General features: G+C 39.4%; 59 protein-coding genes, 1 other RNA gene, 1 pseudogene and 1 riboswitch (1 of these 62 running past the window's edge). Of the genes and pseudogenes, 42 read left to right on the forward strand and 19 right to left on the reverse strand.

Annotation, left to right across the window (positions count from 1 at the left end):
- Positions 1-491: 491 nt before the first annotated feature.
- Positions 492-1253, reverse strand: coding sequence for a malonate transporter subunit MadM (gene madM, locus MHB58_RS01740; RefSeq protein ID WP_065217493.1), 762 nt, complete (start codon positions 1251-1253; stop codon positions 492-494).
- A 1-nt stretch (position 1254) separates the two neighbouring features.
- Positions 1255-1662, reverse strand: a complete 408-nt coding sequence (gene madL / locus MHB58_RS01745; RefSeq protein ID WP_008406216.1) for a malonate transporter subunit MadL — start codon at positions 1660-1662, stop codon at positions 1255-1257.
- Between the two features lie 193 nt (positions 1663-1855).
- On the opposite strand from madL, the gene MHB58_RS01750 reads away from it, so the two are divergent.
- The 7 genes from MHB58_RS01750 to MHB58_RS01780 are packed head-to-tail and all read left to right on the forward strand — an operon-like array spanning position 1856 to position 8515.
- Complete coding sequence (locus MHB58_RS01750; protein ID WP_008406217.1) at positions 1856-2506, forward strand: GntR family transcriptional regulator; 651 nt, start codon at positions 1856-1858, stop codon at positions 2504-2506.
- Between the two features lie 24 nt (positions 2507-2530).
- On the forward strand, positions 2531-3457 hold the full coding sequence (locus tag MHB58_RS01755; protein WP_340734563.1) for an ACP S-malonyltransferase: 927 nt from the start codon (positions 2531-2533) through the stop codon (positions 3455-3457).
- A gap of 2 nt (positions 3458-3459) precedes the next feature.
- Positions 3460-5109: a malonate decarboxylase subunit alpha gene (mdcA, locus tag MHB58_RS01760; RefSeq protein WP_340734564.1), complete on the forward strand. Its 1650-nt coding sequence runs from the start codon at positions 3460-3462 to the stop codon at positions 5107-5109.
- Between the two features lie 12 nt (positions 5110-5121).
- Positions 5122-5991, forward strand: coding sequence for a triphosphoribosyl-dephospho-CoA synthase (locus MHB58_RS01765; RefSeq protein ID WP_014824901.1), 870 nt, complete (start codon positions 5122-5124; stop codon positions 5989-5991).
- Positions 5945-6241, forward strand: a complete 297-nt coding sequence (locus MHB58_RS01770) for a malonate decarboxylase subunit delta (protein ID WP_008406224.1) — start codon at positions 5945-5947, stop codon at positions 6239-6241. Before MHB58_RS01765 ends, MHB58_RS01770 begins: the two co-directional genes overlap by 47 nt.
- Positions 6234-7922: a biotin-independent malonate decarboxylase subunit beta gene (locus MHB58_RS01775; RefSeq protein ID WP_014824900.1), complete on the forward strand. Its 1689-nt coding sequence runs from the start codon at positions 6234-6236 to the stop codon at positions 7920-7922. The genes MHB58_RS01770 and MHB58_RS01775 overlap by 8 nt, the downstream gene beginning before the upstream one ends.
- The gene (locus MHB58_RS01780; RefSeq protein ID WP_014824899.1) at positions 7913-8515 is read left to right on the forward strand and encodes a malonate decarboxylase holo-ACP synthase; all 603 of its coding nucleotides are present in this window, start codon (positions 7913-7915) and stop codon (positions 8513-8515) included. Before MHB58_RS01775 ends, MHB58_RS01780 begins: the two co-directional genes overlap by 10 nt.
- Positions 8516-8635: 120 nt before the next feature.
- On the opposite strand, the gene MHB58_RS01785 is transcribed toward MHB58_RS01780, so the two are convergent.
- From MHB58_RS01785 to MHB58_RS01800, 4 genes are all read right to left on the reverse strand, one after another.
- The gene (locus tag MHB58_RS01785) at positions 8636-9166 is read right to left on the reverse strand and encodes a GNAT family N-acetyltransferase (protein WP_014824898.1); all 531 of its coding nucleotides are present in this window, start codon (positions 9164-9166) and stop codon (positions 8636-8638) included.
- A 181-nt stretch (positions 9167-9347) separates the two neighbouring features.
- Positions 9348-9539, reverse strand: a non-coding RNA gene (ssrS, locus tag MHB58_RS01790) — 6S RNA.
- A 158-nt stretch (positions 9540-9697) separates the two neighbouring features.
- On the reverse strand, positions 9698-10342 hold the full coding sequence (locus MHB58_RS01795) for a YfbR-like 5'-deoxynucleotidase (protein ID WP_008406231.1): 645 nt from the start codon (positions 10340-10342) through the stop codon (positions 9698-9700).
- 368 nt (positions 10343-10710) lie between these two features.
- Positions 10711-10899, reverse strand: coding sequence for a YjfB family protein (locus MHB58_RS01800; RefSeq protein WP_014824897.1), 189 nt, complete (start codon positions 10897-10899; stop codon positions 10711-10713).
- Positions 10900-11442: 543 nt separating this feature from the next.
- Between MHB58_RS01800 and MHB58_RS01805 the strand changes: the two genes are divergently transcribed.
- From MHB58_RS01805 to MHB58_RS01835, 7 genes are all read left to right on the forward strand, one after another.
- Positions 11443-12186 (forward strand): LysM peptidoglycan-binding and 3D domain-containing protein, encoded by a 744-nt coding sequence (locus MHB58_RS01805; protein ID WP_014824896.1) that lies wholly within the window; start codon positions 11443-11445, stop codon positions 12184-12186.
- Between the two features lie 86 nt (positions 12187-12272).
- A complete protein-coding gene (locus MHB58_RS01810; protein WP_014824895.1) occupies positions 12273-12812 on the forward strand; it encodes a superoxide dismutase family protein in 540 nt (179 codons plus the stop codon).
- A gap of 364 nt (positions 12813-13176) precedes the next feature.
- Entirely contained in the window at positions 13177-14205 is a 1029-nt protein-coding gene (locus MHB58_RS01815; RefSeq protein ID WP_008406235.1) for a TAXI family TRAP transporter solute-binding subunit, read from the forward strand.
- Positions 14206-14289: 84 nt separating this feature from the next.
- Positions 14290-14796, forward strand: coding sequence for a DUF1850 domain-containing protein (locus MHB58_RS01820; RefSeq protein WP_014824894.1), 507 nt, complete (start codon positions 14290-14292; stop codon positions 14794-14796).
- Positions 14789-16804 carry a TRAP transporter permease gene (locus MHB58_RS01825; RefSeq protein ID WP_340734565.1) on the forward strand — a complete coding sequence of 672 codons (2016 nt, stop codon included), beginning with the start codon at positions 14789-14791 and terminating at the stop codon, positions 16802-16804. Before MHB58_RS01820 ends, MHB58_RS01825 begins: the two co-directional genes overlap by 8 nt.
- A gap of 168 nt (positions 16805-16972) precedes the next feature.
- On the forward strand, positions 16973-17110 hold the full coding sequence (locus MHB58_RS01830; protein WP_014824892.1) for a hypothetical protein: 138 nt from the start codon (positions 16973-16975) through the stop codon (positions 17108-17110).
- Positions 17111-17258: 148 nt separating this feature from the next.
- A complete protein-coding gene (locus MHB58_RS01835; RefSeq protein WP_340734566.1) occupies positions 17259-18371 on the forward strand; it encodes an amidohydrolase in 1113 nt (370 codons plus the stop codon).
- Between the two features lie 310 nt (positions 18372-18681).
- Here MHB58_RS01835 and MHB58_RS01840 read toward each other — a convergent pair whose 3' ends face one another.
- On the reverse strand, positions 18682-19389 hold the full coding sequence (locus MHB58_RS01840; protein WP_014824888.1) for a Fe-S oxidoreductase: 708 nt from the start codon (positions 19387-19389) through the stop codon (positions 18682-18684).
- Between the two features lie 109 nt (positions 19390-19498).
- On the opposite strand from MHB58_RS01840, the gene MHB58_RS01845 reads away from it, so the two are divergent.
- The 4 genes from MHB58_RS01845 (at position 19499) to MHB58_RS01860 (ending at position 23174) form a co-directional block, all read left to right on the forward strand.
- Positions 19499-19927, forward strand: a complete 429-nt coding sequence (locus MHB58_RS01845) for a DUF4395 domain-containing protein (RefSeq protein ID WP_014824887.1) — start codon at positions 19499-19501, stop codon at positions 19925-19927.
- A gap of 371 nt (positions 19928-20298) precedes the next feature.
- Entirely contained in the window at positions 20299-21573 is a 1275-nt protein-coding gene (locus MHB58_RS01850; RefSeq protein WP_014824886.1) for a polysaccharide deacetylase family protein, read from the forward strand.
- A 26-nt stretch (positions 21574-21599) separates the two neighbouring features.
- On the forward strand, positions 21600-22094 hold the full coding sequence (locus MHB58_RS01855; protein WP_008406246.1) for a sigma-70 family RNA polymerase sigma factor: 495 nt from the start codon (positions 21600-21602) through the stop codon (positions 22092-22094).
- Positions 22095-22097: 3 nt separating this feature from the next.
- Positions 22098-23174 (forward strand): S26 family signal peptidase, encoded by a 1077-nt coding sequence (locus tag MHB58_RS01860; RefSeq protein ID WP_014824885.1) that lies wholly within the window; start codon positions 22098-22100, stop codon positions 23172-23174.
- Positions 23175-23201: 27 nt separating this feature from the next.
- Here MHB58_RS01860 and MHB58_RS01865 read toward each other — a convergent pair whose 3' ends face one another.
- The 3 genes from MHB58_RS01865 to MHB58_RS01875 all read right to left on the reverse strand — a co-directional run bounded on the left by MHB58_RS01865 (position 23202) and on the right by MHB58_RS01875 (position 26483).
- Positions 23202-24167 carry a DMT family transporter gene (locus MHB58_RS01865; protein ID WP_014824884.1) on the reverse strand — a complete coding sequence of 322 codons (966 nt, stop codon included), beginning with the start codon at positions 24165-24167 and terminating at the stop codon, positions 23202-23204.
- 219 nt (positions 24168-24386) lie between these two features.
- A complete protein-coding gene (gene pepT, locus MHB58_RS01870) occupies positions 24387-25610 on the reverse strand; it encodes a peptidase T (protein ID WP_014824883.1) in 1224 nt (407 codons plus the stop codon).
- A 237-nt stretch (positions 25611-25847) separates the two neighbouring features.
- Positions 25848-26483, reverse strand: a complete 636-nt coding sequence (locus MHB58_RS01875; RefSeq protein ID WP_014824882.1) for a lysoplasmalogenase — start codon at positions 26481-26483, stop codon at positions 25848-25850.
- 169 nt (positions 26484-26652) lie between these two features.
- Between MHB58_RS01875 and MHB58_RS01880 the strand changes: the two genes are divergently transcribed.
- Positions 26653-28332: a hypothetical protein gene (locus tag MHB58_RS01880; protein ID WP_014824881.1), complete on the forward strand. Its 1680-nt coding sequence runs from the start codon at positions 26653-26655 to the stop codon at positions 28330-28332.
- 243 nt (positions 28333-28575) lie between these two features.
- Here the strand turns inward: MHB58_RS01880 and nfsA are convergent, their stop codons facing one another.
- Positions 28576-29310 (reverse strand): oxygen-insensitive NADPH nitroreductase, encoded by a 735-nt coding sequence (gene nfsA / locus MHB58_RS01885; protein WP_014824880.1) that lies wholly within the window; start codon positions 29308-29310, stop codon positions 28576-28578.
- Positions 29311-29556: 246 nt separating this feature from the next.
- Positions 29557-29671: riboswitch (SAM riboswitch) on the forward strand.
- Positions 29672-29787: 116 nt separating this feature from the next.
- On the opposite strand from nfsA, the gene MHB58_RS01890 reads away from it, so the two are divergent.
- From MHB58_RS01890 to MHB58_RS01900, 3 genes are all read left to right on the forward strand, one after another.
- Positions 29788-31092, forward strand: a complete 1305-nt coding sequence (locus MHB58_RS01890; RefSeq protein ID WP_008406255.1) for an O-acetylhomoserine aminocarboxypropyltransferase/cysteine synthase family protein — start codon at positions 29788-29790, stop codon at positions 31090-31092.
- 190 nt (positions 31093-31282) lie between these two features.
- Entirely contained in the window at positions 31283-31681 is a 399-nt protein-coding gene (locus tag MHB58_RS01895; RefSeq protein WP_014824879.1) for a hypothetical protein, read from the forward strand.
- 644 nt (positions 31682-32325) lie between these two features.
- A complete protein-coding gene (locus MHB58_RS01900) occupies positions 32326-33312 on the forward strand; it encodes a homoserine dehydrogenase (protein WP_008406257.1) in 987 nt (328 codons plus the stop codon).
- Positions 33313-33365: 53 nt separating this feature from the next.
- On the opposite strand, the gene MHB58_RS01905 is transcribed toward MHB58_RS01900, so the two are convergent.
- Complete coding sequence (locus MHB58_RS01905; RefSeq protein ID WP_008406258.1) at positions 33366-33596, reverse strand: hypothetical protein; 231 nt, start codon at positions 33594-33596, stop codon at positions 33366-33368.
- Positions 33597-33713: 117 nt separating this feature from the next.
- On the opposite strand from MHB58_RS01905, the gene MHB58_RS01910 reads away from it, so the two are divergent.
- The 6 genes from MHB58_RS01910 (at position 33714) to MHB58_RS01935 (ending at position 40215) form a co-directional block, all read left to right on the forward strand.
- Positions 33714-34580 carry an EamA family transporter gene (locus tag MHB58_RS01910; protein ID WP_340734567.1) on the forward strand — a complete coding sequence of 289 codons (867 nt, stop codon included), beginning with the start codon at positions 33714-33716 and terminating at the stop codon, positions 34578-34580.
- A 12-nt stretch (positions 34581-34592) separates the two neighbouring features.
- Entirely contained in the window at positions 34593-34805 is a 213-nt protein-coding gene (locus MHB58_RS01915) for a hypothetical protein (protein WP_014824876.1), read from the forward strand.
- Positions 34806-34905: 100 nt separating this feature from the next.
- Positions 34906-35592 carry a response regulator transcription factor gene (locus MHB58_RS01920; RefSeq protein ID WP_014824875.1) on the forward strand — a complete coding sequence of 229 codons (687 nt, stop codon included), beginning with the start codon at positions 34906-34908 and terminating at the stop codon, positions 35590-35592.
- Positions 35593-35737: 145 nt separating this feature from the next.
- Positions 35738-37933, forward strand: coding sequence for a histidine kinase dimerization/phospho-acceptor domain-containing protein (locus MHB58_RS01925; RefSeq protein ID WP_340734568.1), 2196 nt, complete (start codon positions 35738-35740; stop codon positions 37931-37933).
- Between the two features lie 363 nt (positions 37934-38296).
- The gene (locus tag MHB58_RS01930) at positions 38297-39367 is read left to right on the forward strand and encodes a metallophosphoesterase (RefSeq protein WP_340734569.1); all 1071 of its coding nucleotides are present in this window, start codon (positions 38297-38299) and stop codon (positions 39365-39367) included.
- A gap of 23 nt (positions 39368-39390) precedes the next feature.
- Positions 39391-40215, forward strand: coding sequence for an undecaprenyl-diphosphate phosphatase (locus MHB58_RS01935; RefSeq protein WP_008406263.1), 825 nt, complete (start codon positions 39391-39393; stop codon positions 40213-40215).
- Between the two features lie 53 nt (positions 40216-40268).
- Here the strand turns inward: MHB58_RS01935 and MHB58_RS01940 are convergent, their stop codons facing one another.
- Positions 40269-41066, reverse strand: a complete 798-nt coding sequence (locus MHB58_RS01940) for a TIGR00266 family protein (RefSeq protein WP_008406265.1) — start codon at positions 41064-41066, stop codon at positions 40269-40271.
- 194 nt (positions 41067-41260) lie between these two features.
- Here MHB58_RS01940 and MHB58_RS01945 point away from each other — a divergent pair, with 194 nt between their 5' ends.
- From MHB58_RS01945 to MHB58_RS01985, 9 genes and pseudogenes are all read left to right on the forward strand, one after another.
- A complete protein-coding gene (locus MHB58_RS01945) occupies positions 41261-42742 on the forward strand; it encodes an aldehyde dehydrogenase family protein (protein ID WP_340734570.1) in 1482 nt (493 codons plus the stop codon).
- Between the two features lie 92 nt (positions 42743-42834).
- On the forward strand, positions 42835-44007 hold the full coding sequence (locus MHB58_RS01950) for a saccharopine dehydrogenase family protein (protein WP_008406267.1): 1173 nt from the start codon (positions 42835-42837) through the stop codon (positions 44005-44007).
- A 10-nt stretch (positions 44008-44017) separates the two neighbouring features.
- Entirely contained in the window at positions 44018-45208 is a 1191-nt protein-coding gene (locus MHB58_RS01955; protein ID WP_340734571.1) for an acyl-CoA dehydrogenase family protein, read from the forward strand.
- 347 nt (positions 45209-45555) lie between these two features.
- A complete protein-coding gene (locus tag MHB58_RS01960; RefSeq protein ID WP_340734572.1) occupies positions 45556-46038 on the forward strand; it encodes a GNAT family N-acetyltransferase in 483 nt (160 codons plus the stop codon).
- Positions 46039-46073: 35 nt separating this feature from the next.
- Positions 46074-46508 (forward strand): annotated as a pseudogene (locus tag MHB58_RS01965) (SgcJ/EcaC family oxidoreductase).
- A 21-nt stretch (positions 46509-46529) separates the two neighbouring features.
- Positions 46530-46658, forward strand: coding sequence for a hypothetical protein (locus tag MHB58_RS01970; protein ID WP_269764158.1), 129 nt, complete (start codon positions 46530-46532; stop codon positions 46656-46658).
- 289 nt (positions 46659-46947) lie between these two features.
- A complete protein-coding gene (locus tag MHB58_RS01975) occupies positions 46948-47748 on the forward strand; it encodes a carbonic anhydrase (protein WP_014824866.1) in 801 nt (266 codons plus the stop codon).
- Positions 47749-47949: 201 nt separating this feature from the next.
- Positions 47950-48663 (forward strand): pirin family protein, encoded by a 714-nt coding sequence (locus tag MHB58_RS01980; protein ID WP_014824865.1) that lies wholly within the window; start codon positions 47950-47952, stop codon positions 48661-48663.
- On the forward strand, positions 48664-48945 hold the full coding sequence (locus MHB58_RS01985) for a hypothetical protein (RefSeq protein ID WP_340734573.1): 282 nt from the start codon (positions 48664-48666) through the stop codon (positions 48943-48945). It abuts the gene before it with no gap.
- 48 nt (positions 48946-48993) lie between these two features.
- Here the strand turns inward: MHB58_RS01985 and MHB58_RS01990 are convergent, their stop codons facing one another.
- The 3 genes from MHB58_RS01990 to MHB58_RS02000 are packed head-to-tail and all read right to left on the reverse strand — an operon-like array spanning position 48994 to position 51234.
- A complete protein-coding gene (locus tag MHB58_RS01990; protein ID WP_014824863.1) occupies positions 48994-49737 on the reverse strand; it encodes an amino acid ABC transporter ATP-binding protein in 744 nt (247 codons plus the stop codon).
- Between the two features lie 12 nt (positions 49738-49749).
- Positions 49750-50415 carry an amino acid ABC transporter permease gene (locus MHB58_RS01995; protein WP_008406276.1) on the reverse strand — a complete coding sequence of 222 codons (666 nt, stop codon included), beginning with the start codon at positions 50413-50415 and terminating at the stop codon, positions 49750-49752.
- Positions 50416-50448: 33 nt separating this feature from the next.
- The gene (locus tag MHB58_RS02000) at positions 50449-51234 is read right to left on the reverse strand and encodes a transporter substrate-binding domain-containing protein (RefSeq protein WP_008406278.1); all 786 of its coding nucleotides are present in this window, start codon (positions 51232-51234) and stop codon (positions 50449-50451) included.
- Between the two features lie 199 nt (positions 51235-51433).
- Here MHB58_RS02000 and MHB58_RS02005 point away from each other — a divergent pair, with 199 nt between their 5' ends.
- Together MHB58_RS02005 and MHB58_RS02010 are read left to right on the forward strand one after the other, a co-directional pair.
- Positions 51434-52297: an AraC family transcriptional regulator gene (locus MHB58_RS02005; RefSeq protein ID WP_340734574.1), complete on the forward strand. Its 864-nt coding sequence runs from the start codon at positions 51434-51436 to the stop codon at positions 52295-52297.
- 61 nt (positions 52298-52358) lie between these two features.
- Positions 52359-52532: a Fe3+ hydroxamate ABC transporter substrate-binding protein gene (locus tag MHB58_RS02010; RefSeq protein ID WP_065217465.1), complete on the forward strand. Its 174-nt coding sequence runs from the start codon at positions 52359-52361 to the stop codon at positions 52530-52532.
- A 57-nt stretch (positions 52533-52589) separates the two neighbouring features.
- Here the strand turns inward: MHB58_RS02010 and MHB58_RS02015 are convergent, their stop codons facing one another.
- Positions 52590-52916, reverse strand: coding sequence for a four-helix bundle copper-binding protein (locus MHB58_RS02015; protein WP_339263632.1), 327 nt, complete (start codon positions 52914-52916; stop codon positions 52590-52592).
- Between the two features lie 160 nt (positions 52917-53076).
- Here MHB58_RS02015 and MHB58_RS02020 point away from each other — a divergent pair, with 160 nt between their 5' ends.
- Together MHB58_RS02020 and MHB58_RS02025 are read left to right on the forward strand one after the other, a co-directional pair.
- Positions 53077-53646, forward strand: a complete 570-nt coding sequence (locus MHB58_RS02020; RefSeq protein ID WP_340734575.1) for a YdhK family protein — start codon at positions 53077-53079, stop codon at positions 53644-53646.
- A 244-nt stretch (positions 53647-53890) separates the two neighbouring features.
- The gene (locus MHB58_RS02025) at positions 53891-54565 is read left to right on the forward strand and encodes a serine/threonine protein kinase (RefSeq protein WP_065217559.1); all 675 of its coding nucleotides are present in this window, start codon (positions 53891-53893) and stop codon (positions 54563-54565) included.
- A gap of 54 nt (positions 54566-54619) precedes the next feature.
- Here the strand turns inward: MHB58_RS02025 and MHB58_RS02030 are convergent, their stop codons facing one another.
- On the reverse strand, positions 54620-55159 hold the full coding sequence (locus MHB58_RS02030) for a PadR family transcriptional regulator (protein ID WP_008406284.1): 540 nt from the start codon (positions 55157-55159) through the stop codon (positions 54620-54622).
- A gap of 98 nt (positions 55160-55257) precedes the next feature.
- The gene (locus MHB58_RS02035; RefSeq protein WP_014824856.1) at positions 55258-56442 is read right to left on the reverse strand and encodes a YhgE/Pip domain-containing protein; all 1185 of its coding nucleotides are present in this window, start codon (positions 56440-56442) and stop codon (positions 55258-55260) included.
- Between the two features lie 255 nt (positions 56443-56697).
- Here MHB58_RS02035 and MHB58_RS02040 point away from each other — a divergent pair, with 255 nt between their 5' ends.
- On the forward strand, positions 56698-57671 hold the 5' portion of the coding sequence (locus MHB58_RS02040; RefSeq protein ID WP_340734576.1) for a beta-propeller domain-containing protein. The gene runs 1159 nt beyond the window's last position; 974 of the gene's 2133 nt are visible here — the first part of the coding sequence; the start codon lies at positions 56698-56700; its stop codon lies off the right edge, out of view.

The following is a 57671-nucleotide window of genomic DNA, read 5'->3' on the forward strand; positions in this document are numbered from 1 at the left end:
TCCGTTTCCTCCAAATATATGTGTTTCACTAAATTTTGGCATAAAATAACTAGAATTAAAAATATTTACCCTATGAGTTTATAAATTTAGGTTTCAAGTAAATTGTTGATAAATTGCATTGGCTTAACAGGAGTTGATTGGAATGGAGGGCGGCAGGCTCCTGCGGGAACAGCGCGAGGGAGAGACTAGGAACAAAAGCTAAGAGCGCCACTTCCTGTGGCAATGCTTTTGTGACCAACATCGTGTTGGCCTCGCGCCCGCGGAAAGCGTCCGCCCGCAATGGAAATCAACGGATTTTATTGAAAAGCACGAAAAAAAACGTGAGTACGGAAAATGTACTCACGTTTTATTTTTTACTCATTTAATTACAATTTTAATATTCAGAGGGTGGTTTTATCTTATAAAATTCTGGGGGAATGTTATAGAGAAAAATGTGACACCTTTTTGAAAATATAAAATTGCACCTTATATATCGAGTATGAATTATTAACTTACCAAATCATATCTGTTAAGATGAATAACAGGGTAGGGCAAAGTAAGCAGCCTAATCCTGTGTAGAAAGTAGCTGTAACGGCGCCATACGGGACCAATCGTACATCCGTTGCAGCTAATCCTCCCGTAACACCGGAAGTAGTTCCTAATAATCCACCATACACCATTGCAGTTAATGGATTGTTAAGTCCAATGAACCTTGCAATAAATGGAGTTCCTACCATTACGATGACCGATTTTACTAACCCTGCTGCAATACTGATTGCAATAACTTCTGAACTTGCACCTAATGCAGCTCCTGTTACTGGACCAACAATATAAGTAACTGTGCCGGCACCGATTGTAGCAAGACTTACAGCATCTGTATAACCGAAAATAAGTGCAAAAATAATGCCAACTACAAACGATAATGCTACACCGATAAAGAGTGATGAAATCCCGCGAATACCTGCTTTTTTAATTTCGTCAAAGTTTGCTCCGAATGATGTAGCAACGATAGCAAAGTCACGAAGCATACTACCGCCAAGTAAACCGATTCCTGCGAATAATGAAATATCAGCTAAACCTTTAGTTCCTTCACTGTAAACTCCTCCGAAATAAGCTAATACTAATCCAAGAACGATCGCAATAGCGGAGCCATGAATAAGTCCCTTTGTTAATTTATTCGAAATCAAGTATGCGACATACATTGTAATACCGACAATGACGAATCCTGTGATTAAACCGTTAGATTCTAACGCAGTTTTAAGAGCATCCCACATATTAGTTTACCTCCCCTGTTGCTGCGTTATTTTTATTGAACTCAATGGCAGACTCTTTCGCCTTTTTTCCGCTCAATAATGGAACACATAACCAACTAATAAGAACAACTGCAATTCCTGCAATGATCGCAAGAGGACCTCCAGTTAATGCACCTAATACATTTTGACTTGCTGCCATTGCAATAACGATCGGGATATACATTGCATTCCAGAAAGCTAAGCCACTTTGAGCAGGCAGACTGATTTTCCCATTCTTCTGTAATTTATCAACGACTACGATTAATAGTAACATCGCAATACCTACGCCACCCACATTCGAATCAATCCCCATTAAAGCGCCGATCAATTCACCGCAAAACATTCCAAATAAGAAACACCCAGCTAAAATGGCAACACCATATATAACCATAATTCCACCCCTTTATATTGTTTAGAACAGTCGACTGTATTCTGAATATAGAATAAACAATAATATTTACATAAGCAAGGAAAATATTATTTTTTTAAGAGAAAAAATGATTATACGATTGAAATTTACGTTTTAAAGATATAATATGTATTGTATACAGTCGACTATGTTTAGTTAAAAGGAGAAGGTTTAGTTGAATTATTTTGAGAGAGCATTGGACAATGCCTTATCGATTAGAATCGCCAATAACTTGTTGGAACAAGTGTTGAGTGGCGAGTTAAGACCAGGAGATCAAGTCGTTGAATCGATATATGCAGAACAGTATGAAACGAGCCGCTCCCCTGTAAGAGAAGCAATTTATTTATTAGCGACAGAAGGAATTATTGAACGTGTTCCAAGAAAAGGGGCATTTATAAAAGGCTACACATTAGATGATATGAAAGATCTATTGGATGTGCGCAATCATTTGGAAATGCTGGCAGCCGAACGTTTAGAAAATCCCAGTAAAGAAAAAGGCACACTGAAAGAAATGAAAGCCGTATTAACTAAAATGACAAAAACGAAAAGCTATACAGAATATACGCACTTAAACTATCAATTTCACTTTCTTATATTCAAGTTAAGCAACAGTCCTGTTCTGAATGATATGTACAGTAAAATTGCGCTGCCATTACTGCGAATTCAAGTAATCCATTTTTCCAATAACGAAATTATTGAAAAATCGATTATCGAGCATACAAAAATATATGAATGCTTAAAGAATGATGACTTGGATCAGCTGAAATCCATATTAAGAAAGCATACAGAGGATGTTATTTTCAGCGTCCGAAATAAGCAGTTATAAAGCAAAGGGAGGGGGAAGTCAACAATGAAACAGGCATGGCTTTTTCCAGGGCAAGGTTCGCAATATGGCGGGTTTTTAGATGCACTTCCTACACACCCAACTATTAAAGAAACCTTGGATGAAGCTTCAGATGTTTTAGAAACAGAAATTAAGCTGCTTGCAACAGCTGAAAAATTAAAGAGCACAAAAAATGTCCAACTTACTATGCTGACGGCCGGTGTTGCAACAGCCCGGACCTTTCTAAATGAAGGCGCAGCACCAGACTATTTGGCAGGTCACTCGGTTGGCGCATTTGCCGCTGCGGTGACGAGTGAGGTACTAACATTTAAAGATGCCCTGCATTTAGTTTCACTTCGTGGGGAACTGATGGAATCTTTGCAGGATGAGGCGTATGGAATGGCAGTTGTTGTAGGATTACCCGAATCAACTCTTATAGAAATTACGCAAAAATTCCATACGGATCAAAAACCGGTCTATGTATCAAATCGCAATGCACCGCAGCAGCTGACTTTATCAGGTCATAAGGAAGCGATGCAAAATGTACTGGACTACGTATCTGGAAAAGGGGCAAGTTCCGCAAAGATGCTGAATGTTTCTACACCATCCCATTGTCCATTGTTTCTACCTGTTCAGGAAAGGTTAGCAATGGAAATGGAGAACATAACGCTTCAAAGGCCGAAATTTCCGTTGATTGCAAATCGCAATGCACGGGTACTTCGCCAGCCTTCTCATATCGTTCAGGATTTGGCTGAAAGTATTGCTTTACCTGTCAGATGGCATGATGCAACTTCGATCTTATTTGAAAATGGAGTTCGTCAATTTATTGAAATGTCGCCAGGGGATGTGTTAAAAAAACTTGCCAAAAATGCGTTTCCAGAGGCGGATAGTTATAGCGTGGAAAAGAATGGATTTAATGATTGTCTATATTTAGCAAAAAATGAAGGGGTGTAAATATGGTATTAATTCAACAGCAACGTTCTTGGTCAACAAGATTGGAAGGAAAGAAAAAGAGATTAGCGGAAGTGGAGCATCTAGTAAAGGGTGTTACAATTCCTACAGAGAAAATTGTAGATGTACTTGAGTTGCTTATTAAACCGGGGGATCGGGTTGTTTTAGAAGGAAATAATCAAAAGCAGGCGTCATTTTTATCTCAAGCACTCGTAAAGGTCGATCCAGAGCGTGTACATGATTTACATATGATTATGTCCAGTGTGTCACGTCCGGAACATTTAGATATTTTTGAAGAAGGCATTGCTAAAAAAATTGACTTAAGTTTTGCTGGTCCACAAAGTTTGCGCATCGCTCAAATGATTGAAGATGGAAGGTTAGTTTTAGGGGATCTGCACACGTATGTTGAGCTTTATGGAAGATTATTTATCGATTTAATTCCGAATGTAGCGTTAGTTGCAGCAGATAAAGCAGACCGCTTCGGAAATTTATATACAGGACCAAATACAGAAGAAACACCAACAATTGTAGAAGCAGCAGCTTTTCGTGATGGAATTGTAATTGCTCAAGTAAATGAAATTGTGGATGAATTGCCACGTGTCGATATTCCGGGTTCTTGGGTCGATTTCATCGTTGAAGCGGATGAACCATATGAGCTGGAGCCGTTATTTACACGTGACCCGCGCCATATTACAGATATTCAGATTTTACAGGCGATGATGTGTATTCGCGGTATTTATGAAAAACATGGCGTTCAATCATTAAACCATGGGATTGGTTTTAATACAGCTGCAATCGAGCTGCTATTACCTTCATATGGTGAGCAATTGGGCTTGAAGGGGAAAATATGCAAAAACTGGGTTCTTAATCCGCACCCGACATTAATTCCGGCGATTGAAACAGGCTGGGTAGAAAGTGTTCACTGTTTTGGCGGTGAACTAGGGATGGAAAAATATGTGCAGGCACGTCGAGATATTTTCTTCACAGGGAAAGATGGCAGTCTTCGTTCGAATCGTACGTTGGCGCAGCTTGCAGGTCAGTATGCAGTGGATCTATTTATCGGATCGACGTTGCAAATGGATGCATACGGCAATTCTTCGACGGTAACAAAGGGACGTGTTGCAGGTTATGGTGGTGCACCAAATATGGGACATGATCCGGGCGGACGCCGTCACTCAACGGAAGCTTGGTATAACATGATGACGAGTCAGGATGAATTGGCTCGTGGGAAAAAGCTTGTTGTACAAGTTGCCGAAACATTCCAGGATGCCAACACACCTGTTTTTGTTGAACGTTTAGATGCAATTGATGTAAAGAAACAGGCGAATTTAGCAGTTGCCCCGGTCATGATTTATGCGGAAGATGTTACACATGTTGTGACAGAAGAAGGGATTGCCTACCTATATAAAACTGATAGTCCTGCAGAACGAAGAGAAATGATTGCTTCGATTGCAGGGGTAACACCGCTAGGGATGGAAAATGATGTGAAGCGTACAAAATCACTTCGCGAGCGCGGTTTAGTGGCAATGCCGGAAGACTTAAATATTTTACGCGGTGAAGCGAACCGTTCATTGTTGGCAGCAAAAAATATTGACGAGCTTGTTCAATGGTCTGGCGGATTATATGAGCCACCATCAAAATTCAAAAGTTGGTAAGGAGCTGAAGGAATGAAACAGCATGTAATTTGTAAACGGATTGCTGATGAGGCTGTTGCAGCATTAATCGAAGAAGTTCAATTGACACCAAAGCCAGGTTTAGTAGATACAGAAAATAATGGTGCACATCATGATTTATCTTTAACAAAAATGCAGAATTCAGCACATTCTTTGCACAATACGTTTTATCAAATGGCAATGCTGAGTTTCAACCGACAGCCAACAGTAGAAATAAGGGAACAATTTGGTGCAATTGGACGGAATGGTGAAAAGGAAATGTTTGCGGTTACTGAAAATAGTAATACGCATAAAGGGGCAATCTGGTCGATTGGATTACTTTGTTCCGCAATAGCTCGAAGACAGGGCCAAGTACTCTTCCCGCAAGTATTTAATGATGCTGCGGAACTGGCCAATCTTCCGGATCAATATATTCCAAAGTCCAAAACAAACGGAAGTAAAGTGAAAGAGAATTATGGGATTCCAGGTGCCAGAGAAGAAGCACAGCAGGCGTTCCCTCATATTCAAAAGTTTAGTTTGCCAGCATTTTTACAAGCGGCTCAAAGGATGTCGCTAAGAGATGCGAAACTTCATACGTTACTAGTATTGATTGCAAATTTAAACGACACTTGTTTACTTCATCGAGGCGGTCCAGAAGGATTGGAGCTTGCGAAACAGGAAGCGCAGAAACTGCTAACAAACTTTTCAATTTCAAATATGAAGAAACTAGATGAGTTTTATATTAAGCACTGGTTATCTCCAGGGGGATCGGCTGATTTGTTGGCGGCTACATTATTCGTAATTAATATGTCAGATAAACTGAAAAGGGGTGCACAGCATGGAAAAGTTGAATTACACGTTTCAGGCAAATCGTCCGGTTACTAAGCAAGCACATATTGGGGTTGTAGGATCGGGGGATTTAGAAATACTGATCCAGCCAATCGAAGGCTCGGAAACAAAAGTAGAAGTTCGTACAGGTATTACGGGTTATGCTGAAACTTGGCAAAAAGTAGTGGAGCGTTTTGTTTTACAGCAAGATATATTGGCTTCAATTAAGATTAATGATTTCGGGGCAACACCAGGTGTCGTATCGATACGACTTGCACAGGCAGCGGAGGTGGTTTTCGGTGAATAATTCTATTAAATTACCTGTAAGTATAGTAGAGAGTAAGGCAAGAGAACGTGCACTATTACTACTAGATGAAGGAACAGCAAATGAAATATTAGGTCCATTCGACTTTTTTGAATCACCACATTTAGAAGCACAAAATATTGTACCGCAAAGTGATGACGGGATGATCATAATGCAAGGGACAATTCGAGGTCGTCGTTCATTAGTTATTTCAATAGAAGGAAGTTTCCAAGGTGGGGGAATCGGTGAAGTTTCCGGGGCGAAATTTGCAGGTGCCTTAGAGCGTGCATATGAATCTTGTGAAGCAGGGGAACTGATTTACCCGGTCATCATTTACGATACAGGCGGCGTTCGTCTCCAAGAAGCAAACTACGGGTTGCTTTCGATTGCTGAAATTAGTTCGGCGATTGTTGCTTTGAAAAAGTATGTACCTGTAATCGGCATTATTCCGGGGAAAGTCGGTTCTTTCGGAGGGATGTCTCTAACAGCTGGACTTTGTTCTGCTCTAATCATGACACGAGAAGGTCGACTTGGTATGAATGGCCCTGAAGTAGTTCAGCAAGAAGCGGGTATTCAAGAGCTAAATGCAAAACAGAAACCTTTCATTTGGAAAATGATTGGTGGATCAATGCGCTACAATTCGAAATTAGTCGATGCTGTTATTGAGGATGATGTTGTCAATTACTTAGATACGCTGGAAAACTTATGGACAAATAACAACTTCAAACAAAGAACAATGGAGTACGATACATTCTTAAATATGCTGAACCATTTGCAGTTTAAACAGAAAATCGGTACTGATGAAGCCCAGGAGATTTTAAGTAACCGATCGGAATTGGCAACTGGTGAAGCAACGATTACAGATGGGGAAAATACGAGCAGAGGCCGTACGTGGTTTAATGCATTTACAAATAATGCACCATCAATTTCAGAAACGCCATCTGTTTTAGTGGCAGATGCCCATTTAAATGGAGAAAAAGCTCGTTTCATTGCTGTTGTGCCAAACAGTGAAAATAAATTTTACCGTGCCCGCAATGGGGAGTTTGGTCTGCAGGAAGCCTGGACGGTTGCGAAATATGTTCATCAGGCAATCGAAGAAGATAAGGATTCATCAGAAAAGAGATTAATCGTTCCAATTGTCGATGTTCCGGGTCAGGCATTCGGCTACCATGAAGAATTATTCGGCATTTATTTAGCGTGTGCAGCAAGTGTTGAGGCATATGCAGTTGCTCGACAAAGTGGGCACCCAATTGTTACATGTGTTGTAGGAAAAGCAATTTCAGGGGCATTTCTGGCACACGGAATGCAAGGAAACCGTATTATTTCGCTTGATGATTCAGAAGTGCAAGTACATGTAATGTCCAAGAAGTCTGCAGCTCTTGTTACAATGCGTACTGTTGAAGAATTGGACGAATTCGCGAAGTCTGTTCCATCGATGGCGTATGATGTCCATTCATTCAAAACACTAGGTGCATTATATGAGTTAATCGACGGTATTAACGCAGACGAACCATCTAATGAACAAGTTCAAAAAGTCATTCATTCGATTACATCGGCAAAAGAAGATATTATTCAGTCCGGAGATAGAACGTTGGCAAATCGAATTCAATCAACAATAGCGGTTGAAAATGGTCGTAAGGCATCGATTGCTGTACGTGGGAAAATCGCACAACAATGGAACTAACTGTACATGATCTAGTGTTTTTGAAGTCCATGGATCAGATTGATTACTTTGGTCAATATCCTGATTGGATGAATGAGGATGAAATGGCTCAAGGCATTGCTGTTGTGAGACGAATGAAAGTAGAGGACGGGAAAGTTGCGATAGGCTTTCGTGGGGACAATCGATCTAAACGATTTGCAGCGATTACAACTATATCTAACATTAAACGAGTAATTCGGCCTTTTGATGTTCTGGCAAATTCATATCCTGCGACCCATATTCAGTCGCTTACTTATATCGAAAAGGTATTGGATGGTTTAAAATGGGGAATTGGCGGAAGTGTAGGTTTTTCGATGGCAACAGGAATCACTGTTTGCCATGAAAACAGTGATATTGATATTATTTTATACTGCAAAAGGTTGCAGGAACTCGATCAATTGACGCCCCTTCTTTCTCAGCTACAGAAAAGTGCTCACCGTGTTGATGTCCAAGTGGAGATTTTAGGCGTTGGGGCGGTTGTTTTAGCTGATTACTTAAACCACTCTTCTTTTATAGTAAGAACGAGTACTGGACCGATTCTGCTTGAAAAAGAGTCATTGATCTATAAGGGATAGCGAATTATATAATTTTTTCCTCATTAAATAACGAACAGTTATTTAATGAGGGTTTTTGTTATTCGTAAAATTAAAGGCTTATTTCTAATTAAAGAAATAGGCAGTAGGGAAGGAATTAAATCAGTCGGTTTTTAGCCGTGAATACATATTGATATCGATAAAGTTTCCTTTAGATTTTTCGTATTGTCTAAGAGTTCCTTCAAACTTGAAATTAAGTTTTTGTAAAACCTTGATTGAATTGACATTAGCGGGTTCTACTTTTGCCTCAATTCTATTCAGTTTTAAAGTTCCGAAAGCACAATCCAGTAACGCACTAATACCTTCTGGAGCAAATCCCATGCCCCAATAGGCTTTGGCAATGTCGTAACCAATCTCCGCCTTTGCATTGTCAAAATCTATAGCGTTAAATCCACACGTACCTATTATTTCATTCGAATCCCGTTCAATCATGCTGAAACGAACAGCTTTACCGGCCTGAGCCAAACCCTCAAGCAGTTCGATCATTTCTTTCGCCTGAGTTTCATGTGTAAAGCTGGATATGTTCATGAATTCAGTTACATGTGGATCAGACCATATTTTAAACAAGCTGGGTGAGTCTGAAGGTTCCATTCTTCTCAAATACAATCTTTTAGTATTCAGTTCTTGTATCAATTTTATTACCTCCAATATTTTTTAATCAGTTAGATAAAAAATATTGCCATCTGCGCATAGCTCAGTCCCTTCAAGGTTATAGATTTTATATTCAGATGATACCAGGAAAAAGAAAATAAAAAAACACCTACACATAAATTCGTGTAAGTGTCTGTATGTTGTTATGGCTGTATTGCTTATGTAAGCAGCCACATTGCCGTAGTTATTATAGAAAGTTTTAAACCACCACTCCTCAAAGTGGGTGTTCGCAAATGCTATCCTGTCTATCCTGAAGTCAAAAGAGTCCAGGCACGCCATTCCAACATCGATGTAAAACTCCCTGTATAAGTATAAAGGTTAAAACTTAATATTCGTACGTACAACGTAGCCTTATTGTTATCTTATAGTAAGTTAATGTGGAATGCAATAAAGTATGTTTTAAAAAAAAAGTCAAATAATTTGAATGGCTTTATTGAAGTTTTTCGAAATCAAAAGCTGGATTTATTACCAAAATAAAAAAGCCTTCCTTATATATTAGGAAGCCTTCCGTTATTATTCTGTATGCTGCTGTAAAATATTTTCTGTTAAAAGTGCAATATCGATGACTGTCTTTTCCGTTACAACATCCGATAAAATTTCGTTACGGAAATAGTCTACAGATACCGGCAGATCGATCAACAGTAACTTGCTTAGTGCAGTTTCATACATATGAACAAATTCTTTGTCGGTATTTCCTCGCTTCAGTTCTGAAAATGACTCGTAAAACTGATCCAGCTTATCGGCAAACTCAAGCAGTCGTCCTTCAATTGTGTGATCCTTGCCTTCTTTCATACGGTCAAAAAATACATCCTGTAAATCAAGCGGAATTTCTTCCAGAATAAATTTTTCCATCATTTTCTCTTCGACATGTGAAAGCATTTGCTTTAGTTCAACGCTTGCATGTTTGACAGGTGTTTTAATGTCCCCGATAAACACTTCGGCAAAGTCATGATTAATCGTCTTTTCATATAACGATTTCCAATCAATTTGACTGCCTGCACGTTCCTCCAATGTTGCAAAAAACATCGCATACTGCGAAACCTTCCACGAGTGTGCTGCCACATTATGCTCTTCAAATTTAAAGCGGCCCGGACAACGGATGATACGCTCTAAATCATTTAAACTGGTAAAAAACGTATGGATACCTATAATAATCACTCCTTTTTGTTTATATCATCATTGTACTATTAGTTATACCCGAAAAATGATTTTTTAAAAGTGTTTAACCGAAATTTAACGTGCGGTTTACATTAAGGGATGATGTTTTTCTAATTAAATGAAAAAAATTCTAAAAAGCGTATTCAATTGTCCAATTAAAGTTGGATTATCTAATATAGTATGAAGAATTTCTAAAATGTCTCCTCGTTTTGCTAATATGTGATTCAGAAGTGCCAATAACAGGAGTCTAATTTCTAATAACTAAAAAAATCTTCTAATATCTTCAATCCTGCCAAATGCAAAACCTGTATTTAAAAAAAGAAAGGACGCTCACGTAAAATGATGAGCGTCCTTTCTTATTTTTAAAACTAAACCTGGACGTCAATCATTTGTCCTTTATAAGGGTGGGGTGCTGGAGTTGCTTGCGGTTGGGGCATTGCTTCAATCATTTGAATAGCAGTTGCCGCGCCGGTATTCATTGCCTTGTCTAAAATACTCATCTGCACAGTTTGCTGTAGCGAGGCGAGCTGAGCTGACATGATGGTGTTTAATTCCATAGTAAACCCTCCTTTTCATTTGTACTACCCGTAAAAGACCGATTGGTTCAACTAACAACCAGTAAGGGATGAACATCCCTACTGGTTGAAGTTTCACTTTATCCCGCTTTAACGGGCAGTAAATTATCTGCCTCGAAAGCGTAGCGGCAGAGGCAAAGCTTCGGCTTCTAACCGGGAAATCAACTGCCCGTAAAAGCCCGATTGGTTCAACTAACAACCAGTAGGGGATGAACAACCCCTACTGGTTGAAGTTTTACTTTATATCGTCAAAATTGAAAGAATTATTAAAGGCATAGGCGGATTTGTAATAAGTCTGAAAACGAATTCCCATTTATTATTTCTCCTTTTCCTGTCACTTCGCAAAAAAATGGAAAATCTATGTATAAATCGCTTCAAATTTAGTAATAATTATCCAAAAGCTCTGCAATGTGCTTGTAATGGAGGGTTCATATCCGCGTCATCGTGTTGCAATGTATTTGCTGTAAGGTTAAAGCAGAGTCAAAACAAATTAAATTTATTTGGGAAATATGGAGGGACAGAAATTTGACAAAGAAAAAATTAATGGCAGTTCTATTGGCAGGAGTATTCGCTACAGGGGGGCTATTTGCATCTCAAGCTTCTGCAGATACTTATACAATCCAACCTGAAGATACACTTTATAAAATAAGTAAACAGTTTCAAACATCAGTTGAAGAGATAAAGGAATTGAACAATTTAAATAGTAATACGATTTTTGTTGGGGATACATTAAAAATTGGTGGTCATGATGAGAAAGTATATACGATTTCACCAGGGGATACGTTGTTCCATATTGCATTGGCCCATGATGCAACAGTTGATCAGCTGCAAAAATGGAACAATATCGATTCAGATTTAATTTATGCGGGTGACGCCATTACAGTATCCGGATCTCAACAGGAGTATGCCAAGAGTGAAGTGAAAAGCGCGACAGGCGGTACACAAGCGAAAACTTCAACAAGTTCAGTTCCTGATACAGGAAGAACAATGACTGTTGAAGCGACAGCATACACAGCCTATTGTGAAGGATGTTCAGGTACAACGGCAAATGGTACGGATTTACGCGCCAATCCAAATTTAAAAGTAATTGCAGTAGACCCACGAATCATTCCGTTAGGGACAAAAGTTTGGGTTGAAGGATATGGGGAAGCCATTGCAGCTGACACAGGCGGGGCAATTAAGGGAAATAAAATTGATGTATTTATTCCAGATTTAGATAACGCCTACGAATGGGGCCGCCGTTCAGTAACAATCAAAATTTTAGACTAATATGAAAGAAGCCACTCAAATTTTGAGTGGCTTTTTTGTATAATCAGCCCTCTTTATTGAAATACTAGCTGCAAGGAGGGGATAGTGTGCGAGTAATTAGCTTATTTGTATGTGTACTATTATTAAGCGGATGTAATTTATTTCAAAAGGAAACCGTCCCGGTAAGTGCACCAGAAGCATTATCTGCGAAGGCGCAGATGTATGATACAAAGAACAACCTAGTTGGTGAAATCTTATTTAAAGAATCATCTAAAGGAGTCGAACTGACTGCTGTTTTAAATAATTTACCGCCGGGTGATCACGGAATCCATCTACATGAGTTTGGGAAGTGTGAATCTCCAAGCTTTGAATCGGCAGGTGCCCATTTCAATCCAACGAAAAAGCAGCATGGCGTCGATAATCCAGCAGGCCCACATTTAGGAGATCTTCCGAATATTACTGTGGATGATGCAGGTGAAGTGGAATTAAACTTTGTGACAGCCGATTTTACACTTGAAAAAGGGAAAGAAAATTCCCTGTTTGATGAAGATGGCACATCTGTTGTCATTCACGAAAAAGCAGACGATTATAAAACAGACCCATCAGGGAATTCGGGAGCTCGGATTGTATGTGGGGTAATTAAGTAATAGTCGTTAAAGCAAGGAATCGAATGCTAAACACGAAAAATACCATTTTCTCTAAAAGTGAGAAAGGGTATTTTTTTATTTTAAGTAATAAATTAGAATTAGAAATGCAATTCGAGTTGTAGATATCATATATTAGAAAAATAAATTTATTCATTTATTATGCATAACATTACATTATTTGATAGAAGAAATTGATTTCAAAATTAAAAAAAGTTAGTGAAAAACATCATTCTATAGCACTTTTATGCTTTTAATAGAAGATTAAAAAATACTGAATAATTAGACTTTTAAGATATTAATTGACTTTTGAATATTTGTGTATGTAAAATGAATTCTATAATAAGGTAAAAAGGGGGATAATTTCATGTTCAAGTCTAAAAATATGCTTTTCTTATTAGTGCTAAGTGCTTTCATTTTAGTTCTGGCTGCATGTGGTGCGGATGATGAGGCTGAAACATCATCAGGTACTGAAACATCAACTGGTACTGACACAACGGATTCTGGTTCTGAAAAAGCAGATTTCGGGGATGTTAAATTTTTAAGTATTTTAACAGGTGGTACGCAAGGGACTTACTATCCATTAGGAGGAACATTTGCGGATTTAATTACAACGGATACAGGGGTAAAAACAACTGCTGAGGTATCACAAGCTTCAGCTGCCAACATGACAGCTTTAGCTGCAGGTGATGGTGAAGTTGCATTCGTTCAAACTGATATTGCTTACTATGCAACTCAAGGTACTTTAATGTTTGAAGGACAAAAAATTGACTCTGTAGTAGCATTAGGTGCTTTATATCCGGAAACAGTTCAATTAGTAACATTAGCGGATTCAGGCATTAAAACATTTGCAGATTTAAAAGGTAAAAAAGTTTCTGTAGGTGCACCAGGTTCTGGTACTTATGCAAACGCTGAGCAATTATTGGAAATCCACGGATTATCAATTGAAGATGATATTCAAGCACAAAACTTAGACTTCGGTGAATCTACTGATGGTATTCAATCAGGTCAAATTGATGCAGCATTCATTACAGCTGGTTACCCAACTGGTGCTGTAGAAGCTTTAAATGCTACAAATGGTGTACACATTATTCCTGTTGAAGCAGACAAAGCAGCAGAATTAATCGAGAAATACCCTTACTATGCAGTAGATAATATTCCTGCTGGCACATATGGTTTAGAAGCAGAAGTTCCTGCTGTTTCTGTAGGTGCAATGTTAGCGGTAAATAAAGACCTGCCAGAAGATTTAGTGTATGCAATGACAAAAGCAATCTATGATAATACAGATAAAATTGGTCATGCTAAAGGCGAATTTATTAAAGCTGAAACAGGCTTAGACGGAATCGGTATTGAAGTACACCCAGGTGCACAAAGATACTTTGACGAAGTAAAGTAATTAGGGAAAACTAAGGGCCTCTGTCGCAAAAAAAGCTTCAGAGGCCTTTGTTGTATTTTTATATTTAAGCGAGTGATCATCCAAATGAAAAAATGGATTTTTATCATCCTTGTTCTTCTAAGTATTATCGTTTGGTTTATTCCTTTTGAACGGAGCATAACTTTTACAGAGACAAGAGTAGAAAAGCCGGTTCAACACTTTTTGCCGTTAAAGAATGAAAATGAGTTCCAGCTGGTTTTCACCCATTCCATACATTTAACGGATGTGACAGAGAGCTATAAAGTGCTGCCTACAAATGAATTTCAGCTGCTTGCAATGGAATACACCGATGTAGCTATTGGGATGCCCGGACATGCAGAGGAAGGGCAGACTCTTCATTATGAAGATGGTGTTTATACACTTCAATACAACGATGCAAAATTAGAAGAATTTACGTTACATATTGGGAATGTCAACTATAAATTAAATCTTCAGCATAAAGGCATAGTCATTCCTTTAAAAAAGCATTTAGTACGTGGGAAATCCTATTTAGTAACAATTAAAAGATTGTCTTTATATGACAAATTGAAAGGAGTCGAATTAGATGACTGACAAAAAAGCGGCTTTAGATCCTGGAGCTTTACACGAATCACTTACTTTGGAACAGCAGCAGGAATTATTGGAAAAATACGATTTGGAATCGAATCAGCGTAACCCTCAAAATTTCATGAAGCATATTATCTATTTTGGTTTGCTGGCATTTACACTTTTTCAAGTATACACGGCAATTTTCGGGCAGTTTCCAGCGCAAATCCAGCGTACGGTTCACATTGGATTTGCACTGACGTTTGTGTTTCTATTATTCCCGGCAAGCCGTAAGCTATCAAAACGGACTATTCCGTTTTATGACTATATTTTAGCTGTTGTTGCTATTGGTGTAGGGAGTTATTGGGTAATCAATTATGACCGGCTTGTTCAAAGTTTAGGTCAACTTCAAACAATGGATTTCTATATTGGAATTCTGGCGGTAATTATCGTATTGGAAGGTGCCCGTAGAGCGGTCGGATTGCCGATCACAATAATTGCCGGGCTGTTTTTACTTTACGCATTTTACGGTCCGTATATGCCGGACTTTATGGCACACCGCGGGCAAAGCTTAGATAGCATTGTAAACTTGATGTTCTTCTCGACAGACGGGATTTTAGGGACACCATTGGCGGTATCTTCTACATTTATTTTCGCGTTCCTATTATTCGGTGCGTTCCTTGTAAAAACGGGGGTAGGGGAATACTTCAATGACTTAGCGATTTCGGTTGCCGGAAAATTAGTAGGTGGTCCTGCCAAAGTAGCGATTTTCTCATCTGCCCTGCAAGGCACAATTTCAGGAAGTTCTGTAGCGAATGTAGTAACTTCCGGATCATATACGATTCCGATGATGAAACGTCTCGGCTACAATAAAAACTTTGCTGGTGCAGTAGAAGCATCGGCATCAACAGGTGGTCAGTTAATGCCGCCGATTATGGGTGCTGCAGCATTCTTAATGGTTGAGTTTATCGGTCGTGGTGTTACGTATTGGGATATTGCCAAGGCAGCTGCCATTCCGGCAATTTTATACTTTACAGGTATTTGGATCATGACACACTTTGAAGCGAAGCGTTTAGGATTACGTGGCTTAAAAGATGAAGAGATGCCGGATCGCTCTAAAGTATTCAAGAAAATCTATTTACTTATTCCAATTGTATTAATTATCATCCTCATGATGTCTGGTGTACCGGTAATTCATGCGGCGCTATACGGTATTATCTCCTGTATCATCGTCGGGTTTATTAATCCGGATGTGAAATTCGGTCTTAAAGAAATTATCGATGGAATGGTTGATGGTGCACGTTCGGCATTAGCAGTAGCTGCTGCAACAGCTTGTGCGGGTATCATCGTCGGTGTTGTTGTAAAGACAGGTCTAGGGCTGTCTCTTGCAAACAGCTTAGTAAAATTAGCAGGGGGCAGTATTCTCCTTACATTATTCTTTGTAATGATTGCTTCGTTAATTTTAGGTATGGGTGCACCGACAACGGCAAACTATGTTATTACATCAACGATTGCTGCACCGGCTATCATTGCATTACTTGCACCGGATGTACCGGCAAGTGCAGCTCCACTGATTGTAGTTTTATCAGCGCACTTCTTCGTGTTCTATTTCGGTATTATAGCCGATATTACACCACCTGTTGCGCTCGCCGCCTTTGCAGCATCCGGTATATCAGGAGGAGATCCGATTCGTACCGGTGTGAACTCCGCGAAGCTTGCCATCGCGGCATTCATTATTCCGTATATGATTGTCTTTTCACCGGCATTGCTTATGATTGATGTAACGATCTGGCAAATCTTATGGGTAGTGTTTACTGCAGTCATGGGTATGATTGCAATAGGTGTCGGAATTATTGGCTACTGGTATCGCCCTGTGAGCTGGATTGAACGCATTGTTTTATTGGCAGCAGGTTTAGCGATGATTTATCCTGAATCATTATCGGATACAATTGGACTTATTGTATTTGGAATTATGTTCGTGATTCAATACGTTACTAGAAATAAAGAAAACGGTTCAAAAGTGGCCATTTCATAAAAAAGAGAGCGTCTGAATATTTAATTCAGGCGCTTTTCTATTTATCTCGAAAATAGATAGATTTAATACTTTTTATGCATTAGGTGCATTTATTTGTTGATTTTCATGAAAATCCATTATATTATTTAAATTAATTAAAAATTCAAATAATTAAAGGGGAGAAATAATATGTCAACACTTTTAAAGTCGACGTTTGAAACATACTTATTTGACGAAGAGGTGGAATTTGAGTTAGCCGAGCAGCAAGAGGTAACGGAAAGTGAAGAACGCACTCAATATCCCCAAGGGTTTTTCTCAAGCTTATAAAGGAGTTTTTAAAATGAATTTAAAAATATTACGGCGTCTATCCAGCGAAACTATTTGGATAGATGTCGTTTTTTTAGGCACTAATAATGTAGTATGCGAAAATTGTACTGTATAATAGAAGTACTAAATAATATTCGAGGTGCGTTTCATGTTAGCGGTTAATTCTACGGAACAAATGATTTTTGATTGGTTTCAATATTTCCATGCAAACCCTGAAGTAAGCTGGAAAGAGATAAAAACAACAGCAAAATTAGCAGAAATTTTAGATGATATGGGCGTAAGCTATAAAAAATTTAACGATGTGACTGGCCTTGTCGCGGAAATCGGAAAAGGCGAAGAAACAATTGCGGTTCGCGCGGATATTGATGCACTATGGCAGGAAGTGGATGGCGTTATGCAGGCAAATCACTCTTGTGGACATGATGCAAATATATCGATTGTTTTAGGTGCGCTCTATGCATTAAAGAATGAACCTTTGAAAAAGAAAATCCGATTTATTTTTCAACCGGCTGAAGAAACAGGTGGCGGGGCATTGGCGATGATTGATCGCGGTGTAATGGAAAATGTTACCCATTTATTCGGTGTTCATTTACGTCCTATGGAAGAGCTGCCATTAGGGAAAGTATCACCCGCAATCAATCATGGTGCTGCAGCATTCTTAACTGGGACAATTACTGGTATTGATGCACATGGCGCTCGTCCGCACCAGGGAAAAAATGCGATTGATGTCGTCGTAGCGATTCAGCAAATGCTGAAAAATATTCATGTCGATCCATTTGAAGTATACTCTGCGAAGATAACAAAAATTGTAGCAGATGGCGGAAGCGTCAATATTATTCCGGGTAATGCGACCTTCTCGATCGATGTGCGTGCACAGAAAAATGAAGTCTTGGCGCAAGTACAGCAGGAAGTTGATAAAGGCTTGAAACAAATTGCGGAGATGTTCGATACTGGGCTGGCATGGAATTGGATGGATGTTACACCAGGTGCGGAAGTATCATCCGAAGCGGCTGCAATTGCAGAACGCTCGATTGTTGAAGCACTTGGAGAGCAAAGTTTAGCACCGGCAGTGATGACACCGGGAAGTGATGACTTCCATTTCTATACGATCAAAAATACTGAGTTAAAGGCAACGATGATCGGCGTTGGTGCAGATCTTGGTCCTGGACTCCATCATCCAAAAATGACCTTTGATGCAAAGGCATTGCTTGATGGCGCCAAAGTAATAGCAACAACATTGAAAAACAGTGCAACGAAATAAGAAGGTAGGGCGATGCTATGAAGTTTATAGCATCGCTTTTGTTGTGCGCTTGAGTGGTTGCCGTGATATTAGAAAAGTTAACCCGGATATTAGACAAACGGCGATACTTATTAGAAGATCGGATACCTATATTTGAACATCTCGGCCCTTTATTGGAACATCGGCTTACTTTATTAGAACATCGGGAGTTTATTAGAACTTTTCTAGCGATATTAGAAAAAGTAAGCCATTTATTAGAAAAACGTGCCCCCAGCAATCCGGTCCAAATAAAAAAGTGCCGCGATTACTTGGCGGCACTTAAAACAAAACCTTATTTCATCGGGCAAAATCCGCAAGCCATTAAGCCGGGGATGTCTTTTGAAAAACAGCAGCTTTTGCGGACAGGCTGATTGATGAGAGCGGAAGGGCTTTTTCCTCCTGTATAATTTAAAAACAGCGATTTGTCTGAGAAGTAGCGCCAAACATTTTTATCTTCAAGCATGTCCAAGTCCTCGAAAGCGCGGTCAGCCAATGCCGGATTTTCGAGTAATGTATGGAAGTGCCAAAGCATGTATCCGAAAATATTTTCCCATAAAGTAAGCGGCGAAATGGACGTTGTTTTACGTAACTGGCCAATGACGACCGATGTCTTATATAAAATGTCCGTCATCACTCGTTCGCGCTCATCATCTTCCACATAGCGGAAATCATTTGGGTTTATATACATCCCGAGTGTATGAATGCCGAACTCCTGTACAATAGCAAAGCGCAGATCTTCAGGCTTGCCGTCCCAAACTTCATCATACGTAGTCAGCATATAAAATTGCATTGCGACAAACATGCCGTAGCGACGTCCGAAGTGGGAAATGGCTGCAGCTTCTGTAGCAGCATTTGTAATGCCCATCATTAAATTGCGGAAATCCGTCAAATAGAAGTCTTTATGTAGATTCGCCAATGTAAATAATGGACGGTCAGGTTCTTCGGTAAAAATACTATAGGAATTTAATTGTCGTACTTGATCATAAGAAAGTGCAGGCATACATATCACCTTTTCTAAAAAAATATTTATATTTACTATACCATTTCTCTTCCCAAACGAGGTGAAAAACGCTAAAATGAATAAAACAGATAAGAAAGGTTGGTTTTTTATGACGAAACCGATTTCTATACCAAGACCATTAGTTCGTGTAAATCAGTGGGTAATATTTTTATCAGTCGTTGTCACATGGGTGTCAGGACAATTCTGGATTTTGGGCATTCCGTTAATTGCAAATTTACTTGGGATTTTCACCGGGTTTAATCCAATTATGCGCTTTGCAAAATTGTTTTTAACGAAAGATGTTAAGTCATATATTCCTGAAGAAATCGGACAGCAAAAGTTCAATTCAGCGATTGCGAGCCTATGTCTGGCAGGCGGAATAGCAGGGTTTGCCTTTAATCTGCCAGTCGTTGCCTATAGCTTTACGATTATGGTGGCAGTTGCATCATTTGTAGCAATTTTAGGCTTTTGTATCGGTTGCTTTATGTTGTTCCAATACAAACAGTACCAATATCGAAGTTCATTAAAAAATACTTAAAAAGATTTTTGGAAACGGGTTGACAATGATACTGATAATCATTATCATTATAACTGTAGCAAGAGCTTATTTGTAATACAGTACAAATAAGTCTGAGCTAACAACTTTTCTCCAGGAGTTTGTTAGCTCAGCCATAGCGTTCTAAACCCCCTCATTTAGAATGTAAGTTTGACTGTGTGTCAGACACTGAGTTTTTCACCCTTTATATTTTTCTTCTAGTTTTTCTTCCTTTGTTGGGAGACCCATTGCCCGTGTCGCTTACAGATACGGGTATTTTTGTGTATAAAAAAATTTCTGAAACTTTTTTGAAACTTATTTTGAATTTCTCCGTCTGTACGTTGCTTCAATAAAAAACGTAGGCGGAGGAAATGATGAAAAAGTTAATTGCAGTAGGGTTTATCGCTATATGCGTATTATTCCTGACAATTGAATATAGAGGTTCTAGTGAAAAGATTGAACGAGCGGTTGCAAACGAAAAAGAAATGGCAGGTAGAGAAAGTGGAACCCAAATAGAACAGGCAACACATCTATTTGAAAAAGTTATCGTCCTGAATGAGGAACAGCCGATTTATATAAAAGATAATACGCTCACTGAAATTGGAGTGGGACATCCGAATACTTCTTTTGCAATTGTAGGTGAAGATGAGCTTTATTATGAACTACGATTCGGAAAAATTTCAGCCTTCATAAAAAAAGGTAGTGCCACTGTAGAAAAGCGGTCGCTTCAGACGTTAGTAAATACAGAAATAACAAACTCAATCAAAACGACAGAACAAACAAAAGTATATGAAGAAAAAAATCTTACGAGCAGTGTGTTGCTGCAGCTTTCACAAGGGTTTCGCTACCCGATAGTGGGGGAGGTTGATGGGTGGTTTGTCATCAAAGTAGGAGAACGTGCCGGTTATATACATAAATCATCAGTTGAAATAGATGAAGGAATTCCAGTTTTAGTGTATCATCATATTTTGCCGAAAGAAGAAATGGTGACAAATACAAGTACGGTTTCTGTGCAATCATTTGAACAGCAAATGGCCTTTTTAGCTGAAGAGCAATTTACAACAATTTCGACAACACAGCTTTATGATTATTTGGAAGGTCGCCATATTTTACCGGTTAATTCAATTCTCATTACATTTGATGATGGTTTATTATCGACGAAGGTCTATGCCTATCCAATTTTAAAGGAACATGGATTTTCAGCGGTACAGCATATTATATCTTCTCGTACTGGACGATTTGAAGGCGAACAAGTATTTGACGGCAATGGACCGCTCCAATTTTTCACAGCCGATGAGATGAAGCAAATGACGGACGTTTTTCAGTTCGAAGCGCACACACATAACTTGCATCAGTTCAGTAAAGGAGCAGGAATCGCATTAGAGATGTCGTCTGCTGACATTGCGATGGATTTGCAGCAAAATGTTAATATGCTGACGGATGCAATTTCTTTAGCATATCCATTCGGTCATTACGATGAAGATATGATCGAAGCGATGAAGGAAGTAGGGCTGTTAATCGGTTTTACGACAAATGAAGGTTATGCTAATATGCAACAATCAAACTATGAGGTCAATCGATTCGGCATAACTGAAAATAAAACATTTGAACAGTTCACGTCCTATGTAAAGGGGGTGAACTGGTCTTAGAAATATAAGAAGGTGTTAATCGTTACATGAGAGAATTTGATGCAATTGTTGATGAGCACACGCGTTATTTAGTACGCATCGCTTATTTGTACGTTAAAAATTGGGCTACCGCCGAGGACATCGTACAGGAAGTATTTGTAACATACTTTCAGAAGAGCGACCAGTTTCGCAATGAGGCGTCATTGAAAACGTATTTAACAAAAATGACAGCAAATCGTGCAAAAGATTATTTACGCTCATGGAAGCATAAAAAGGATGTTGTTTTTGAGACGATTTTTGCTCAAACAAAAGGTACGGATGAAGAAGTTATACAAAAAGAGCATCTTGCATCACTAGAACAGAAGTTATTCCAGCTACCACTGAAATATCGTGAGCCGCTCATTTTATTTTATTATGACGAACAGTCCATTGCCGATATTGCACAGTATTTACAGCTGAATGAAAATACGGTGAAAACACGTTTGCGTCGAGCAAAGCAACAATTGAAAGAGTTTTTTAGCGAAGAGGGATTGGAGGAATGATGCATGGATCCATTTAAAAAACAACTGGATGAAATGATGGGTGATACACGCTTGCAGGAAAGTCGTATTAAGCAACGTGTGAAATCTGAATTGACTCCGCCCGCCCGAAAACAGAAACGTTCATGGCATGTTCAATTAGTGACGGCAGCTGTTGCAGCAGTTGCGGTATTCCTATTTATGACGGCCGTTCCTTTTACGCAAAATTCGGGAAATGAAGGACGGGGTGCCCCTTATGATCCGCTTGATGATTTAGCGGAAATTGCTACTCTTCAAAAAAAGAAGCAATTATCAACAATCGATTATGATTCCTTTGCACAGCTACCAGTGCTGGAACAATTATCGGATTTACAGTATGTAGATAAAGAAACCTTTACACTTGCAGGGAAAAAGGGACTTTACCATACAGTGATAGAACGTCAGGAAAATTTATTTGATGAAGCTGTATATGAAGCAGGCGATGTTGTACGAACGATGACAAATACGAGCAGTCATTTACCAATTTACGAAAACGCCTATTATGAAGTAGTCGCTGTTCCAGGAGACCGTGTCGTTTTGCAGGACGGCAAGCTAACGGTAAATGGGAAGCCTGTAAGATCGGAATTAAAAGAATTGTATGAGGAAAACGGCAATACGATTGCAGGAGGCTACGATCAATTATTAAATGCGCGTGAATACTTTTTGGTGAATCATTTCCCGGCAGAAAATACAATGCAGGCAGGAACAATTACCGCTGTGCATAAAATTTACGGGGAAGTCGTAGCATTGGCAGAGCAAAGTACAACAGCATCAATTTATTTTGGTTTAGAAAACGACTATTCACCAGAACAATATTTTGATCTTTATTTGTATGATCAGATTTTTGGAGATGGGTCAATTAGTGAAAGGTTAACTGCTAGTGACATTCCATTTCCGCATTCGAACCGTTTAGGTGAGCTGTTTTTGGAAGCATCTTACCGAAATGTTACGTATTTATCCGAATCGGAAGTGGAAATACGCTACCAGTATGACCGTGAATCTGTTGGGGAGTATGTATTCAAAATGTATAAAAATCCGACCGGCATTTGGCAGTGGGGAATGTAGGAAAAAGGGGTAGTGACGAAGATGTCGCTACCCTTTTTCATTTGCTGTTTGTAATCGTTTATTCATAAGTACTGTGTGATAGCTATGTAGCAGCATGCCGATAATGATGACCGCCAGTCCGATTAAAGCAATCGGCTGCGGGAGTGGTACACTTAGTAAAATCATTTCACCGACCATCGCAAAAAGAACTTCTGTCGATTGTGTTGCTTCAACTGCTGCCAGTTTTCCTTGGTCATGGCGTACACGGTCTGTAGCGATAAAGAATAGTATCGTGGCAATGACGCCCGAAGAAACAGCAACGAGCAGTGATTGATACACTTGGCTCGCGGATGGAAGGCCAACAGTAAACAATGCATAGATTGCAAGCAAGATCCATGCAGGCAAGGAAGCGATTGTCATCCCTAGAACCCGTTGAAACGGATCCACTCTACCGCCGCAAAGTTCCATCATTTTCCGGTTGCCGAGAGGGTAGGCAAATGCCGCAACGACAACGGGCAGTATACCGAGGAGCAGGCTATCTATTGAAACCGATTGTGCTTGCGGAATTTGGATAAGCAAAATCCCGAATAGAATAATGCCTGAGATGCCGAGTGAAATAAGCGGGATTTTTGCCCTGATGTTTTTTCCAGCAATGGTCGTTATGAAAAGAGGGGCAAGCAATACACCTGCTACAATCGTAAATTGCCATGTACCTGATACGAGCCAGCCTGGACCGAATGCCGCGGCAAATGTAAGCGGCGCATAAAATAATACAAACCCGACAAAGCTCCAAATGAGCCACGCACCTGGATGTTCTTTCATTTCACTCGATAAAATACGAAATCCGACTTTTCCCCGAATCGCGACAATGGCAATAAGAAAAGGAAGCATGAAGAAATAGCGGAGCGAAGAACTCCATAGCCAGCTGCCGCCTTCCAATTCCATTGAATGATTCAATACAAATGTAACCGCAAAAAATAAAGCCGCTAAAATGCCAATCAGTATTTCCTTCATAACACACCTCACTTATCTGTATTGAATTTTCTGTCTATTAAGTATACAAAAAAATGAAGCGAAAGTAATCGCTCCATTCAATTTCATTCATTATATTTTTGCCGTTGTATCGGGCCCTCCAATGTCTGAGGCTCACACGATGTGAGTCGTTGGGGGCATGCCACATGGACGTGGCGTTTTGCCCACTCGGAGTTGGACGGGCGCTTTAGCACTTTTGTTCTAACGTTGTTCAAATAACTGAACGATTTCAATAATGACTTCCGTCGCTTTTTCCATTGTTTCAGCTGATACAAATTCATATTTGCCGTGCATATTTTCGCCGCCTGCAAATATATTCGGTGTTGGCAAGCCCATGTATGAAAGCTGGGAACCATCAGTACCGCCGCGAATTGGCTCAACAATCGGTGTGATATTAAACTTAGAAAACGCTTCTTTTACAATATCGACGATTTCCATAACAGGCTCGATTTTTTCGCCCATATTATAGTATTGATCCTCAATCGCTACTGTAATTGCTTCCTCACCGTATTTCTCCTGTAACTCTTTGCCGACCTTTGCCATATACGCTTTTTTCTCTTCGAATTTAGCGCGGTCATGGTCACGGATAATGTAAGACATTGTTGTTTCTTCAATGCCGCCGTTGAAATGCATTAAGTGGATAAAGCCTTCATAGCCGTCCGTTTTTTCAGGAACTGCATCTTTAGGCATTTCGTTTTGGAATTCAATCGCCATTGTAATCGAGTTCACCATTTTATTTTTCGCCGAACCCGGGTGGATATTCGTACCGCGTGTCGTTACTTTTACGCCAGCTGCATTAAAGCTTTCAAATTGTAATTCACCAAGCGGACCTCCATCCATCGTATATGCATAATCCGCACCGAATTTTTCGACGTCAAATTTGTGTGGACCGCGCCCAATCTCTTCGTCCGGTGTAAATGCTACACGGATTTTCCCGTGCTTGATTTCCGGATTTTTCACTAAGTATTCCATCGCAGTCATAATTTCAGCGATGCCGGCTTTGTCATCCGCACCAAGCAATGTATTGCCATCTGTTGTGATTAACGTTTGGCCAACATAGTTCTTTAAGTTCGGGAAGTAGTCCGGTGCCATTACTAACCCATTATTTAATGTAATCGCTTCACCGTCATAGTTATCGATGCGCTGAGGCTGTACATTTGTTCCTGTGTAATCCGATGTTGTATCAACATGCGCTAAAAAGCCGAGTGTCGGTACGTCTTTGTCTGTATTCGATTCAAGTGTTGCAAAAAGGTAGCCGTTTTCGTCAAGTGTAATGTCTGTTAAACCGATTGCTGCCAATTCATCTTTTAATACATGTAATAAATCGAATTGCTTCATTGTAGAAGGGGTTGTGTCAGAGTTGAAATCTGATTGTGTATCAATTTTTGCATAGCGTACTAAACGTTCAATTACTTTCTCTTTCATCCGAAAAAGACCTCCTAAATACTTATTGCTTTCATTCTACACTTTTTATTTCGGAATTTGAACTAATTATCTTCATTCAGCGGCTACTTAAGTACCCGCTGAATGAAGATAAGCCTCTGGCAGATGTCACAGATTTTTTAAATGAATAATGAAGTCAGCCTAAATACGTCACATTGTGTGACAACGGCTGACTGACCCACATCCTGTGGGTCTAAAAAATCTGGATACGATTACGCTTTAGCGTAATCGATCATAATCAATTATGCTGAGCATGAGGAAAAACTGTGCGCCGTAATACGTAAACATAATCAAGATATGGGAATAGGCAACATCAAACATAAAACGGTTAATAGCCAAAACCGAATCCGACATGATAAAGAGGGTGGCGCCGATGACAGCAAACTTACTGCCTGTTCGGAACGATGTCCATCCCATCGTTAAAATTACTAAAATATAAGCAGTCACTGCAATAGCAAGTACAGTGTCTCCTTTTTGTAGCAGGCTTCCCGCAATCCAGAACATCATAACCGCACCGTATAAAGCTAAAGTAATTTTTACATACAGTGGTGTGTTCTGCTGATTTGTTGAACGGAATGCAAAAATATAGAAAATATGACCGATCAGGAAAAAGCTCAGTCCAACGATGAACCATTGCAATGTATAATCGCCAACCGCACAGAAAATTAAACCGATGGAGATCAGCCAATAATATGGTGATTTCACATGTACTTTTGTTAAAAGTGCAAGCGCTATAAGCAAAATCATTGGCAAAAGTTTAAAGACCATTTTTAGTGAACTATCAATCGTTTCAAAAAAGAATACATAGTACAAGCCAAGCCCGAAGAACAGTAAAATCAAAACTTTCCGTGCCATCCATTAACCCCCTGAGTAAAATATTTATATATAATTACTAAACAACCAAACTATGATTTCATAAAAATACAATATATGCTCTATTATGCCAGAAATTATGCAGTTTTACTTGTTTATGAATCTTTTTGGGAGGTTATTCGTACATAGTAAGTAAGAGAGGGTGATTGTTATGGGACAATTATTGCTAATAACGGCAATTGGATCACTTTTGATCACATTATTATTAATGCCGTTATCAAAAAAAGTTCGCAATAAGGAGCTTTCATCAAAAACATTTACGAGCTTATTCATTACGACATTTTTTGTAAGCTTTATATCAGTATTCTTAACAGTATATATTTCGAAAATCGATCTAAGCTGGACGATTTTCTTATACGTAATACCTGTTGTAGCCATTATTGGGGCAATATTTGCTGTTGGGAAGGAGCAAAAAATTAAATCAGCCATCGTGCTTGTTGGCATTATTGGGATCGGCTATTTAGTAAGTGCACCATTTTTAAATGCAAATGAAAAATTCAAATCTTCAGAGATGAAAGAAAAAACGGAAATTTCGTCGTTTGATGAGACGAAAACACCGGCAAGTGTACCGCCAAAATTTGTTAAAAACAAAATGAAGAAAGCGTTTGGACAGGTTCCAAACACGAGCTATTATGAATTAGGAAACCTGCAAATTCAAAAAGTAAATGATCAGTATGTTTACATTGCACCTGTAGAATTTTCAGGATTCTTTAAATGGTTCAACGGAAAAACAACACCTGGTTATTTCACGATGAGTGCTACAGACTCAAGCGATAATCCAAAGTTTGTGAAGGCTGAAATGAACTATGTTCCATCTGCTTATTTAAATAAAAACCTGGAGCGTCATATTCGTCTTCAAAATCCATCATTAATTTTCTACGGAGATCCGCAGCTTGAAATTGATGAGGATGGTAAACCGTATTACATCCGTTCTTACGGGGAATTTATTTCAGCACGTAACGGCTTTGATGTAAAAGGGGTTGTACTTGTTGATGCGGAGACAGGTGCAACAGAGAAAATCGCGATTGCAGATGTACCGGCATTTATTGATGGTGCGGTATCACCGGAAGCGGTAAGTTTGCAAAATAGTTATTACGGTAATTATGTGCACGGATTCTGGAACAGTCTAGTCGGTAAAAAGGATGTTAAGTTGCCGAGCGATGAAGGTACGGAAGCAAATGTAAGCCCGATCTTTATGGAAGATGGGGAAATGTATTATTTCACTGATTTTACAAGTCCGAAAGAGGGCGTTGACTCGATGCTTGGTTATGCATTAACACATGCACGTACCGGTGAAGCGACGTACTATACCGGAAATCTGGAAGAGTCTTATATGGATTCCCAAGGGGCTCTTGAAATTATCGAGAAAAAGTTCATCGAAAAAGAATGGGAAGGTGAAATGCCGATCCTTTACAACTTCTACGGTGAAGCGAGCTGGCTGTCAGCTGTACTCGATGCGAACGGATTCCTGCAAAATTACTTTATCGTGTCAGCAGCAAATCCTGAAATTTCGGCGTATGGTACAACACCAAATGAAGCGTTAAGACTTTATAAAACAGCGCTAAGTCGTGGCGGAAGTACGGTAGACGGTACTTCAAATGCTGAAGAAGCAAAGGCGACGGTAAAAGTCGTGCGTGTTTATAAAGAGCGTGTAGGTGATTTCACGATCGTATCATTCCTGGCAAATACAGGTGAAAACTTCATTGTTTCTACAGAAGTTGCACCGTTTGCAATTTACTTGCAAGAAGGCGATCAGGCGACCATTACGTATGCGAAAACAGGGGAAGATTTCCAGCCTGTGAAAGCATTGCAAATTGAAGGATTGAAATAAACAAAGAAATTTGGGCAGAAGTAGAAGTACCGCTGAATAAGAAGAAAACCCTTATTAAGAAACGGATACTTTGTAAAATTGATTGGAATGTAGGGCGACTCCAGCGGGAACAGCACGACGCCTGAGACTACAGGCTCAGGCCGTGCCCGCGGAAAGCGTCCCGGAATGGAAATCAATTTTTAACGCTCAGCAAAAAAATGCTATTTTTCTCACAGAGAAAAATAGCATTTTTGGTTTATTAGCCTACTTCCAAGTGAAACCTTGTGAAGCGAGAAACTCTTTCATATGTGGACGATTTTGTTCTACTAAGTAATCAGCCATTTGCTTCGTCCATGTTGCCGTCTTTTGATTTGAAGATCGGCTGCTGTAATAGTCTTCCATAATCCCATCATACTCATCTAGAAGCGTATCGTATTGATCAACGTCATAGCCATTTTCATGCAATACCGCAGCTACTGGTAAGCGCGGTTTTGTTTCATTGCGTTTTGTCGGTGTACCAATCGTCATCGCAAATAGCGGGAAAACATATTCCGGTAAATTGAACAGCTCGCTAATTTCCTTAGGATTTGTACGGGCACCGCCAATATAGCAAATGCCATAACCCATTGATTCTGCTGCAATAACAAAGTTTTGCGCAAATAATGCAACATCTGCTACACCTACAAGCACGTTTTCAGCCGTGTCAGCAGAAATATCGACTCCGTGCTTTTGACCAGCTACCTGCAAACGTTTGAAATCTACGCAAAACAAGAAAGAGGCACCAGCTGTTTTGAATTGGAATTCGTTTTTAGACAGTTCACCCAGCTTAGTTTTCTTTTCTTCATCCGTTACCCAGATAACACTGTATGCCTGCACAAAATGCGAGCTTGCCGCCATTTGTGCTGTTTCGATTAAATCGATGACAGTTTCTTTTGAAATTTCCTCACCTGTATATTTGCGAACAGATGTGTGACTGCGTAATAATTCTTTTGTATTCACGTGAACATCTCCCTTTTATGTAATAAAAATCTTAATGGTATATCCTTCAAGCTTATTTTAGTCAATATTTTAGTTGAAGTCGATTATAAGCGTCTATTCAATTCATAGGGAGGAAATTTTTGCATATCGTTAAATACAGATAAGAGTAATCAGAATAGAAATCTGAAAATTTTAATTTTTTTGTGTTGACATATCGGATTAGTATGTTTTATACTGAGACTCAACGATGGAACACAAATCACATAACTCTTATCAAGAGCGGCGGAGGGAATAGGCCCTGAGATGCCCGGCAACCAGTAAGTGATGAACTGACTAAGGTGCTAAATCCTACAAAATGGACAATCATTTTGAAAGATAAGAGGAGGCAAACTTGCTCATGCGCAACCCTCTTCTTAACTGAAGAGGGTTTTTTTCATTTAAAAAATCCTCCTCAAAAACACCGATTTCACCATCGATTAAATTTTTGGGGGTATTAAAATGACAAATTTAAGACCAGAAACATTATTATTACACGGGGGTCAAAAGCCAGACCCGGAAACAGGAGCAATTGCAGTTCCGGTTTACCGTACAACGGCCTATGCATTTAATGACACAGCTCATGCGCAACGTCTATTTGCATTACAGGAAACAGGCAATATTTATTCAAGAATTATGAACCCGACAGTCGGGGCATTTGAGGAACGGGTTGCTTTATTAGAAGGGGGCACAGCTGCAGTAGGGCTTTCATCTGGCGCAGCAGCAGTAGCATTTTCTATTTTAAACGTAGCCGGTGCAGGGGATGAAATTGTAGCGGCAGGTTCACTTTACGGTGGGACATATAATTTATTCGCGACAACATTGCCTCGCTACGGCATTACAGTAAAATTCGTAGATGAATCAAATCCTGAGAATTTCCAAGCGGCAATCACTGATAAAACGAAGGCAATCTTCGCAGAAATTATCGGAAATCCAAGCTTGAAAGTACTGGATATTGAAGCGGTAGCAAACATCGCTCATGACAATGGTCTTCCTTTATTAATCGACAGCACATTTGCTTCCCCATATGGAAGTAATCCGATTGAATTCGGCGCGGATGTTGTCATTCATTCTGCAACAAAATGGATTGGCGGTCATGGAACGACGATCGGCGGGATTGTCGTTGATGCCGGTAAATTCGACTGGACACAAGGAAGACATCCAGGGTTTACAGAACCCGATACTTCATACCACGGTCTAAGATACGGAATTGACACAGCAGGCGCTGCATTTGCGACAAAGCTTCGTGTTCAACTATTGCGTGATTTTGGTCCAACATTATCTGCTGACGCGGCATTTAATTTCCTGCAAGGACTTGAAACGCTTCATTTGCGTATTGTCCGACACAATGAAAATACACAGAAAGTTGCCGAGTATTTAAGAAACCACCCATTTGTGGAGTACGTGAATTACAACGGCTTTGAAGATTTTGCGACACATGATTTAGCGAAAAAGTATTTGAAAAACGGCTTCGGATCAATCATTACGTTCGGAATTAAAGGCGGACGTGAAGCTGGCCGCCAAGTAATCGATAACGTGGAATTGTTCTCACATGTAGCGAACGTTGGCGATGCCCGTTCATTAATTATTCATCCTGCGAGCACAACACACCAACAGTTATCTGCGGAAGAATTAAAAACTGCCGGCGTATCGGAAGAGCTCATTCGCTTATCGATCGGGTTAGAAGCAGCGGAAGATATTATCGCGGATTTAGAGCAGGCATTAGCGAAAGTTGCAGCGGAAGTTGGAGTAGAAACAAACGCATAATGCTTTAAAAAAAGGCTTAGCTTTTCCCATTCGAAAAGCTAAGCAATTTTTAGAAAATTAATCCCTACTATTTTTATAAGTTTTATTGACAAATTAAATACCTAGTAATACAATTGGGATAATTATATTATCAACCGAAAAAATTTAAAGTGATGTTGCAGCATCATTGGAAGAAAAGGAGTTGTTCAACATGGGGAAAGTATACAGTGCACAAAACGTTGCAGCCTATATTATTTATGAACTAAATGACGTAAAGGAATTTGTGAACGCTTGTGCGATCCAGCAAATTTTGGCGGATGTGAATACGATGTGGCAGCATGTTTTCGGACACAGTGCTTTCTCAGAACAATCTCACGATCTTGCCACAGCGGGTTATGTTATAAAAGAAGTTGCCGAGGAATACAGAATTCATGGTACAGCCCATATTTTGTCGCCAGCTAGAGAGTGGTTCTTAAAATATGGGGAATTTCAGTTAGTAGAGCGCCCATACGCGGTCCCTGACTTCTCGGCAAAAGAGGAAATCGTCATGACCAAGATTTTAACTGCCTATCGTTTACGGGCATATAATGATATAAACGTGGCAGTATAAAATAATTCCGGAACACTAGCGAGCCCCCTTGCTAGTGTTTTTTTATTTGGTGATTTTTTTACACGGTGTATATGGTTTATTAGAAGTATGAAAACGATTATTAGAAGAAATTTTGGGGATATTAGAAGAAATGTCGATGTTATTAGAATTTGGGTGAATTTGATGGTTGGGTACGCTTATTTTCCGGGCAGGAAATGGTTGTTGAAACCGGTGTTTGCGATTTATTAGAACAATGATGAGCGATATTAGAAGAAGTGTGAGCGATATTCGCAAATTGAGTGAGGATATTAGCAGATTGCGACCCCATTTTAGAACATTAACCGGTTATATTAGAAGATCGCAATTTTATTAGAACATTTCAAAATATATTAGACGATTTCCGAATATATTAGAACATAACAAAACTCTCTCAACTGCTTAGCCCCAAACACAAGTAGTGACTGGAAATATTAACATCGTAGTCTCCAAATTAGCTCTTAAAAAATAAAATTTGAATGAATATTGACCGTTTACAGTAAACAAATGTCCTTCTAGGCGAGATTATCCTTGTTTTCATGTATTATATAGGATAGAATTTTCTTTAAGATAAATTTTTTGAATTATTCGTTAATATATGCGTGTTAAGAATTTGGAGGAGAAAGGCAATGGCAACAATCAAGGCAGCGATCTTAGGATTTGGCACAGTAGGTCAGGGAATTTACCATATTTTAAATGAAAAGAGGCAGGAACTTCGCGAAAAGCTGGGTGTTGAACTGGAGGTCGCGAAGATTTTAGTAACCGATGCAAGCCGTGAGCGTGTACCGGGCACAAAACATTTAATGACGGAATCAATGGATGACGTACTGGCGGAAAATAATCTGCAAGTTGTATTTGAAGCGATTGTAAATGAAGAGCCTGCATTCACTTACTTAAAACGTGCTGTTGAGGCAAAATGCCATGTCATTACAGCGAATAAAGTAATGCTTGCAAAACGGGGCGAGGAGCTCGAAGCATTGGCGAAAGTAAATGGTGTATTCGTCGGCTTTGAGGCAACGGTAGCAGGTGGTGTACCTATTATTAAAACAATGAAAAATATTCTTCTGGTCAACGAAGTAAGCTGCGTTCAAGGAATTTTAAATGGAACAACAAACTATATTTTAACAAAGATGCGTGCAGAGGGCTGGAGCTTTGAACAAGCATTGAGAGAAGCACAGCAATTAGGTTATGCAGAAGCGGATCCATTTAACGATGTATCGGGTCAGGATGCATTTAAAAAGCTGATGATTTTATCGAGCCTTGCATTTGGGGAACAGCCAAATTGGGCAGAGGTAGAAGTGATCGGAATCGATACAATTTCATCAGAACAAGTAGCGGAAGCAACAGCGCAAGGTCTTCGCTATCGTCATGTGGCAGAAGTGGAAAAACTCGAAGACGGTACAATTCATGCAAAAGTGGCACCACTACTCGTGAACAATGAACATCCGCTTTATCCTGTAGATGATGTGTTCAATGCGGTGACGATGGAGACAAACTATATCGGAACATTATCCGTAATTGGGCCTGGAGCAGGGATGTATCCGACAGCAAGTGTAATGGTAGAGGATTATGCTGAAATTATCGGGAAACGTGCAGGGTTTACAGTCACTATTTAATAAGAAGAGATTAAAAAGAAGCGAACTCGATGAACGAATTCGCTTCTTTTCTATTAGTCCTCATCTTTTATATCGACATCTTCGGGAATCGGAGTGTTTTTCCAAATTTCAATTTCTTCTTTAATTCGTTCGAGTTGCTGATGGTACGTATCAAATTGCGCACTATTAATTAAAAAGTGTTCACCATCATGTACTGCTTTTATGCGACCAGCATAAATGTACTGTAAAACCTGATGTTCAGGCATGCCTATATCTGCTGCAGTTTGTTCTACTGTTTTAAACATCATGATGCCTCCTTTTTAGTTTAAGTTAATCTTATTATAAATCGATTTTAACAAAACTTCATCTCGTATGGACTTCTAACGTATGATAGCATAATTAATAAAAATGGGGTGTAGGATGTGAATATTTTACCGTATTTGTTTGTGCTTATGGCCGCCATGCTCTGGGGGACGGTAGGAACAACACAAACCTTTTTAACGGAAGGGATTTCTTCGTTTGCGGTAGCATGTGTAAGGTCGGGTATTGGCGGAGGCGTTTTACTGCTTGCGGTTTTGGCAATGCGGAAAATTTCATTTCGTAACTGGTCATGGAAGTGGACCATTTTAGCGGCGATCGCGATTGCTCTATTCCAAAGTCTGTTTTTCACATCTGTCCGCTTTACTGGAGTTGCAGTAGGAACGGTTGTAACAATCGGCAGCGCGCCTGTATTTGCGGGATTCATCGAGTGGATCTTTTGGAAAGTACGGCCAACTCTCGTATGGGCAATTGCAACAGTGCTCGCTATCGTCGGCTGCCTGCTGTTATTTATGAATCAAGGTGAGACGGCGATCAACCCGCTTGGCATAGGGTTAGCATTGGCTGCAGGTTCCATGTTTGCCCTTTATACGAATGTGAGTAAGCAGTTGATGAAACGGGAAGAAACATTGCCTGCTGTTGCAATGACTTTTTCCATTTGCGCCTTATTTTTATTGCCGCTTGCAGCAAAAGACGGTTTTGGCTGGCTGACAGAAGGCGTGAATATATGGCCGATTCTTTTTATGGCACTTGCTGCTACAAGTTTGGCATACATATTATTTTTAGGCGGCTTGAAGAAAATCAGTTCGTCGGCCGCGGTAACATTGAGCTTAGCCGAACCTTTAACAGCCGCATTACTCGGTGTGTTTTTAGTAGGGGAACATTTAACATTTGTTGCATGGATTGGTGTTAGTCTATTATTAGGTGGAATAATTGTGTTAACATTCGGCACAAAGAAAGCTGCTTCATAGGAGGCAGTTTTTTTGCTTTGTTATGAAAAAATCACTGATGTGGCACTGTGGCTGCGTTTATTAGCCGATACTGTGTTGAAAGTAGAAAGTTCTGGCCCGAAAGTGGATCCATTTAAAAGAAAAGTAGAATTTTTGGCCGTGAAAGTAGAACAAATCCCGTATAAAGTAGAACCGGCTATTTTTATAGACAATACTTCCTCGAAAGCAAAATCTCATTTAATGTAAAATAAGAAATCTTAAGAATTTCTTCAGATTTTCAGTAGTTAGATGTTAAGAAATGGGCTTTATTATAAACTTATAAGAAAAAGTTGTGAGGTGAGCAAAGATGAATCAGCTGACGGTGCTCGTAACAGATGACGATCAGGACATCCGGGACGGCATAGAAATTTATTTGAAAAATGAAGGTTACCGGGTGTTAAAAGCGGCAGACGGGCTTGAGGCAATCGAACTGCTTGAACAAAATGAAGTACACTGTATGATTTTAGACATCATGATGCCGAAGATGGATGGGATTACCGCCACATTCAAAATTCGTGCAGAACGCAATATCCCGATTATTATGCTCAGTGCAAAGGCGGAACAAAGCGATAAAATTCATGGGCTTTCAGTAGGTGCGGACGATTATATTACAAAGCCGTTCCACCCGCTTGAATTGATGGCACGCGTCAAGTCCCAGCTAAGACGCTATGTCAACTTCGGCACGGCAGGAGAAGCCGCTCCGCTTGTTGAAGGACTGGAGCTGGACGCTGCAGCGCGGGAAATCCGTGTGGACGGAGAACCTGTCAAACTGACACCGACTGAGTATAAAATAACTGAGCTTCTACTAAAAAATGCGGGGCGCGTCTATTCAATCAGCGATATTTACGAACTCGTATGGAATGAACCCGCGTATAACGCAGAAAATATTGTTGCCGTGCATATCCGGAAAATCCGTGAAAAAATCGAAGCCGATCCAAAAAATCCCCGTTATTTAAAAGTGGTGTGGGGATTGGGTTATAAAATTGAAAAGTAAAATTTTCTCTTGGGTTGGAGCTCTCGGCGCGGTGATCGGTTTTTATTTTATCGGGACTTATTTTATCGACTATTTGACAGGGCGATTCGTGCCCTTAGTAAAGCAATTCCTATATTTTCTATAATTAAGTGAGGAGGAAGGAAAAATGAAAAACAATAAATTATACCTCCAGCTTTTTCTTATGTTTGTGGTGGCAACTGCACTCAGTTTAATTTTTACTAATGGCGGTCGTTATTTAGGAAAAACTTTTTATGAATCGCAAAACTATAACAACGAGGCAGAGAACTTAGTATACGAGTTCTCGCAATATGTGTTTAACACGCCGACGGAAGAGGAATTTAAAGGGGCTTTAACAGTATCGGATGAGGAAATGTACGATTACCGTACATATTACGGCTCCCTTGCTGAGCAAATTCAAAATATTAAAGAGCAGTATTCAAGCGAAATAAACGCAACACAAGATCAGGAAGTTATTGAGGCAATCGAACAAGAACGTGATGCCAAAATTGCTGACATTAAGAAAAACTTTGAAGATGATGAGTATGTAAAAGAAAAAATACTAGTAATTAAGGAAAAAGCAATTCAGCAGAAGCTAAAAGAAATTGAAAGAGAAAAGAAAGAAGTTTTGAGCAAATACAATCACTTTGCTTATGAATTTAAAGATGAAAAAACCGGAGAAGTTTACCGTAATGGCGATATTAGTGAAAAGAGTGTCTTTAAAAAACAAGTAAATAATGTAGGGAAAAACCTCTCAGGTCTCTATCCGCTTAATTATTATGAGTATGATAGCATGGGGATTCTGCAAGATAGCTATACACTTGAGCAGGATTTATCGGATATTTCGGGTGTTGTAACTGTGCCGGCTAGTTGGATCGCAAACACTCATATAAGCAATGAAAAAAGTGCGTTTATCATTACGAAATATGTGTATTACGGCATTATTCTTGGGGGAATTATCAGTTTTGTTTTATTGATGACTTCTTTAAAACCGATGCTTGAACAGTTCAATCGTCAGTTCCAGCTACGTGAACTATTTGAACGTTTCCCTATTGATATTCGAATCGTAGCAACTCTTATTGCAACATACTTTGCATTTTTATTTAATGGATCTTTTACAAGATCCATACAGACGCTAATTTATCACTATACGGATAATCGTTCAGGTTTTCTTACGGATTTTATCGTGACAGGCGTTATCAGTTTTGCGCTTATCGTTGCAATCGTCTTTATGGTTGTTTCAATATGGGTAAGTTTAAAAGGGCAACGTGATGTGGAGAAAATCTGGCCGGAGACATTTACGGCGAAGTTTGTAGATGGTGCCATCTCAATGTTTGAAAATCGTTCAATCGGGATGCAGTCACTAATATTGCTTCTTGTTGTTTTCCTTGGAGGCTTTGGATTTGCCGTTGTTATGACAGCAGGCAGTTTCGGTGTTTTCCTGTTCTATATGTTTTTATTTGTAGTGTTCTTTATTCCGGCACTCTATATGTTCATGCGTCGTATGGGCTACCTGAACCGTATTATGCAGCATACTGAAAACATGGCACATGGCCGTCTCACAAAAGATTTAAAGGTGAAAGGGAAATCTCCTTTAGCAAGACACGCCGAAAATTTAAATGGGCTTCGTGAAGGTGTCCGTAACAGTATGAATGAACAGGCAAAAAGTGAGCAGATGAAAACAGAGCTCATTACGAATGTCAGCCATGATTTGCGTACACCGCTCACATCAATTATTACGTATACGGATTTACTGAAAAATCCAGCAATCACAGAGGAAGAGCGAAAAAAATATATCGACATTTTAGATGCGAAATCGAATCGTTTAAAAACATTAATTGAAGATTTATTTGAAGTATCGAAAATGGCAAGCGGCAATGTAGAAATTACGAAACAGCGCATCGACTTAGCACAACTGTTGCAGCAGGCGGTCGGTGAGCATGGAGAAGACTTTGCAGCAGCCAATTTGGATTTACGTATCAATATCGCAGAACAGCCGATTTATGCTCGTGTGGACGGGCAAAAATGGTGGCGTGTCATTGATAACTTAATTATTAACGCACGTAAATATTCGTTGGAAGGCACACGTGTTTACGTCAACTTGAAGTCGTATGAGGGGAATGCCGAATTGACTGTGAAAAATGTTGCGAAATACGAGCTGAACGAGGAAGCGTCCCAATTAATCGAGCGTTTCAAACGTGCCGATACATCACGTCATACAGAAGGTTCAGGGCTGGGGCTAGCCATTGCACAGTCAATTGTTGATTTGCATGACGGGCAATTGGACATCGCAGTTGATGGGGACCTGTTTAAAGTGACGGTTAGTATTCCAACAGATAAATAAGGAATGAAAACTGCAGCGAGGGGTGTGTGCCTTGCTGTAGTTTTTTATTTTGGTGGTGCGCGTGGGGATATATTGGAAGAAAAAAGTTTTTATTAGAAAAAGTGCATCGGATATTTGAAAGTTCGGATCTGTTATTTGAAAAGTTCATGCACATTTTAGAAAATCCGGCGATGATATTAGAAGACCCCGGTTTTATTAGAACAAGCGAATGCCATATTAGAAAAAAGCCGAATTTATTAGAAAACCGCAACTGATCGTCTTTGACATTTTAAAAGATGATAATATGATTGACTAACGCCATAAGTCCAAAATATAGTAAAATAGCACATTGTAGATAAAAAATAAGTTAGGAGCAACATTCCGATGCGTATACTTTTAGGCATAGTAGCATTAGCGATATACAGTGGTCTCACTTTTTATCTTGGCTGGAATTTTAGGGCATGGCTGTTGTCGATTCAGCAATTTCGCTGGCCGATTATTTATTGGACAGTGCTATTTTTCGTATCATACGGTTATTTTATAGGAAAGCTCCATCCACTGTTCACGCCCTTTTCGGTGCTCGGCAGCTATTGGATGTTCTTTTTGCAGTACGGGCTCTTCCTTTGTATCATCGCCAACTTAATCATCAAGTTTACACCGCTTACAACGAAAATGGTCGGTACAGGGGTTGTTGGTTTACTCGTTGTTTTATTGATTGTAGGTACATATTTTGCTTATTCACCGGTAGTTCGAAATGCGACAATCAACATCGATAAACCTGGAGATGATATGCGTATCGTGATGGCATCGGATTTCCACCTCGGTTTGTTGTCAGGGAAAGGACATTTGGAGAAATTTGTTGCGCTTTCAAATGAACGAAATCCTGATTTAGTGCTTCTTCCGGGTGATATTGTCGATGATAGTCCAAAGCGCTTTGTCGAAAAAGACATGGGCGAAGTGATGAAAAATTTAAAGGCGACATATGGTGTATACGGAGTACTGGGTAACCATGAATATTACGGTAATGAAATACCGGAATTTAAAAAGGAAATGGCAGAAGCAAACGTTAAAATTTTAATGGATGAAACAATTTTAGTGGCGAATCGTTTTTATTTAACAGGGCGGGAAGATGTGACGAACAAAAACCGTTTAGCCTTAAAAGAGATGCAGCCCGAAAAGGCAAACTTGCCTTGGTTTGTTATGAACCATACGCCGCTGGATTTGGATGAGCCGGCTCGTTTAGGAGTGGATCTCCATGTTTCGGGACATACGCACCGCGGTCAAATGTGGCCAAACCACCTCATAACAGAAAGAACTTTTGAGTTGGATTATGGACTTCTCAAAAAAGAGCAGTTACATGCGCTTGTTTCGAGCGGCTTTGGTTTTTGGGGGCCTCCGACACGTATTGGCAGTCGCTCTGAATTATGGGTAATAGATGTAAAATTTAGCGAATAAGAAAGCAAAAAGGGGAACAGAAAATGGAATGGATTGAGCTATTAAAAGCTTTAATTTTAGGGTTTGTCGAAGGGATGACCGAATTTGCGCCAGTTTCCTCAACAGGACATATGATTATTGTTGATGATATGTGGTTGCAGACGAAGGAATTTTTAGGATCAGGTTCGGCAAATACATTTAAAATTGTTATTCAGCTAGGATCGATATTGGCAGTCGTTTTCGTTATGTGGAAACGATTACTAAGTTTAGTTGGATTATATAAAATAGAAGGACAGAAGAAGACTCGTTTTAATCTGGGACATGTGATTATCGGTATTATTCCAGCAGGTATTTTTGGAGTACTGTTTGAAGATTTTATCGATGAAAATCTATTCAGCATCAAAACCGTAATTGTAGGATTAATTATCGGAGCGATCTTTATGATTATTGCTGATAAATTTGGACCTAAAAAGCCGGCCATTACGACACTGGATGATATTTCGTACAGTAAAGCACTGAAAATTGGATTTATCCAATGTTTATCGCTTTGGCCAGGGTTTTCACGCTCGGGTTCAACGATTTCAGGCGGGGTATTGCTTGGATTGGACCATAAAACAGCAGCGGACTTTACGTTTATTATGGCCGTGCCGATTATGGCTGGGGCAAGCGGTTTGTCGCTTGTTAAGAACTGGGATCAAATTAACGCCGATCACTTTTGGTTTTATGTAGTAGGTTTTGTAAGCGCATTTGTATTTGCACTTATTTCGATTAAATTCTTCCTGAAGCTGATTTCAAAAGTGAAATTAACGCCATTCGCGATTTACCGAATTGTGCTGGCACTTATATTAATCATCGTTTTAGCTGTATAACAAGTAAAGGAGCTGTCTCGCAATAATATGCGCTGGACAGCTCCTTTTTGCCTTTATTTATTGAACAGATCAAATAATCCGCCGATGCCGCCTTCACCTGCGTCTTTACCGCCACCGCCTTGAGAAATCGGTGCTGCAGCAAACACACGGCTTGCCAGACGGCTGAATGGCAATGATTGTACCCAAACTGTACCAGGACCGGAAAGCGTTGCAAAGAATAAACCTTCTCCACCGAATAAAGCCGTTTTAATGCCGCTTACCATTTCGATATTGTAGTTTACATCTTGTGTCATCGCAACTAGACAGCCTGTATCAATGCGCAATGTTTCTCCTGGCTGAAGTTTACGTTCATAAATTGTACCGCCTGCATGCACAAAAGCCATACCGTCTCCTTCAAGCTTTTGCATAATAAACCCTTCACCACCGAAGAATCCTGTACCTAATTTTTTCTGGAATTCTACGCCAACAGATACACCTTTTGCCGCAGCTAAAAATGCGTCTTTTTGACAGATGATTTTGCCGTCCAATTCACTTAAATTCATAGGAATGATTTTACCTGGATACGGAGAAGCAAAATACACTTTACGCTTGCCCATGCCGTTGTTAGTGAACGTTGTCATGAATAAGCTTTCACCTGTAATTAAACGTTTTCCTGCGCCAAGTAATTTCCCCATTAATCCGGAGCCCTGATTTGCAGAGCCATCACCAAATACTGTTTCCATCTGGATTTGATCTTCCATCATCATTAAACTTCCGGCTTCTGCTACAACCGTCTCCTGCGGGTCAAGCTCCACTTCTACAAACTGCATATCATCGCCGTGTAAAACGTAGTCGATTTCATGATTTTTCATTTTTATGTCCCCTTACAATTCAATTTAATATTTACAATAATAGATACGCTTGAAGATTCCAAAAGTTTCAAAACGGAGAAAATAATATTTGGCAATGAATAATATTCGTTCGTTATTCTTTTTGAGAGAAAAAGGGAATAAAGTAGAGAATGTCGAATAATAAAAAGGTAAATGAGAATTTGTGAGGTGGAGAAATGAAGCTGTTAAATTTTATTGGTGGAGAATGGATAGAAGACAATTCATTGCAAACGATGCCTGTGATCAATCCTGCAAATGGTGAACAGTTAGGAACGATACCACTTTCGACAAAATTCCAAGTCGAACTTGCTGCACAAAAGGCGAAGGAGGCCCAAAAACAATGGGCACTTGTCCCTGCGCCAAAGCGTGCGGATTATTTATATGAAATTGCATTTAAACTGAAAGAAAAGAAAGAACATCTTGCGCAAATATTAACGAAGGAAATGGGCAAGGTCATTGAAGAAGCACGCGGGGAAGTGCAAGAAGGAATCGACATGGCACTTTATATGGCAGCGGAGGGAAGACGTTTATTTGGAGAAACGGTCCCGTCGGAATTGCCGAATAAGTTTGCGATGAGTGTACGCGCACCGATTGGAGTGGCTGGACTCATTACGCCGTGGAATTTTCCGATTGCAATTGCAACATGGAAGTCTTTCCCTGCACTCGTTGCCGGTAATACGGTTATATGGAAGCCTTCTAACGAAACACCTTTTATGGCTTACGAGCTTGCCAAAATATTTGAAGAGGTCGGCTTACCGCCTGGTGTCGTCAACGTTGTATTCGGTTCCGGTCCTACGGTGGGAACAGCGATCGTCGAGCATCCGGACATCCGTGTGATTTCCTTTACAGGGTCAACAACGACAGGAAGCAAAGTAGCCGAGCTTGGCGGAAAACATCTGAAGAAAATTTCGCTTGAAATGGGCGGGAAAAATGCGGTCATTGTAATGGATGATGCTAATTTGGATTTAGCGCTTGAAGGTATTTTATGGAGTGCTTTTGGTACGGCTGGGCAGCGCTGTACAGCATGCAGCCGTGTAATCGTGCATAAAAATGTAAAACAGGAGTTGGAAAATCGTCTTGTGGAAGCAACGAAGCAGCTGACAATCGGAGATGGATTGGATCCTTCAGTTAAAGTGGGGCCTGTCATTAATAAGGCCGCACTGGAAAAAATTAATCATTATGTACAGATCGGTAAGCAGCAAGGCGCAAACTTGCTGATTGGCGGAGAAATTTTATCAGAAGGCGAATTGTCAAAAGGCTATTACTATGCCCCGACAATTTTTACCGATGTGGAGGCAACTAGTATTCTTGCGCAGGAGGAAATTTTCGGTCCTGTTATTAGTATTATTGAAGTTAGCAGTTTGGAAGAGGCAATTGAAGTAAATAACGGTGTGAAGTTTGGCTTATCAAGCTCAATTTTCTCACAAGATATTAACAAAATCTTCAAAGCACAGCAGTTGCTTGATACAGGAATTGTTTATGTAAATGCCGGTACAACAGGTGCGGAAATTCACTTGCCGTTTGGCGGTACAAAGGGTACAGGAAATGGCCACCGCGATTCAGGGCAGGCAGCGCTTGATGTGTATACGGAATGGAAGAGTATTTATGTAGACTACAGCGGCAAGTTGCAACGTGCCCAAATCGATAATAACGCTTGATGATTCATCTACTCGAATCATCGCATCTCAAAAAATATGTGGACGCAATCACGCTGATGCGTAATTGACTTAATAAAAAAGGGGATGTTTACATGAAAGTAGTAGTGTTAGGTGCAGGATTGATGGGGAAAGAAGTAGCACGCGATTTAGTCCGTAGTGAAGATGTGAAGAAGATCTTTTTAGCCGATGTTTCAACAGCTCCTGCAAAGGAATTCGTTAATTCATTAAATACAGATAAGGTGGAAGTTGTACAGCTTGATGCAGAAGATGACAAAGCATTGCGTGATGTCATCAGCCACGGCGATGTAGTAGTGAATGCGCTGTTCTATAAGTTTAATGAACGTGTGGCAAAAGCGGCAATTGATGCAGGGGTACATTCAGTAGACTTAGGAGGCCACATTGGCGGGATTACAGAATCTATTTTCGAACTGCACGGTCAGGCAGTCGATAAAGGTGTCACGATTATTCCGGATCTAGGTGTAGCACCGGGAATGATTAATATTTTGACAGGTTATGGGGCGACAAAGATTGATTCGGTAGAGTCGATCAAACTTTATGTAGGTGGAATTCCAACAACACCACAGCCTCCATTACATTATATTCGTGTGTTCTCGCTGGATGGAGTATTCGATCACTATACAGAGCCTTCGAAAATGATTCAAAAGGGTATGCTTGCTGAGGTTGAATCTTTAACTGGACTGGAGCCGATCTACTTTGACGAGTTTGGAGTATTGGAGGCATTTTACACATCAGGCGGAATTTCAACGTTATATAAAACATTCCCTCATGTGAAGACACTCGAATACAAGACAATCCGCTATAAAGGGCATGCCGAGCAGTTCAAACTGCTTGCTGACTTAGGCTTCCTTGATAAAAACAATACCGTTGAAGCTGGCGGTCGTGAAGTAAATGTCCGAGAAGTAACAAGAGAAGTTTTGGAGAAAAAACTGGATATCGGAAATAATGTCGATGCCGTACTATTACGTGCAATTATTTCAGGTGAAAAGTCAGAAGAGCAAATTACGTATGAATATGAAATGGTCGTACGAAAAGATACAGAGCAAAACGTGACAGCGATGGCCCGTGCGACAGCAAATACGATTTCAATCGTGGCCCAAATGATCGGCAAAGGACTGATTGGAGAGCGCGGTGTATTTGCACCGGAAACTGTTGTACCAGGTCGTGAGTTTATTCAGGAAATGGCAAGCCGTGGTGTTGACATTAAAGAAACATCACACCGTTCATCGATGATTGTAAAGTGGTAGGAGTGAAGCGATGAATTTCGAGTTCACAGAAGAACAGACGCTTTTACGAAAAACTGTGAGGCAATTCGTTGATGCAGAGATTATCCCTTATATTGCGGAATGGGATGCGGGCGGTGGTTTTGACCCGAAAATATGGAAGCATCTCGCCGAACTGGGCTTAATGGGAGTTTGTGTACCGGAGAAGTACGGCGGAGCAGGAATGGACTATAATTCGCTTGCAATTGTCTGTGAGGAGCTGGAGCGCGGAGATACGGCATTTCGTACAGCCGTTTCCGTGCATACTGGCTTAAATAGTATGACGCTCATGCAATGGGGAACAGAAGAACAGAAGGAAAAATATTTGGTGCCCCAGGCAAAGGGAGAGAAAATCGGCGCATTCGGTCTGACAGAACCCGGAGCAGGCTCGGATGTTGCGGCGATGAGTTCATTTGCGAAGCACAATGGGGAACATTATATTTTAAACGGTCAAAAGACATGGATTTCCTTATGTGATATTGCGGATCATTTCCTTGTTTTTGCGTATACAGATAAGGAAAAAGCGCATCACGGAATTTCCGCATTTATCGTTGAACGTGAATGGGCAGGGTTTAGCTCAAAGGCGATCAAGGGCAAATACGGTATTCGTGCAGGCAATACAGGTGAACTGTTCTTTGAGGACGTCAAAGTACCGGCAGAAAATTTGCTCGGTGAAGAAGGCGAAGGGTTTAAAATTGCGATGTCCGCATTGGATAATGGCCGTTTTACTGTTGCTGCAGGCGCGGTTGGCTTAATACAAGCGTGTATCGAAGCGAGCGTCAAGTACTGCAAAGAACGAGAAACTTTCGGTAAGCCGATTGGTGAGCATCAGCTAGTCGGTCAAATGCTCGCAAAAATGGAAGCTGGCTATGAAATGAGTCGCCTGCTCGTGTATCGTGCAGGTGAGCTGAAAAATAAAGGCGTCCGCAACACTAGGGAAACATCTCTCGCCAAATGGCAAGCGTGCGACTTTGCGAATAAAGCTGCGGATGATGCAGTTCAAATTCACGGGGCATACGGCTATTCCGATGAGTACCCAGTAGCCCGTTATTTACGCAATTCCAAAGCACCGGTCATTTATGAAGGGACACGTGAAATCCATACAATGATGCAGGCAGATTATGTGCTTGGCAAACGCGCGGATAAGAAATTACGCCGGATGCTGCCAAGCTGGCCGTTTGAATAACTTCATGAAGCGGAAGGGTTATGCAGACCTTTCGCTTTTTTATATTGTAAGCAGCAGACAGGTGATTCGGCCGGATTGACGAATATAAAGGTAATAGTGGCTAATAAAAAATAAATACGGCTAATATATTTCAAAATGGCGAATACCTTGCTGAATTTGACGATTATGTTAAGTGAAATGACGAATATGAAAAGGAAAGTGACGAGTAAGTCAGTCCAAGTGGCGATTACTGCTTAGAAATGGGCCAATAAATTTAAACTGTCGAGTAAATTAGACGTCTTAGCATTTGGAAATTCATGTTAGTATAAAATTGAAATAATGAATCAGTATTAAGGGGGAGATTTGAAATGGTAATAATTCGGACAATGCATGTTGAAGACATACCTCAAGTTCAGGATGTGGCAAAAAAATCTTGGAATGCTACATATGAAGGAATCATTCCTTTTGAGATCCAAGAAAAATTCCTGAAAGTTGCCTACAATAACGACAGGATGAAACAACGATTGGAACGTTCTTTTCTTTTTGTAGCTGAAATTGACAGTAATGTTGTAGGGTTCGCGAATTTCTCTCCTGTTAATGATGTGGGGAAAGCGGAACTCGGGGCGATCTACCTTTATCCAGAATATCAGGGAAAAGGGATTGGCTCTGCTTTATTGCAAAAAGGAATTAATGAACTGGAAGGCGTAGTTGAAATTTATATAAACGTCGAAAGGGACAATGAAATCGGCAAAAGCTTTTATGATGCAAAAGGCTTTCAGGTTTTGAAAGAGTTCGATGATGATTTTGAGGGCCATACATTAAAAACAGTGCGAATGGTTTTAAATGTATAGCTTTGTCATTAAAGATAATCAAGGGGGAAATAAATATGAATACTGAAGTTCAAAACCTATACAATAAACTCATTGATGCCTGGAATAGACGTGATGCTCAAGGGATGTCTGATCCATTTGCAGAACATGGAGTCCAAATTGGATTTGATGGAAGTAAACTGATAGGCAAAGAATAAATTTTTTCGCATCTTTTTACTATCTTCGAAAACCATCCAACCGCTCCTTTTATAACGAAAGTAAAAGAGATACGTTCGCTGGGAATTGATGCAGCAATTTTATATGCTATTGCAGGAATGATTCCTCCTGGAAAATCAGATATTGAACCAGCAGTAAATGCCCATCAAACACTAGTCGCTGTGAAAAAAGACAACGGTTGGCAAGTTGAGCTATTTCAAAATACCCCTGCACAGTTTCATGGAAGACCGGAATTAGTGGAGGAAATGACGGAAGAATTAAGGGAGTTGCTTTAGTTTTAGTGGAGAGTGATAGGAATGGTTAATTGGAAGAAGAGTAAGAGAGTGCTGGGTGCGGTCGTTTTATGTGGTGTGATTTGGTTTGCCCATCCGGCACAAGTACAGGTAAACGAATTGGAAGTACAAATAAGTGCGCAATATACGTAAGGTTATACATAGTATTTGGGTGTTTTGATAGTGAAGAAGGGCGAGCTTAGCATACTGAGCTTGCTTTTTTATTTTATACAACGAATAGCAATCAATGTTTTAAATAAGCCGAAAGAGCGAATGCTAAATGAAGTATAAATAACTAAAAGAAGTGTAAATTATGATTCTATATATGGATAAAGAATTAGGTTATATTAACCGAATTTTGATATTTCAGTATATTTATTTGGATAATAAAATTATATATGGAATAATTTTATTATTCTAGAGATAAGAGGGGTTACAGAAGATGAAGAAACTTGCATACTTATTTTTAGCGATGTTCTCAAGTTTGATGCTTGCTGCATGCGCGGAACAAAAAAGTGAAGAGAAAGAAGTAATTACAACAACTGCTGATCAGAGTGACTGGTCCTATGAGGAATCGACTGGACCTGAACACTGGGGAGAACTCCATCCCAGTAATTTAGCATGTGTGAATGGAAGTGAACAATCGCCGATTAATGTTGAATTTCCCGAAGTGAAAGCAGATGGAAATTTAAAAGGGAATGAGATTCACTATGAACCAACACCGTATACACTCGAAAATAACGGTCATACGATACAGGCGAATGCCACAACAGAAAGCAATCACATTATTATTGAAGACAATGAGTACAAGCTTTCACAATTTCATTTTCATACACCAAGCGAGCACCAGTTTAATGGGCAAAACTATGATATGGAACTGCATTTAGTACATAGTGACAAGGATGGAAAGCTGGCTGTTATTGGGTTAATGATTCAAGAAGGAAATGAAAATAAACAGTTTGCATCGATGTGGAATGAATTACCGACAGATAAAACGGCAAAAGGTAATTCCGAAAAGCATATCATTGACTTACAGGCTTTACTGCCGGAGAATGAAACAACTTTCCAATATGCCGGTTCATTAACGACACCTCCTTGTACAGAAGAAGTACAATGGATTGTTTTTGAGCAGCCAATTGAAATGTCAAAAGCACAAATAAAAGCTTTCCAGAAGATTTTCCCCGATAATCACCGTCCTGTTCAGCCGATCAATGAACGGGAAATTAATAAAAGCGGAGAATGAAAAGTTTAGTAAAAGCACGCAAACCATTGTTGAAGTGACCCCTAAAAGTTAGACACATCTAACAATTGAGGTGCAGTTCATTGTTTGCGTGCTTTTGTAGTAATGTTACCGAATCTAAATACATAGCGGATTCCTTTTATTTACTGTATAATTATCTTGAATTCAAGATAAAATATTTCAACGATGGAAAGGTGATTCAAAGTGATTGTACATAATCCTTCTACTAAGCGATTTACAGCAAAGAATGAATGGCAAGAAACCCACTTTAGTTTTTCATTTGGTCCGTATTATGATGAAGAAAATATTCAATTCGGTCCATTGCGTGTTTTAAATGATGACATCGTTAAACCGAACAAAGGGTTTGGCATTCATCCACATAGGGATGCAGAAATTGTATCGATTGTTTTAAAAGGGCAGTTAATGCATGAAGATAATTTAGGGAATGTGGGAACACTTCAGTACGGCAATGTACAAAGAATGACAGCTGGTACGGGGGTACTTCATTCGGAAGTGAATCCAACAGAAGATGAGGATACTCACTTTTTACAATTATGGATTTTGCCAAATGAAAAGCAATTAACGCCATCATATGAAGATATTACGTTTGACCATGACAAATTAAGAAATGAACTGTTACCAGTCGTATCTTATAACGCAGAGGAAAATGTAGCGATGATTCATCAGGATGTTACGCTGTATCTTTCAAAAATAGATGCGGAAAAAGAAATTCAGTTCCAGCAAGAAGAAGGACGTAAGATATATGTATTTGTCATCGAAGGAGAAGTTTCTCTTAACGGTGATGTTACATTACAAAGACGTGATGATGCACGAATCACCGAACTTCATTCGTTAACATTAAAAGCAAAACAGGATGCATTTATCCTTTTAATTGATCTTCCTGGAGGTGAAGGATAAATGCTATATGTTCGTCACACTGTCGGCAGCAGACTATTTTGCGAAACTACAGAACATGAAATTAATCCCGTAAAAAACAGTTGGGAAATTTCTTTTAAAACCAATAAAGAAACCGCCAATACGTTATTAAAATTCCGAGATGAACTCAATATTTTTTATGTAGAAGAAGATAACCAATATCAAAAAACATGGTTCTATTCATCAGAAGGGAATGTCCATTTCTTGGAGGATGAAAGTAAATGTATAATTATATGTGATCATAAGACTGTTTACCCGGTATAATTATAAAAAGAGGGTCCTGTCTAATAGTTAGACAGGACCCTCTTTCGTTTATTTCAGCATTGTCGTTTTTAAAAATTCTTGAGTTCGCTCTTGTTTCGGATGGTTGAAAAATTGATCAGGGTTGCCGCGCTCGATAATTTTCCCATCATGCATATACACGATCCAGTCAGCCACTTCTCTGGCAAATCCCATTTCATGGGTTACAACAACCATTGTCATTCCTTCTTGAGCCAATTCTTTCATCGTTGTTAAAACCTCTCCCACAAGCTCTGGATCAAGTGCAGATGTCGGTTCATCAAATAGCATAATGTCTGGTTCCATTGCAAGTGCTCTAGCAATTGCTACCCGTTGCTTTTGCCCGCCGGATAGTTTATTAGGGTAGACATCGGCCTTATCTTCCAAGCCGACTTTTTCCAGAAGTTGTTTTGCTTTGGAGATTGCCTCCTTTTTGTCAATGCCCTTAACCATAACTGGGGCCTCAATAATATTTTCCAAAACAGTTTTGTGAGGGAATAAATTGAAATGTTGAAACACCATTCCTACCTTTTCCCTTATGTTGTTAAGGTTATCATTTTTAGGGTCGACTTCTTTTCCACCTATAGTAATACTGCCGCTATCTTTTCTTTCTAAAAAATTCAGACATCGAAGGAGAGTACTTTTCCCTGAGCCACTCGATCCTATTAAACAAACAACATCGCTTTCGTAAACGGTCATATCGATATTTTTTAATACATGCAAGTCGCCAAATGACTTATTCAATTGATTAATTTTAATCATTTCTTTTGCTTCCATTGCTTACGCCTCCTACCTGTCGCTAATTGCTAATCTCTTTTCGAAACGGTTTACTATCAATGTTAACAACGCCACTAATACTAAGTAGTAGATTGCAACAATCAGTAAATAGGTCATTTCGTCAAAGTTATTAGATCCTAGCGTTGTCGCTACATTAAAGAGTTCATTCATCGAAATAAATGCGGCTAACGAAGAATCTTTCAAACCGATAATAAATTGGTTACCCAATGGAGGGAGCGCACGGCGGAATGCCTGCGGAAGAATAATTCTTCTTAATGTCAGAACTTTGGTCATCCCTAAAGAGCGTCCAGCCTCCATCTGACCTTTATCGACTCCTTGGATAGTACCTCGAAGAATTTCAGAAATGTATGCGCCATTATGAAGCGCCAAAGCAAGTGAAGCAGCCCAAAAATCGGGAAGAAGGAAAAGCCCGCTAAGTCCGAAGTAGAGGATAAAGATTTGAACAATTAGCGGTGTTCCGCGAACTAAAAAGACATATATATCTGAAATGAGTTCTAATACTTTTATTTTAGAAATTTTCATCAGGGCAAAGAAAAGCCCGATTACAATACCTATTAAGATGGATACAACCGTCAGCTCCAATGTTAAGAGCATGGCTTTAAGAAAAACATCTTTTGTATCGATTAATACTTCTATAAAATGTGAAAAACTTGGCACTGTACCTACTTCCTTTCTTATTAGAGGATTGAATTATTCAGGTTTTTTTGTGATGTCCTCACCAAAATACTCCATGCTAATCCGAGAAAGTGTTCCATCTTCCCGGAGTTTATCCAGCGCCTCGTTAACTCGCTTCAATAGGTTGGGGTTATCTTTAGGCAGTACAATTGCTTGTTCACTGCGTTCGATTAATTGCTGCCCTTCAACTTTAAATCCTTCTTTTGCAGCGTTTTTTCCGGTAACAAAATCGGTGATGACCGCATCATGACGACCACTGTTTAACGCCTGTAAAGCTGTGATGTCGCTGTCATAGGTTTTAACATTGTCGGTATATCTGGAGGCTGTATCAGCATAGGTTGACCCTTTTGCTACAGCTACTTCTTTTCCGGCTAAATCATCGACAGTTTTAATATCACTATCAGGTCGGGTAAAAATTTGCGGTCCGGAATAATAATAGGGGGTAGAGAAAGCAACATGTTTGCTTCGCTGTGGATTAATCGTGTGGCTGGCAACAGCTACATCTGCACGGCCAGTTTTGACTCCTTCTACAATTCCTTTAAATTTAATCCGCTTTTGAACCGGTTCCAGACCGAGTTCTTTTGCGATCGCTTCGCCAACTTCGATGTCAAATCCTGACATCGTAAGATCCTCATTATTTACATAGCTAAATGGCTTAAACTCGCCAGAAGCAGCAAAAACAAACTGATCTTTATGTATCAATTCTGATCCGTCGGCAAGCTTTTCCTTTTCCGCACAAGCAGATAAGAAGCAAGCCGCGATAAAACTGAAAATCAATATTAACTTCTTTTCCAACCGCATATTACGTATCAACTCCTCTCGTGTATTTCTACAATCTGTTTGGTTAAATATCTTACTAAAAAAGTGAATACCCCTTTTACACGTTATATAAACAAAAGGTGCCAGGGGATGAACCAAATTAATACGATTTTTTTGGGTTGTAAATGTCGAGTATTTTTATAATTGCTTTGCTAATATGTATCCATGAAGGAGGGATATGTTGTTAAAAGAATTAAATCAAGTGATTGAATATATTGAAGATCATTTAACCGATGACTTGTCTCTTGAAAGCATTGCACATTATGCCGGGTGTTCCGACTATCACTTTAGAACCGTATTTTTTCATCTTTCTGGGATGACGTTAAATGAATATGTAAAGAACAGAAAACTATCGGAAGCGAATAAGGAATTATTGAATGGCGAAAAGGTAACGAATGTAACATTTAAATATGGTTACCAGTCCGTCGACGGTTTTACAAGAGCATTTAAAAAATGGTGTGATTGCTTACCTTCAGATGTCATCAAAAAGAAAATAAGCAAATCATTTCCTAAACTCACATTTGTAATAACTGTAAAAGGAGGAGTTTCGATGGAATGGAGAATAGAAGATAAACAAGCGTTCAGTTTAGCAGGGGTAAGTAAGCGTGTGCCTATGCAATTTGAAGGTGTTAATCAGGAAATCGTAGAGCTGGCCAAAAGTATAACGGAAGAGCAGAGAAAAGAAATGCGTGCACTTAAAAATATAGAGCCTTTTGAAATTGTGAATGCATCTTATCATGCTGATGCGAATTTCCTGAAAGAAGAAGGGGAGTTAACGCACTTGATCGGTGTCTTAACGACTAAAAATGAGGTTAGTGATCAATTAGAGAAAGTGCAAGTTGAAGCATGTATGTGGGCGGTATTTCCAAATGAAGGTCCGTTTCCATCTACGTTACAAGAAACAATGGCCAAAACATACTCGGAGTGGCTTCCTACTTCTGATTATGAAATTATCAAAGCACCTACGTTTTCGTTTACTAAAATGGATGAAAATAAAAAGGATTATGCTTACAGTGAAATTTGGCTCCCTGTTCGGAAAAAATAAAAGGCAGGATATCCTTGCAGTAAGGCAGAACAAGGCTAACAATTAGAAGGAGGGGATTAGAGTGGCCCTAATAACTCCAAAATGTATGAAATGTAATAATGAAATTAAAGATGATGAAAAAATATTGGTTGAAATGCGTTACCCGAAGCGAAAAGGATTTACAGAAATCAAAGCTTTTTTGAATGTGGAAGGCAAATTTATTTGTGAAGAGTGTTCAGCTGAAATTAAAATTTAATCATATTAAAAAGTTGCTCCATTGGTGAAGGAACCAATGGAGCAACTTTTCGTATGTTTAGGCAACATTTTTACATGCTTCTGCACATTTAAAGCACGCTTCCGCACATTTTTGGCAATGGTCATGATCGTGCTTTTTGCATTCATTTCCACACGCTTCACAAATTTTGGCACAAACGGCAGCCAGTTCGGAAATAAAGGGTGTACCTCTAGAAATCGCCTGTTCCAAGTAGTTGCAAATATCTGCGCACTCTCTGTCCAAACGGATACATTCCGTCATCATCTGAACGTGATCTTCTTTTAAGCAGGCGTCAAAACAGTGGTTGCATGCTGCCATACACTCATGTAAAGTTTGCAGCAATTGTTGATGTTGTTCATGTGACATTTCCCATTCCTCCTCGTTAAGTTTATACATTTCTAATTTTCCCGTTATTTTGTCCAGTAAACTAACCTCAATAGATTCTTAAAAATTTGTAAGGTTATTAAATACCTTGTAGGGGTATAATGAATTGGGGGAGAAAATTAAAAAAAGGAGAAATGCAGCGATGAAAAAAAAGAGATTAGTAACAGGTGCGCTCGTTTTAAGTACAGCGCTCGTTTTAGCGGCTTGTGGTGGAAATGAAGAAGAGTCAAACTCTACAGAAGAAATGGATCATTCAAATATGGAACACGCCCAAATGGACCATTCAAGTTCAGGTGAAGTACCTGAAGGATTGGCGAATGCGGAAAGCCCTACATATCCAGTTGGCAGCGAAGCAATAATTAATGCCGATCATATGGGCGGTATGAATGGCGCAAAGGCAACCATTACCGGAGCATTTGATACAACTGTTTATATGGTTACGTATACTCCAACAACGGATGGCGAGCCAGTTGAAGATCACAAATGGGTTATTCATGAAGAGCTTGAAGACGCTGGAGAAGCACCATTCAATTCCGGTGAAGAGGTCGTATTAAATGCGGAACATATGGACGGGATGGATGGCGCGGCCGCTACAATTGATTCGGCTGAGCAAACGACCGTATATATGGTGAGCTATAAAGATACTGAAACAGGTGAGGAAGTAACGCATCATAAATGGGTTACAGAAAGTGAACTTTCCCCTGTGGAATAAAGCCCAAAAAATAATTAAGCCTTAGTTAATAAATAGGTAAGGTCCTTCACATAATGGAGTGAAGGGCTTTTTACATATTGAATAAAGCTGTAAATTACATGAACTAGTGTATTTAATGTTAAACTCAATAAATAAACATATAGTGAATATAAAAAGACGAATTTTATTATGAGCGATATAGAATCCCTTTAAAAGTAATTGGATCATGTATTTTTCTTTTAACACTGATGAAGGGAAAGATGATATGGTAAAAGACTTCGAAAAAGTAATGGAAACTCTCTCAAAAATAAATGTATTATCCAATCCGAATAATGAGCCAGTTACGATTATTGGTGAAGCAGAGAATTTGAAATGTGTAGGAATCGGGACGGACGCAGCAGTTTTTTGGTCCGAACACACCCCGGCTTATGCATTCAAACTATATGCGAAAGACAAATCAGCTAAAGTAATGGTGGAAGAAAGTGTTTATCGGAAGTTAGGCAATTCGCCTTTCTTTTCAACCTGTTTTGGTTCGAACGACAATTGCCTCGTATTAAGTTACGAGGAAGGGAAGACGCTATTTGAGTGTATCCTTGAAGGCATCCATATTCCGGAACAGGCGATAAATGATGTCGAAGAAGCAAGAGAATATGCGCGCAGTAAGGGCCTGAATCCGCGTGATATTCATTTGAAAAATATACTGCTGCAAAACGGCAGAGCTAAAATAATCGATGTTTCCGAATATACGATGTCAGGAAATGATTGTCGATGGGAACATTTAAAAAAAGGGTATGAGCAATACTATCATTTAATAGACGGGAAATCCGTGCCGATTGGGGTAGTTGAAACCGTTCGAAAGTGGTATAACAGGCGAGGGAAGAAATCATTGTCATTTGAAGAAATTACAACACCTATATTAAAACTTTTCTTTAAAAATTGATAAGTTAAAAAGCCTCGCATTTTGATGATATATTCATCTGAATGCGTGGCTTATTTAAATAGATCCATTTCGTACTTTTTCGATCAGTGAAGAAATCCATTCACCTTCATTATTAAAACGACTTGTAAAATAGCCGGTTAAAAAATCCCCACCTTCTTTTTTAGAACCTTCCAGCTTAACTTGCATATTCAAGCTTGTAATATAATCTATTTTCTTTTCAAGCTTTTTTAATTTCTCTTCAAGAATCATAATGATTTTTGCACGATCTACAAAGTCCAGATTCATTAATCCAACAATTGTATCTGAGAGAGAATCAGCTTTTTCAAAAAGCTGATAAATTTTTTGTGGAAGTAATGCTAGGCCCTGTTCGGTAATGGCGAAAACTTGCTTATCGGGCCGATTCTCTTCTTTAATGATCTCTGTTGGTTCGATAAGGCCCTGCTTTGTCAAAGATTCAAAATGATAATAGAGCTTGCTTTCCGTCAGGTGCGCCAATTTATCAAAAGGAATCGGTTCTGACAGCTCTTTTTTTAGTTTATATGGATAGCTGCTTTCTTTCGCTAACTTGCTCAATATATAAATTTGGATGGACATAGTATTCTCCTATACTTTATACATTTTAATCTCCGCTTATATAAATACAACTCGTGCTAAAAATAGCACGAGTTGTATTTTTCCTTAGTTTAACAAAGTTATGCCATAACTTCATCCGCTTTTTTTAAAGAAGCTGGTTGTTCAGCTGGTGCATCAACTGGAAGCGGCTTATGGAAAACCCAAACAATGATAATATTAATAAGCATTGCTCCGGCTCCCACTGCAGCTAATCCCCATAGGTATGGGGCAGGGCTGATCGAACCAAACATAATCGCTAAATACGATTGAACAGAATGGTACATCGGCGTAATATAGCTAAACCATTCATATGGTGCGTACATCATATCACGTGGAATCGTAGCACCGTTCGCCAATGTTTGCATAAGCAGAATCGGAATGTTAAGAATCATACCGCCTTCACCAAGGATAAAGATTGGAATTGCACACACATTAAATGCAGCCATATATAATAAAATCTGCTGTCCGGCAACAGGTAACAATACCGATGTGTCGACATCTGCAATTAGAAAGGCAACAGTTAATGAAGCGATAGTTGAAAGTATCGCAATTATTAAAGCAGTCAACTGTACATAAAAAAATAATTTTGTTTTACTCGCCTTACCACGGCTCGCTTTAAATGAACCGACTAACTGCATACCTGCAATCATTGCACCTACATAACAAGCCATTGTTAAAAACATTGGCAGCATACTATTATGCATTCCTGTTGGCACATCATTCATAATGACATAGTTACCAGTGTAGCTATTTTCGATTTGCTCAGCCATTTCGGCAGCCTGCTCTTTCGGAAGGTTGAAGTTCATTAAAATTCCTTGAGCTGTTTGTTGTGAGAAATTTGCACTTAACTCATTATTAATTTGAGTAACTACAGATGACATAGAAGAGGAAACCATTGTAGATGAGGCTTCATTTACTGTGAAATCAATGTTTGTTCCTTTACCGCTTTGTGCATCCGCTGAGAAGTTTTCAGGGATATGAATAACTAATGCAAGTTCATTGTGCTCTAAATCTTTCAGAGCTTGTTTATTTGTTAAGTCTGTTTCGATTGTCTTAAATGGTAAGCTTTCGCCTAGTTGCCCAGCAATCTGATTACCTGATTCGCCTTTGTCTTCATTTACAATGGCAATTTTTAATTCATCCATATTGCCAGGGATTGCTGTGTACCCAGGTAAAAAGATTCCAAGCATCGCTACCGCATAAAATATTCCCATAAAAATAGAAGCGATTGCCCCTTTTGATTTTAAAAACTGTTTAAATTTCACGTATTGTTTCCTCTCTTATACAATCTTAAATTTAAGTACTCTAATTAAAGTACTTTGTTTTTAGTATTCTATATTATTAATGATTTACATGTAAAGTAATAAGTAGGTCATAAATATTACGATAATGTGAACGGTTAGAAATACAAAATATGATTTATAAAGAGAAGACTCCTTTGTGAAAATTGAAAAATTCTGTAACTTTTACACTTTTCCTAAGTCTAATTAAATACAAAGTATGGAAAAGGAGGATTTAACATGAATAAAGGCAAACTTTTTGGAATGGCGCTTGTCGCTTCACTTGTTGCTGTTTTAGCACTCGGTTACTTTATGCTCGCTAAAAACACGGAAGTGCAGGCAACGGGTATTTTATTCGAAGGGGAAACGTATTCCATTACGTTAAAGCAGCCAATTACTGAAAAAAGTTTAACAGATGGGTCCATTCTAGTAGTCGATGAAAATGATAAAAGCGCAAAGGCGAAATTGTCGGTTGATAAAGCCGGGACTACTATATCTGTAGATGGACTGAGTGTAGGGAAATATACGCTCCAAATTAAGCAAACAGCATACGCAAAGAAAGCAAAGTCGCAGCAGGAACAGTCGGTTGCACTTGAAGTTGTAAGGAAAGTGGAAAAACTTACGTCAACGGAAGATTTAAAAGATTATTTTAGAGCGTTTGTAGCGCAAGAAAATGCGGCATCTAGTCTCTCTAATGATATGGTAAAAGAGGAATCGGCAATGTCGATGGAAAAAAGTGATTTAAGTAGTGGCGGACCGAGTTATTCTACTACAAACAACCAGGTGGAGGGTATTGAAGAAGGGGACATTACAATAACGGACGGTCAGTCCATTTATACGATTGTCGACAATAAAGTAGTCATTGTTGATGCCAAAAATTTGCAGGTGATGAAGCGTTTAAAGATCGGCAAAGATATTTATCCAACACATTTAATGCTGCATGACCAAACATTAATTGTAGGGTACACAAAGTATGTAGAAACACAAAGAGAGCCGCATTATGACGGGAAATCGGTAACGAAAATTGCTTTCTATGATGTAAAGGATGCAAAAAATCCGACGCTAGTGCGCGAAGTGGGGCATGACGGGGATATTACGAGTATTCGTAAAGCAGGCAACTATTTGTACGTTGTATCAAGCCGTATGCCGAACTACTGGCTGCTGCAGGAAACACCGGATGTAGAGCTCCGTCCATCCACGTACGATGGGGAAAA

This window comes from Solibacillus sp. FSL K6-1554, assembly GCF_038005185.1.
Lineage (GTDB): Bacteria > Bacillota > Bacilli > Bacillales_A > Planococcaceae > Solibacillus > Solibacillus silvestris.

Bases quoted from the DNA above. Each gene is read 5' to 3' on its own strand.
- madM (WP_065217493.1), bottom strand. From the start codon at position 1,253: ATGTGGGATGCTCTTAAAACTGCGTTAGAATCTAACGGTTTAATCACA.
- madL (WP_008406216.1), bottom strand. From the start codon at position 1,662: ATGGTTATATATGGTGTTGCCATTTTAGCTGGGTGTTTCTTATTTGGA.
- MHB58_RS01755 (WP_340734563.1), top strand. From the start codon at position 2,531: ATGAAACAGGCATGGCTTTTTCCAGGGCAAGGTTCGCAATATGGCGGG.
- mdcA (WP_340734564.1), top strand. From the start codon at position 3,460: ATGGTATTAATTCAACAGCAACGTTCTTGGTCAACAAGATTGGAAGGA.
- MHB58_RS01765 (WP_014824901.1), top strand. From the start codon at position 5,122: ATGAAACAGCATGTAATTTGTAAACGGATTGCTGATGAGGCTGTTGCA.
- MHB58_RS01770 (WP_008406224.1), top strand. From the start codon at position 5,945: ATGGAAAAGTTGAATTACACGTTTCAGGCAAATCGTCCGGTTACTAAG.
- MHB58_RS01780 (WP_014824899.1), top strand. From the start codon at position 7,913: ATGGAACTAACTGTACATGATCTAGTGTTTTTGAAGTCCATGGATCAG.
- MHB58_RS01800 (WP_014824897.1), bottom strand. From the start codon at position 10,899: ATGGAATTAAACACCATCATGTCAGCTCAGCTCGCCTCGCTACAGCAA.
- MHB58_RS01815 (WP_008406235.1), top strand. From the start codon at position 13,177: ATGTTCAAGTCTAAAAATATGCTTTTCTTATTAGTGCTAAGTGCTTTC.
- MHB58_RS01820 (WP_014824894.1), top strand. From the start codon at position 14,290: ATGAAAAAATGGATTTTTATCATCCTTGTTCTTCTAAGTATTATCGTT.
- MHB58_RS01825 (WP_340734565.1), top strand. From the start codon at position 14,789: ATGACTGACAAAAAAGCGGCTTTAGATCCTGGAGCTTTACACGAATCA.
- MHB58_RS01830 (WP_014824892.1), top strand. From the start codon at position 16,973: ATGTCAACACTTTTAAAGTCGACGTTTGAAACATACTTATTTGACGAA.
- MHB58_RS01835 (WP_340734566.1), top strand. From the start codon at position 17,259: ATGTTAGCGGTTAATTCTACGGAACAAATGATTTTTGATTGGTTTCAA.
- MHB58_RS01840 (WP_014824888.1), bottom strand. From the start codon at position 19,389: ATGCCTGCACTTTCTTATGATCAAGTACGACAATTAAATTCCTATAGT.
- MHB58_RS01845 (WP_014824887.1), top strand. From the start codon at position 19,499: ATGACGAAACCGATTTCTATACCAAGACCATTAGTTCGTGTAAATCAG.
- MHB58_RS01850 (WP_014824886.1), top strand. From the start codon at position 20,299: ATGAAAAAGTTAATTGCAGTAGGGTTTATCGCTATATGCGTATTATTC.
- MHB58_RS01855 (WP_008406246.1), top strand. From the start codon at position 21,600: ATGAGAGAATTTGATGCAATTGTTGATGAGCACACGCGTTATTTAGTA.
- MHB58_RS01860 (WP_014824885.1), top strand. From the start codon at position 22,098: ATGGATCCATTTAAAAAACAACTGGATGAAATGATGGGTGATACACGC.
- MHB58_RS01865 (WP_014824884.1), bottom strand. From the start codon at position 24,167: ATGAAGGAAATACTGATTGGCATTTTAGCGGCTTTATTTTTTGCGGTT.
- pepT (WP_014824883.1), bottom strand. From the start codon at position 25,610: ATGAAAGAGAAAGTAATTGAACGTTTAGTACGCTATGCAAAAATTGAT.
- MHB58_RS01875 (WP_014824882.1), bottom strand. From the start codon at position 26,483: ATGGCACGGAAAGTTTTGATTTTACTGTTCTTCGGGCTTGGCTTGTAC.
- MHB58_RS01880 (WP_014824881.1), top strand. From the start codon at position 26,653: ATGGGACAATTATTGCTAATAACGGCAATTGGATCACTTTTGATCACA.
- MHB58_RS01890 (WP_008406255.1), top strand. From the start codon at position 29,788: ATGACAAATTTAAGACCAGAAACATTATTATTACACGGGGGTCAAAAG.
- MHB58_RS01895 (WP_014824879.1), top strand. From the start codon at position 31,283: ATGGGGAAAGTATACAGTGCACAAAACGTTGCAGCCTATATTATTTAT.
- MHB58_RS01900 (WP_008406257.1), top strand. From the start codon at position 32,326: ATGGCAACAATCAAGGCAGCGATCTTAGGATTTGGCACAGTAGGTCAG.
- MHB58_RS01905 (WP_008406258.1), bottom strand. From the start codon at position 33,596: ATGTTTAAAACAGTAGAACAAACTGCAGCAGATATAGGCATGCCTGAA.
- MHB58_RS01920 (WP_014824875.1), top strand. From the start codon at position 34,906: ATGAATCAGCTGACGGTGCTCGTAACAGATGACGATCAGGACATCCGG.
- MHB58_RS01925 (WP_340734568.1), top strand. From the start codon at position 35,738: ATGAAAAACAATAAATTATACCTCCAGCTTTTTCTTATGTTTGTGGTG.
- MHB58_RS01930 (WP_340734569.1), top strand. From the start codon at position 38,297: ATGCGTATACTTTTAGGCATAGTAGCATTAGCGATATACAGTGGTCTC.
- MHB58_RS01935 (WP_008406263.1), top strand. From the start codon at position 39,391: ATGGAATGGATTGAGCTATTAAAAGCTTTAATTTTAGGGTTTGTCGAA.
- MHB58_RS01940 (WP_008406265.1), bottom strand. From the start codon at position 41,066: ATGAAAAATCATGAAATCGACTACGTTTTACACGGCGATGATATGCAG.
- MHB58_RS01945 (WP_340734570.1), top strand. From the start codon at position 41,261: ATGAAGCTGTTAAATTTTATTGGTGGAGAATGGATAGAAGACAATTCA.
- MHB58_RS01950 (WP_008406267.1), top strand. From the start codon at position 42,835: ATGAAAGTAGTAGTGTTAGGTGCAGGATTGATGGGGAAAGAAGTAGCA.
- MHB58_RS01955 (WP_340734571.1), top strand. From the start codon at position 44,018: ATGAATTTCGAGTTCACAGAAGAACAGACGCTTTTACGAAAAACTGTG.
- MHB58_RS01960 (WP_340734572.1), top strand. From the start codon at position 45,556: ATGGTAATAATTCGGACAATGCATGTTGAAGACATACCTCAAGTTCAG.
- MHB58_RS01970 (WP_269764158.1), top strand. From the start codon at position 46,530: ATGGTTAATTGGAAGAAGAGTAAGAGAGTGCTGGGTGCGGTCGTTTTA.
- MHB58_RS01975 (WP_014824866.1), top strand. From the start codon at position 46,948: ATGAAGAAACTTGCATACTTATTTTTAGCGATGTTCTCAAGTTTGATG.
- MHB58_RS01985 (WP_340734573.1), top strand. From the start codon at position 48,664: ATGCTATATGTTCGTCACACTGTCGGCAGCAGACTATTTTGCGAAACT.
- MHB58_RS01990 (WP_014824863.1), bottom strand. From the start codon at position 49,737: ATGGAAGCAAAAGAAATGATTAAAATTAATCAATTGAATAAGTCATTT.
- MHB58_RS02000 (WP_008406278.1), bottom strand. From the start codon at position 51,234: ATGCGGTTGGAAAAGAAGTTAATATTGATTTTCAGTTTTATCGCGGCT.
- MHB58_RS02015 (WP_339263632.1), bottom strand. From the start codon at position 52,916: ATGTCACATGAACAACATCAACAATTGCTGCAAACTTTACATGAGTGT.
- MHB58_RS02020 (WP_340734575.1), top strand. From the start codon at position 53,077: ATGAAAAAAAAGAGATTAGTAACAGGTGCGCTCGTTTTAAGTACAGCG.
- MHB58_RS02025 (WP_065217559.1), top strand. From the start codon at position 53,891: ATGGTAAAAGACTTCGAAAAAGTAATGGAAACTCTCTCAAAAATAAAT.
- MHB58_RS02030 (WP_008406284.1), bottom strand. From the start codon at position 55,159: ATGTCCATCCAAATTTATATATTGAGCAAGTTAGCGAAAGAAAGCAGC.